This window comes from Terrilactibacillus laevilacticus (assembly GCF_006517395.1).
GTDB classification, from domain to species: Bacteria; Bacillota; Bacilli; order Bacillales; family Sporolactobacillaceae; genus Terrilactibacillus; species Terrilactibacillus laevilacticus.
In genome coordinates, this window is record NZ_VDCY01000007.1 from 1 (window position 1) to 57,671 (window position 57,671).

54 protein-coding genes, 12 tRNA genes, 1 rRNA gene, 1 pseudogene and 1 riboswitch are annotated in these 57,671 nt (G+C 36.3%); of the genes and pseudogenes, 15 read left to right on the forward strand and 53 right to left on the reverse strand.

What is annotated here, in order from left to right; all coding sequences use genetic code 11:
• The 14 genes from FG390_RS15915 to FG390_RS09455 all read right to left on the reverse strand — a co-directional run.
• A 16S ribosomal RNA gene (locus FG390_RS15915) occupies positions 1 to 96 on the reverse strand; the annotation flags it as partial.
• Between the two features lie 261 nt (positions 97 to 357).
• Positions 358 to 434: transfer RNA gene (locus tag FG390_RS09395), tRNA-Ile, on the reverse strand.
• Between the two features lie 21 nt (positions 435 to 455).
• A tRNA-Gly gene (locus tag FG390_RS09400) sits at positions 456 to 529 on the reverse strand.
• An 18-nt stretch (positions 530 to 547) separates the two neighbouring features.
• Positions 548 to 624: transfer RNA gene (locus tag FG390_RS09405), tRNA-Pro, on the reverse strand.
• 3 nt (positions 625 to 627) lie between these two features.
• Positions 628 to 704: transfer RNA gene (locus FG390_RS09410), tRNA-Arg, on the reverse strand.
• A 12-nt stretch (positions 705 to 716) separates the two neighbouring features.
• A tRNA-Leu gene (locus FG390_RS09415) sits at positions 717 to 802 on the reverse strand.
• Between the two features lie 42 nt (positions 803 to 844).
• A tRNA-Leu gene (locus FG390_RS09420) sits at positions 845 to 929 on the reverse strand.
• Between the two features lie 28 nt (positions 930 to 957).
• Positions 958 to 1,033: transfer RNA gene (locus tag FG390_RS09425), tRNA-Lys, on the reverse strand.
• A gap of 5 nt (positions 1,034 to 1,038) precedes the next feature.
• Positions 1,039 to 1,113 (reverse strand) — tRNA-Gln (locus tag FG390_RS09430).
• 16 nt (positions 1,114 to 1,129) lie between these two features.
• Positions 1,130 to 1,205: transfer RNA gene (locus FG390_RS09435), tRNA-Asp, on the reverse strand.
• 23 nt (positions 1,206 to 1,228) lie between these two features.
• Positions 1,229 to 1,303: transfer RNA gene (locus FG390_RS09440), tRNA-Glu, on the reverse strand.
• A gap of 20 nt (positions 1,304 to 1,323) precedes the next feature.
• A tRNA-Ser gene (locus FG390_RS09445) sits at positions 1,324 to 1,414 on the reverse strand.
• Positions 1,415 to 1,419: 5 nt separating this feature from the next.
• Positions 1,420 to 1,494, reverse strand: a tRNA-Asn gene (locus FG390_RS09450).
• 536 nt (positions 1,495 to 2,030) lie between these two features.
• Positions 2,031 to 2,480: a SprT family protein gene (locus FG390_RS09455; protein ID WP_141190790.1), complete on the reverse strand. Its 450-nt coding sequence runs from the start codon at positions 2,478 to 2,480 to the stop codon at positions 2,031 to 2,033.
• Positions 2,481 to 3,298: 818 nt separating this feature from the next.
• Between FG390_RS09455 and cmpA the strand changes: the two genes are divergently transcribed.
• On the forward strand, positions 3,299 to 3,412 hold the full coding sequence (gene cmpA / locus FG390_RS09460; protein WP_141190791.1) for a cortex morphogenetic protein CmpA: 114 nt from the start codon (positions 3,299 to 3,301) through the stop codon (positions 3,410 to 3,412).
• Between the two features lie 125 nt (positions 3,413 to 3,537).
• Here cmpA and FG390_RS09465 read toward each other — a convergent pair whose 3' ends face one another.
• The 15 genes from FG390_RS09465 to acpS form a co-directional block, all read right to left on the reverse strand.
• The gene (locus FG390_RS09465; protein ID WP_246092859.1) at positions 3,538 to 5,718 is read right to left on the reverse strand and encodes a Tex family protein; all 2,181 of its coding nucleotides are present in this window, start codon (positions 5,716 to 5,718) and stop codon (positions 3,538 to 3,540) included.
• A gap of 179 nt (positions 5,719 to 5,897) precedes the next feature.
• Positions 5,898 to 6,527: a SpoIIE family protein phosphatase gene (locus tag FG390_RS09470; protein ID WP_141190792.1), complete on the reverse strand. Its 630-nt coding sequence runs from the start codon at positions 6,525 to 6,527 to the stop codon at positions 5,898 to 5,900.
• Positions 6,524 to 7,306 (reverse strand): RNA polymerase sigma factor SigB, encoded by a 783-nt coding sequence (sigB, locus tag FG390_RS09475; protein ID WP_141190793.1) that lies wholly within the window; start codon positions 7,304 to 7,306, stop codon positions 6,524 to 6,526. Before sigB ends, FG390_RS09470 begins: the two co-directional genes overlap by 4 nt.
• Entirely contained in the window at positions 7,275 to 7,757 is a 483-nt protein-coding gene (rsbW, locus tag FG390_RS09480) for an anti-sigma B factor RsbW (RefSeq protein WP_141190908.1), read from the reverse strand. The genes sigB and rsbW overlap by 32 nt, the downstream gene beginning before the upstream one ends.
• Positions 7,757 to 8,095 (reverse strand): STAS domain-containing protein, encoded by a 339-nt coding sequence (locus tag FG390_RS09485; RefSeq protein WP_141190794.1) that lies wholly within the window; start codon positions 8,093 to 8,095, stop codon positions 7,757 to 7,759. The genes rsbW and FG390_RS09485 overlap by 1 nt, the downstream gene beginning before the upstream one ends.
• Positions 8,096 to 8,158: 63 nt before the next feature.
• On the reverse strand, positions 8,159 to 9,157 hold the full coding sequence (locus FG390_RS09490) for a PP2C family protein-serine/threonine phosphatase (protein ID WP_141190795.1): 999 nt from the start codon (positions 9,155 to 9,157) through the stop codon (positions 8,159 to 8,161).
• 24 nt (positions 9,158 to 9,181) lie between these two features.
• Positions 9,182 to 9,583 (reverse strand): anti-sigma regulatory factor, encoded by a 402-nt coding sequence (locus FG390_RS09495; RefSeq protein WP_141190796.1) that lies wholly within the window; start codon positions 9,581 to 9,583, stop codon positions 9,182 to 9,184.
• Positions 9,584 to 9,585: 2 nt separating this feature from the next.
• Positions 9,586 to 9,942 carry an STAS domain-containing protein gene (locus FG390_RS09500; protein ID WP_141190797.1) on the reverse strand — a complete coding sequence of 119 codons (357 nt, stop codon included), beginning with the start codon at positions 9,940 to 9,942 and terminating at the stop codon, positions 9,586 to 9,588.
• Positions 9,939 to 10,772, reverse strand: a complete 834-nt coding sequence (rsbRA, locus tag FG390_RS09505; RefSeq protein ID WP_141190798.1) for an RsbT co-antagonist protein RsbRA — start codon at positions 10,770 to 10,772, stop codon at positions 9,939 to 9,941. The genes FG390_RS09500 and rsbRA overlap by 4 nt, the downstream gene beginning before the upstream one ends.
• A gap of 314 nt (positions 10,773 to 11,086) precedes the next feature.
• Entirely contained in the window at positions 11,087 to 11,437 is a 351-nt protein-coding gene (locus tag FG390_RS09510) for a type II toxin-antitoxin system PemK/MazF family toxin (RefSeq protein ID WP_141190799.1), read from the reverse strand.
• A 3-nt stretch (positions 11,438 to 11,440) separates the two neighbouring features.
• On the reverse strand, positions 11,441 to 11,719 hold the full coding sequence (locus tag FG390_RS09515; protein ID WP_141190800.1) for a CopG family ribbon-helix-helix protein: 279 nt from the start codon (positions 11,717 to 11,719) through the stop codon (positions 11,441 to 11,443).
• 104 nt (positions 11,720 to 11,823) lie between these two features.
• Positions 11,824 to 13,023, reverse strand: coding sequence for an alanine racemase (gene alr / locus FG390_RS09520; RefSeq protein WP_141190801.1), 1,200 nt, complete (start codon positions 13,021 to 13,023; stop codon positions 11,824 to 11,826).
• 331 nt (positions 13,024 to 13,354) lie between these two features.
• The gene (locus FG390_RS09525; RefSeq protein ID WP_141190802.1) at positions 13,355 to 14,371 is read right to left on the reverse strand and encodes a LolA family protein; all 1,017 of its coding nucleotides are present in this window, start codon (positions 14,369 to 14,371) and stop codon (positions 13,355 to 13,357) included.
• Between the two features lie 50 nt (positions 14,372 to 14,421).
• Positions 14,422 to 15,930: an NAD(P)H-hydrate dehydratase gene (locus FG390_RS09530; RefSeq protein ID WP_141190803.1), complete on the reverse strand. Its 1,509-nt coding sequence runs from the start codon at positions 15,928 to 15,930 to the stop codon at positions 14,422 to 14,424.
• Between the two features lie 119 nt (positions 15,931 to 16,049).
• On the reverse strand, positions 16,050 to 16,406 hold the full coding sequence (gene acpS / locus FG390_RS09535) for a holo-ACP synthase (RefSeq protein WP_141190804.1): 357 nt from the start codon (positions 16,404 to 16,406) through the stop codon (positions 16,050 to 16,052).
• Positions 16,407 to 16,686: 280 nt separating this feature from the next.
• Between acpS and FG390_RS09540 the strand changes: the two genes are divergently transcribed.
• The 4 genes from FG390_RS09540 (at position 16,687) to FG390_RS09555 (ending at position 22,256) form a co-directional block, all read left to right on the forward strand.
• Positions 16,687 to 17,310 carry a rhomboid family intramembrane serine protease gene (locus FG390_RS09540; protein ID WP_141190805.1) on the forward strand — a complete coding sequence of 208 codons (624 nt, stop codon included), beginning with the start codon at positions 16,687 to 16,689 and terminating at the stop codon, positions 17,308 to 17,310.
• Positions 17,311 to 17,705: 395 nt separating this feature from the next.
• The gene (locus tag FG390_RS09545; RefSeq protein WP_141190806.1) at positions 17,706 to 18,956 is read left to right on the forward strand and encodes a helix-turn-helix domain-containing protein; all 1,251 of its coding nucleotides are present in this window, start codon (positions 17,706 to 17,708) and stop codon (positions 18,954 to 18,956) included.
• A gap of 287 nt (positions 18,957 to 19,243) precedes the next feature.
• Positions 19,244 to 19,477: a ferredoxin family protein gene (locus FG390_RS09550; RefSeq protein WP_141190807.1), complete on the forward strand. Its 234-nt coding sequence runs from the start codon at positions 19,244 to 19,246 to the stop codon at positions 19,475 to 19,477.
• Between the two features lie 616 nt (positions 19,478 to 20,093).
• On the forward strand, positions 20,094 to 22,256 hold the full coding sequence (locus FG390_RS09555; RefSeq protein WP_141190808.1) for a glycosyltransferase-like membrane protein: 2,163 nt from the start codon (positions 20,094 to 20,096) through the stop codon (positions 22,254 to 22,256).
• 361 nt (positions 22,257 to 22,617) lie between these two features.
• Here FG390_RS09555 and FG390_RS09560 read toward each other — a convergent pair whose 3' ends face one another.
• On the reverse strand, positions 22,618 to 23,568 hold the full coding sequence (locus tag FG390_RS09560; RefSeq protein WP_141190809.1) for a peptidoglycan-binding protein: 951 nt from the start codon (positions 23,566 to 23,568) through the stop codon (positions 22,618 to 22,620).
• A 492-nt stretch (positions 23,569 to 24,060) separates the two neighbouring features.
• Between FG390_RS09560 and FG390_RS09565 the strand changes: the two genes are divergently transcribed.
• Together FG390_RS09565 and FG390_RS09570 are read left to right on the forward strand one after the other, a co-directional pair.
• On the forward strand, positions 24,061 to 24,378 hold the full coding sequence (locus FG390_RS09565) for a hypothetical protein (RefSeq protein ID WP_141190810.1): 318 nt from the start codon (positions 24,061 to 24,063) through the stop codon (positions 24,376 to 24,378).
• A 65-nt stretch (positions 24,379 to 24,443) separates the two neighbouring features.
• A complete protein-coding gene (locus FG390_RS09570; RefSeq protein WP_141190811.1) occupies positions 24,444 to 24,899 on the forward strand; it encodes a spore coat protein in 456 nt (151 codons plus the stop codon).
• A 96-nt stretch (positions 24,900 to 24,995) separates the two neighbouring features.
• On the opposite strand, the pseudogene FG390_RS09575 reads toward FG390_RS09570, so the two are convergent.
• The 4 genes and pseudogenes from FG390_RS09575 to FG390_RS09590 all read right to left on the reverse strand — a co-directional run bounded on the left by FG390_RS09575 (position 24,996) and on the right by FG390_RS09590 (position 27,589).
• A pseudogene (locus FG390_RS09575) lies at positions 24,996 to 25,541 on the reverse strand (GNAT family N-acetyltransferase).
• Between the two features lie 96 nt (positions 25,542 to 25,637).
• Positions 25,638 to 26,078 (reverse strand): disulfide oxidoreductase, encoded by a 441-nt coding sequence (locus tag FG390_RS09580; protein WP_141190812.1) that lies wholly within the window; start codon positions 26,076 to 26,078, stop codon positions 25,638 to 25,640.
• A 4-nt stretch (positions 26,079 to 26,082) separates the two neighbouring features.
• The gene (locus FG390_RS09585; protein WP_141190813.1) at positions 26,083 to 26,826 is read right to left on the reverse strand and encodes a DsbA family protein; all 744 of its coding nucleotides are present in this window, start codon (positions 26,824 to 26,826) and stop codon (positions 26,083 to 26,085) included.
• 40 nt (positions 26,827 to 26,866) lie between these two features.
• On the reverse strand, positions 26,867 to 27,589 hold the full coding sequence (locus tag FG390_RS09590) for a polysaccharide deacetylase family protein (RefSeq protein ID WP_258311638.1): 723 nt from the start codon (positions 27,587 to 27,589) through the stop codon (positions 26,867 to 26,869).
• 115 nt (positions 27,590 to 27,704) lie between these two features.
• Between FG390_RS09590 and FG390_RS09595 the strand changes: the two genes are divergently transcribed.
• Positions 27,705 to 28,307, forward strand: a complete 603-nt coding sequence (locus tag FG390_RS09595) for a DedA family protein (protein ID WP_141190814.1) — start codon at positions 27,705 to 27,707, stop codon at positions 28,305 to 28,307.
• Between the two features lie 90 nt (positions 28,308 to 28,397).
• Here the strand turns inward: FG390_RS09595 and FG390_RS09600 are convergent, their stop codons facing one another.
• The 6 genes from FG390_RS09600 to FG390_RS09625 all read right to left on the reverse strand — a co-directional run bounded on the left by FG390_RS09600 (position 28,398) and on the right by FG390_RS09625 (position 34,485).
• Complete coding sequence (locus FG390_RS09600) at positions 28,398 to 29,612, reverse strand: MGDG synthase family glycosyltransferase (RefSeq protein WP_141190815.1); 1,215 nt, start codon at positions 29,610 to 29,612, stop codon at positions 28,398 to 28,400.
• Between the two features lie 814 nt (positions 29,613 to 30,426).
• A complete protein-coding gene (locus FG390_RS09605; protein ID WP_141190816.1) occupies positions 30,427 to 30,582 on the reverse strand; it encodes a DUF1540 domain-containing protein in 156 nt (51 codons plus the stop codon).
• A gap of 396 nt (positions 30,583 to 30,978) precedes the next feature.
• Positions 30,979 to 31,170 carry an aspartyl-phosphate phosphatase Spo0E family protein gene (locus tag FG390_RS09610; RefSeq protein ID WP_141190817.1) on the reverse strand — a complete coding sequence of 64 codons (192 nt, stop codon included), beginning with the start codon at positions 31,168 to 31,170 and terminating at the stop codon, positions 30,979 to 30,981.
• Between the two features lie 210 nt (positions 31,171 to 31,380).
• Positions 31,381 to 32,691 carry a VTT domain-containing protein gene (locus tag FG390_RS09615; RefSeq protein WP_141190818.1) on the reverse strand — a complete coding sequence of 437 codons (1,311 nt, stop codon included), beginning with the start codon at positions 32,689 to 32,691 and terminating at the stop codon, positions 31,381 to 31,383.
• Positions 32,692 to 33,031: 340 nt separating this feature from the next.
• Complete coding sequence (locus tag FG390_RS09620; protein ID WP_141190910.1) at positions 33,032 to 33,931, reverse strand: DUF1002 domain-containing protein; 900 nt, start codon at positions 33,929 to 33,931, stop codon at positions 33,032 to 33,034.
• A gap of 248 nt (positions 33,932 to 34,179) precedes the next feature.
• Positions 34,180 to 34,485, reverse strand: a complete 306-nt coding sequence (locus FG390_RS09625; RefSeq protein WP_141190819.1) for a Dabb family protein — start codon at positions 34,483 to 34,485, stop codon at positions 34,180 to 34,182.
• 265 nt (positions 34,486 to 34,750) lie between these two features.
• On the opposite strand from FG390_RS09625, the gene FG390_RS09630 reads away from it, so the two are divergent.
• Positions 34,751 to 35,455, forward strand: a complete 705-nt coding sequence (locus FG390_RS09630) for an MgtC/SapB family protein (RefSeq protein WP_141190820.1) — start codon at positions 34,751 to 34,753, stop codon at positions 35,453 to 35,455.
• Between the two features lie 153 nt (positions 35,456 to 35,608).
• Here FG390_RS09630 and metH read toward each other — a convergent pair whose 3' ends face one another.
• The 3 genes from metH to FG390_RS09645 are packed head-to-tail and all read right to left on the reverse strand — an operon-like array spanning position 35,609 to position 42,067.
• Positions 35,609 to 38,998 carry a methionine synthase gene (gene metH, locus FG390_RS09635; RefSeq protein WP_373681549.1) on the reverse strand — a complete coding sequence of 1,130 codons (3,390 nt, stop codon included), beginning with the start codon at positions 38,996 to 38,998 and terminating at the stop codon, positions 35,609 to 35,611.
• 40 nt (positions 38,999 to 39,038) lie between these two features.
• Complete coding sequence (locus FG390_RS09640; protein ID WP_141190822.1) at positions 39,039 to 40,892, reverse strand: bifunctional homocysteine S-methyltransferase/methylenetetrahydrofolate reductase; 1,854 nt, start codon at positions 40,890 to 40,892, stop codon at positions 39,039 to 39,041.
• Positions 40,893 to 40,939: 47 nt separating this feature from the next.
• A complete protein-coding gene (locus FG390_RS09645; protein ID WP_141190823.1) occupies positions 40,940 to 42,067 on the reverse strand; it encodes a methionine biosynthesis PLP-dependent protein in 1,128 nt (375 codons plus the stop codon).
• Between the two features lie 117 nt (positions 42,068 to 42,184).
• Positions 42,185 to 42,294, reverse strand: a riboswitch (SAM riboswitch).
• 300 nt (positions 42,295 to 42,594) lie between these two features.
• Here FG390_RS09645 and queD point away from each other — a divergent pair.
• Genes queD through queC form a run of 3 tightly spaced genes read left to right on the forward strand, consistent with a single transcriptional unit; the run spans position 42,595 to position 44,455 of the window.
• The gene (gene queD / locus FG390_RS09650) at positions 42,595 to 43,026 is read left to right on the forward strand and encodes a 6-carboxytetrahydropterin synthase QueD (protein WP_141190911.1); all 432 of its coding nucleotides are present in this window, start codon (positions 42,595 to 42,597) and stop codon (positions 43,024 to 43,026) included.
• On the forward strand, positions 43,023 to 43,760 hold the full coding sequence (locus FG390_RS09655; protein ID WP_141190824.1) for a 7-carboxy-7-deazaguanine synthase QueE: 738 nt from the start codon (positions 43,023 to 43,025) through the stop codon (positions 43,758 to 43,760). The genes queD and FG390_RS09655 overlap by 4 nt, the downstream gene beginning before the upstream one ends.
• Positions 43,761 to 43,762: 2 nt before the next feature.
• Positions 43,763 to 44,455 carry a 7-cyano-7-deazaguanine synthase QueC gene (gene queC / locus FG390_RS09660; protein WP_141190825.1) on the forward strand — a complete coding sequence of 231 codons (693 nt, stop codon included), beginning with the start codon at positions 43,763 to 43,765 and terminating at the stop codon, positions 44,453 to 44,455.
• Positions 44,456 to 44,512: 57 nt separating this feature from the next.
• Here queC and FG390_RS09665 read toward each other — a convergent pair whose 3' ends face one another.
• The gene (locus tag FG390_RS09665; RefSeq protein ID WP_141190912.1) at positions 44,513 to 45,526 is read right to left on the reverse strand and encodes a zinc-binding alcohol dehydrogenase family protein; all 1,014 of its coding nucleotides are present in this window, start codon (positions 45,524 to 45,526) and stop codon (positions 44,513 to 44,515) included.
• A 146-nt stretch (positions 45,527 to 45,672) separates the two neighbouring features.
• Here FG390_RS09665 and FG390_RS09670 point away from each other — a divergent pair, with 146 nt between their 5' ends.
• Entirely contained in the window at positions 45,673 to 46,056 is a 384-nt protein-coding gene (locus tag FG390_RS09670; RefSeq protein WP_141190826.1) for a winged helix-turn-helix transcriptional regulator, read from the forward strand.
• An 82-nt stretch (positions 46,057 to 46,138) separates the two neighbouring features.
• Here the strand turns inward: FG390_RS09670 and msrA are convergent, their stop codons facing one another.
• A complete protein-coding gene (msrA, locus tag FG390_RS09675; protein WP_141190827.1) occupies positions 46,139 to 46,678 on the reverse strand; it encodes a peptide-methionine (S)-S-oxide reductase MsrA in 540 nt (179 codons plus the stop codon).
• Positions 46,679 to 46,778: 100 nt separating this feature from the next.
• Positions 46,779 to 47,372 (reverse strand): LOG family protein, encoded by a 594-nt coding sequence (locus tag FG390_RS09680; protein WP_141190828.1) that lies wholly within the window; start codon positions 47,370 to 47,372, stop codon positions 46,779 to 46,781.
• 196 nt (positions 47,373 to 47,568) lie between these two features.
• On the opposite strand from FG390_RS09680, the gene FG390_RS09685 reads away from it, so the two are divergent.
• Positions 47,569 to 47,889 (forward strand): MazG nucleotide pyrophosphohydrolase domain-containing protein, encoded by a 321-nt coding sequence (locus tag FG390_RS09685; RefSeq protein ID WP_141190829.1) that lies wholly within the window; start codon positions 47,569 to 47,571, stop codon positions 47,887 to 47,889.
• A 77-nt stretch (positions 47,890 to 47,966) separates the two neighbouring features.
• Here FG390_RS09685 and FG390_RS09690 read toward each other — a convergent pair whose 3' ends face one another.
• The 6 genes from FG390_RS09690 to FG390_RS09715 all read right to left on the reverse strand — a co-directional run bounded on the left by FG390_RS09690 (position 47,967) and on the right by FG390_RS09715 (position 54,253).
• On the reverse strand, positions 47,967 to 49,211 hold the full coding sequence (locus FG390_RS09690) for a sensor histidine kinase (RefSeq protein WP_141190830.1): 1,245 nt from the start codon (positions 49,209 to 49,211) through the stop codon (positions 47,967 to 47,969).
• An 11-nt stretch (positions 49,212 to 49,222) separates the two neighbouring features.
• The gene (locus FG390_RS09695; RefSeq protein WP_141190831.1) at positions 49,223 to 49,894 is read right to left on the reverse strand and encodes a response regulator transcription factor; all 672 of its coding nucleotides are present in this window, start codon (positions 49,892 to 49,894) and stop codon (positions 49,223 to 49,225) included.
• Positions 49,895 to 50,020: 126 nt separating this feature from the next.
• Positions 50,021 to 51,184, reverse strand: coding sequence for an ABC transporter permease (locus FG390_RS09700; RefSeq protein WP_141190832.1), 1,164 nt, complete (start codon positions 51,182 to 51,184; stop codon positions 50,021 to 50,023).
• Positions 51,162 to 51,872 carry an ABC transporter ATP-binding protein gene (locus tag FG390_RS09705; RefSeq protein WP_141190833.1) on the reverse strand — a complete coding sequence of 237 codons (711 nt, stop codon included), beginning with the start codon at positions 51,870 to 51,872 and terminating at the stop codon, positions 51,162 to 51,164. The genes FG390_RS09700 and FG390_RS09705 overlap by 23 nt, the downstream gene beginning before the upstream one ends.
• Positions 51,869 to 52,864 (reverse strand): efflux RND transporter periplasmic adaptor subunit, encoded by a 996-nt coding sequence (locus FG390_RS09710; RefSeq protein ID WP_141190834.1) that lies wholly within the window; start codon positions 52,862 to 52,864, stop codon positions 51,869 to 51,871. The genes FG390_RS09705 and FG390_RS09710 overlap by 4 nt, the downstream gene beginning before the upstream one ends.
• Positions 52,865 to 53,119: 255 nt before the next feature.
• The gene (locus FG390_RS09715; RefSeq protein ID WP_141190835.1) at positions 53,120 to 54,253 is read right to left on the reverse strand and encodes an AbrB family transcriptional regulator; all 1,134 of its coding nucleotides are present in this window, start codon (positions 54,251 to 54,253) and stop codon (positions 53,120 to 53,122) included.
• 327 nt (positions 54,254 to 54,580) lie between these two features.
• On the opposite strand from FG390_RS09715, the gene FG390_RS09720 reads away from it, so the two are divergent.
• Positions 54,581 to 55,450: a LysR family transcriptional regulator gene (locus tag FG390_RS09720; protein ID WP_141190836.1), complete on the forward strand. Its 870-nt coding sequence runs from the start codon at positions 54,581 to 54,583 to the stop codon at positions 55,448 to 55,450.
• A 148-nt stretch (positions 55,451 to 55,598) separates the two neighbouring features.
• Here FG390_RS09720 and kimA read toward each other — a convergent pair whose 3' ends face one another.
• Complete coding sequence (kimA, locus tag FG390_RS09725; RefSeq protein WP_141190837.1) at positions 55,599 to 57,428, reverse strand: potassium transporter KimA; 1,830 nt, start codon at positions 57,426 to 57,428, stop codon at positions 55,599 to 55,601.
• Between the last annotated feature and the right edge of the window lie 243 nt (positions 57,429 to 57,671).

Sequence of the window (57,671 nt, forward strand, 5' to 3'; positions counted from 1 at the left end):
CGCACCCGAAGGATTGTTTTGCTTCCTGCGCTCGACTTGCATGTATTAGGCACGCCGCCAGCGTTCGTCCTGAGCCAGGATCAAACTCTCCGAAGTACAGGATGTACGAGCTTCGACGTTGCAACAGGACGTTGCGTCTTTAGTCGAAGTTCCTTACAATGTCGGCGTTGTCACAGGACGTGACGTTCTTAACCGACAATCCATAACCTGTTATAGTTCATTTATAATGAACAAATCATTAAATCGTTTCATTTGATCCATCGCTCTTTTTTCAAAGAAATCAATCGGTGTTACCCGTTTGATATTACGCTTGGCTTTTGTTTAGTTTTCAAAGAACAATCTCTTGATAATTTTAGATGGTGGGCCTGAGTGGACTCGAACCACCGACCTCACGCTTATCAGGCGTGCGCTCTAACCGGCTGAGCTACAGGCCCATCTAATAATCTATCATTTAATGGAGCGGGTGATGGGAATCGAACCCACGACCAGAGCTTGGAAGGCTCTTGTTTTACCACTAAACTACACCCGCATATTTATTAAGGAAAGCTGGTCGGGAAGACAGGATTCGAACCTGCGACCCCTTGGTCCCAAACCAAGTGCTCTACCAAGCTGAGCTACTTCCCGTTATGGCGCGCCCTGGAGAACTCGAATCCCCAACCTTCTGATCCGTAGTCAGACGCTCTATCCAATTGAGCTAAGGGCGCAATATCATTATTTGGTGCGGTCGAGAGGACTCGAACCTCCACGAAGTCTCCTCCACTAGCCCCTCAAGCTAGCGCGTCTGCCATTCCGCCACGACCGCAAACAATCTAATATATATAAAGTATCATTGTTTTTGAATAGATGGTGCGGGTGAAGGGACTCGAACCCCCACGTCGCGAGACACTAGATCCTAAATCTAGCGCGTCTGCCAATTCCGCCACACCCGCATCTTATTCAGTTGTTGCATAGTGTAAATGGTGAGTCATGGAGGATTCGAACCTCCGACCCTCTGATTAAAAGTCAGATGCTCTACCGACTGAGCTAATGACTCAACTTTGGCTGCCCCAGCTGGATTCGAACCAACGCATGACGGAACCAAAAACCGTTGCCTTACCGCTTGGCTATGGGGCAATATCATTAAAATCAATGGCGGACCCGACCGGATTTGAACCGGCGATCTCCTGCGTGACAGGCAGGCATGTTAACCACTACACCACGGGTCCCCTACTAATAATTAAATTATCAATGGTGACCCGTACGGGATTCGAACCCGTGTTACCGCCGTGAAAGGGCGGTGTCTTAACCGCTTGACCAACGGGCCACAAACAAAAGATGATAAGCTGGCGGAGAAGGAGGGATTTGAACCCTCGCGCCGCTTTCACGACCTACACCCTTAGCAGGGGCGCCTCTTCAGCCACTTGAGTACTTCTCCAAATTTGGCTCCACAGGTAGGATTCGAACCTACGACCGATCGGTTAACAGCCGATTGCTCTACCACTGAGCTACTGTGGAATATTTATTTCATTAACAGCGACAATAAATATTATATAACATTTCGTTTTTCTTGTCAATAACTTTTTTAAAAGTTTTTTTAAAGACGTTTTATGTCATAAAAGGTAGAAACAACAGACCTTCAATACTACTTGTCTAGCGACAACATTCTTAAATCTTATCGAATGTTTCGTTTTCCTTTTGACGACTTTATTAATTTAACATAAGGATTAGACATTAGTCAACACTTTTTTTAAAAAAAGTTAATTAAGCTTAGAATATGACATTTCGACAGTCAATATCGAGATACCATGGTTGGGTGAAATACTTTAAGAGGTTGTTCAAAAAGCCGCCAAATGATAGTGCTAATCTCGGCGCCCACTTGTTTTTTCGGTCCTGATGTAGTGGATACAAGAGGATCTCTAGCTAAGATCGCTCACGTCCTGTAGCTGGGGCTTGACGCCACCACATCATGTGGAATGCTGGTCCAAAGAAAACAGCACCGCTCTTAGCCTGCTTGCTTCTAATTTTCCACCTTTTTGAACACGCACTTTAAGTTATTTTAATACTAACTTACCTCTGCATTTGCCACAAACATATTTCGTCGTATCAATACGTCTCTTCCTCTTATAGCTTGTCCCACACGTTTTGCATTTATAGGTGTATTGTTTTGTAGATATTCTTTTTAACGAAGTTATTTCTTTACAATACCTAGCTCCACCCACTTGATTTAACAAAAGTATAAAATCCTTATCTCGATGTTTATAGCCTTTCCCTTCTAAGTGTAAATGGTAGTGGCACAGTTCATGTTTAATAATCTTAACTAATGCTTCTTTTCCATGAACAGCAAGTTGATGTGGATTACACTCGATATGGTGGCTTTGAAGAAGATAACGTCCCCCTGTTGTTCTTAGCCGAGGATTAAATCTCGCTTGATGAACGAATGGCTTATTAAAACTAGTTAGAGAGATATGTTCAACTAATCTTTGAAGTTCTTCATTAGTCATGACTAAAGAATGCACCTTCTTTTCCTGATTCTCTAAACTATTGTACATCAAAGAAACATGGGATGTCTTCCTTTAAACCAAATGGGTTTGTCATCTCCACTTACCACCACACTTTGAACTTCTCATAACTGAGAGTCGCGAGTGTTCTCAGCTGGTTCACAAAATTTCAATTTGATTAGCTTTAAATAAAGACCATTTTAGATCTTATTTGACTGGACAAGCTCTATTTTCTGATGACCATATTTTCAATCAAATTTACCATAATTTATTTTCTTTTAGGTACATAGTCAAGCTGGAATACATAAGATAGTTATAAATCGATCGTATATGAACTGCGTATTTTTCTGTTAATCATCAAAGAAATATACCGAATAAGCTTAAGATACTATTATACCCAAGCCACGATCATATCTACAGCATCATTTTTGCATGAGAAAGGGTAACTTTATTTGCTAACTTCTTGTTCGTCCGTTTAAGGAACAACTTTATACTCATTTAACCATTAGAGTGCTCAAAAAGGTGACAAATGAAATGGCTACTGGCTAAGTACGCTGGCATCCTGCAAGAAACGCCAGTACTAGCCCGTCCTGGGTGTCGGAGGAGAAGTCGCGTTACAGTTCCTTAGGACCGGCATTCCACATGATGTGCTAACTTTAGGCGCCAGCCACAGGACGTGAGCGATTTTAATTGAAGATCCTCCTGTATCTAATACATGAGGACCGAAAAAACAAGCGGGCGCCGAGATTCGCAGTTTATCATTTGGTGACTTTTTGGCCTACCTCTTAGACGGAAAAAATCACGAAAAAGGAGGGCTCTTAATGCCTATTTGGTTTAAAAATCAACTTCAAGATGCTTATTACAACAAAGATCGTTATCAAATTAAACTCCTTAACCAATGTTGGTTTTTCTATCAAAAAAGAAACTGTTCTTAACAAACTGAACAGTTTCCTTTTTGTCAGATTAACAAATCCTATTAACTTATCTAAACCAAACAAGGATCCATTAAAAAGATATCCAGTAGGGGTGATATAATAGACGCTCCTACAGATAAGTTTACTTATTTATTTAGTGGCAACATCGATAAGGCAATACGTCCGGTTTCGGGATTCACGTCTTCTACCCACACGGTGACAATCTGCCCCACATGAACCACATCTAATGGGTGTTTAACAAATTGATTGGATAACTTAGAAATATGAACTAAACCATCTTGCTTAACCCCAATGTCGACAAAAGCGCCGAAATCGACAACATTACGTATCGTTCCTTCTAATTGCATTCCCTTCGATAAATCTTTCAATTCTAAGACATCTGTTTTTAATAGCGGTTTTTGAATGTCATCACGCGGATCAAGCCCTGGTCGAAGTAATGCCTCAATAATATCCTTAAGAGTAGGTTCCCCTATTTCTAATTTATGAGCTAAATCGGCACTAGATACTTCAGCAAATCTTTGTTTGAGTTGATCCGTTCCGATGTCATCGAGAGAACAACCCATATGCTCAAGTAATTTTAATGTATCACCATAGCTTTCTGGATGAATAGCGGTATTATCTAAAGGTTGATCTCCTTCTGGTACTCGCAAGAATCCCGCACATTGTTCATATGTTTTCTGTCCTAAACGAGGAATCGACTGCAACTGTTCTCGATTTGTAAATTTCCCTTGACTATTTCGAACTTTTACAATGTTATTTGCGACCGTTTTTGATAATCCTGAAACATACTGTAATAGCGACGGAGAGGCAGTATTAACATTGACCCCAACTCGGTTAACGGCCGTTTCAACGGTAAAGGTTAGTGACTCATTCAGATCTTTTTGGGATACATCATGTTGATATTGTCCTACACCAACACTCTTAGGATCTATTTTGACTAACTCGGCTAAAGGATCTTGCAAACGTCTCGCAATCGACACAGCACTACGCTCTTCCACTTTGAGATTTGGAAACTCCTCTCTAGCTAGAGGTGAAGCCGAGTAAACACTTGCTCCAGCTTCATTGACGATGAGATAAAATATGTCTTTTCCTTTCGTATCTCTCAGAACGTCTGCAATAAATTGTTCTGTTTCCCGAGAGGCTGTTCCATTTCCAATCGCTATCATCTTAATATTATATTTTTTAATAAGATGTAAGACATGTTCCTTTGATTTCTCAATTTCTGATCTAGGCGGGGTTGGATAGATCACGGAAATATCCAACACTTTACCAGTGGCATCGATAACAGCTAATTTACAACCCGTTCGATACGCAGGATCGACACCTAAAACAACACACCCTTTGATTGGTGGTTGCAACAATAAAGACTGTAGATTTTCAGAAAAAATATGAATGGCTTGTTGGTCAGCCTTTTCCGTCAAAGCTTGTCTTAAATCGCGTTCAATAGCCGGTGATATGAGTCTTTTGTATGCCTCTTGGGCTGCTGCATTTAATAATCCAGCAGCCGTCGTCTGCTTTTGTTTTATAACTATTTTTTCTAGATAAGCTAAAATTTTATCAACAGGAGCAAGGACATTTACTTTTAAGATTCCTTCTTTTTCCCCACGATTAATCGCTAATACTCGATGGGGAACAATGCGATCTGCTTTTTCTTGATAGTCATAGTACATCTCAAAAACTTTCTTTTCATCTTTCTCTTTTTCCTTACCAACACTAACTTGGATAAACCCTTCTTTAAAAGTGACACTTCTTATCCATGTTCTTATTTGGGCGTCATCTGCGATCATTTCTGAAACAATGTCTTGTCCACCTGAAATGACATCATCTAATGTATCTACACCTTTATCTTTATTAAGGTATTTTTCTGCCTCCTCTTCAATTGGAGAAGTTGGGAAAGTTAAAAGAAAATGGGCGAATGGCTCAAGACCTTTCTCTTTTGCTATCGTTGCTCTTGTTCTTCTTTTTTGTTTGTACGGCCTATAAATATCTTCAATCTCCTGCAGTTTCGATGCCATACTTATTTTATGCATTAATTCATCCGTCAGTTTACCTTGTTCTCCAATAAGTCTCGTGACTTCTTCTTTTCGTTTACTAAGTTGCATAGCATAGCGATATTGATCGTATATCGCATTTATTTGCACCTCATCAAGACCGCCAGTCATTTCTTTACGGTATCTTGCAATAAATGGAATTGTATTATCATCATTTAGTAGCTTGATCACTTGTTTAATTTGTTTTTGCGTGATATGTAATGTTTCTGAAATCGCTTTATAGATATGATCATCTATACTTAATGTTTGAACCAATTCAAATCCTCCCTATTTCATTCATAGTTACTCTATTTTGCTCTTTTCTTATAGTCTAATTATATAGTATGTATTCTCATTTATCATGTCTGGCATTGAATCGTGGTATTAGTTAGGCTTTCTGATATTCAAAAAGTCCGATTAGATACCCGCTGCTTTGGACCAAAAAAAAGCAACCTTTATATGGTTGCTTTGGCTTCTTTTGGCCTTCCAATTAAGAGAGTCATATCATCGTCATAACGTTCTGAAAATGTTTCAAACGACCTTTCTACTTCTTCTTCGATTAGCATCCGATACAAACTTTTGATGTCCGAGACGCGATTAGATCGAAAAACGACACCATCAGAATGCATCACGAATAAGGCTAAGCTTGGATATACGAAGGTTTGAACTTGACAATGAATCGGTCTACCTGTTAAGAATCCTTGTTGTGGGATTGGGATAATAGGTTTTCCTTCAATCGGATGAATCGATAACTTAATATTACCAATACCACAATAGGAGACTTTCTTTTCTTTAAATAAAATTTTAAAAATACTAACGACAGCACCTCGATAATTGACTAAGGCGTCATTTATCCGTTCCATAATTAAATCAATAGGTTGATCATATAGTTTCTTGGCTGTATTTGTTACTCGTTCAGCAGCTTCATTTGCTCCCTGTCCACTGCCTAATCCATCAGCCAAGACGCAAAGAAGAAAGTGATCCGTCTCTTTTATATAATAACTATCCCCGCAGAAAGGATTGTTATGTTTCGATTTCTGCAAGGCTAAAACACCAAAGTTTTCTAATGGAAATCTTTCAATCATTTTAATCGTTCCAGTCCTTCATCAGGTAGAGTTTTTCTTAACTTCTTCAGGGCTCGTCTCTGCAGTCGCGATACATGCATTTGAGATATCCCTAACTTTTCACCCGTTTCTTTCTGACTCAAATTCTCAAAATAAGTATAATTTAATATATCTTTTTCACGATCATCCAATACATGAAAAGCCTCTTTTAAAAGTAATTGACTTTCAATTTGTGTATAACCTTTTTCCTGTTTTCCTACAAGATCGAGAAGAGTGACTGTACTACCTTCCGAATCAGCTTCGATTTTACGATCAACAGATAAAGCATAATAACTGTTACTCATTTCCATTGTTTCTAGAACATCTTCTTCTGAAACGTCCAAGTATTCTGCAATGTCAGCGACTTTTGGAGAACGTTGTAATTCCCTTGTCAAATGTTCTACGGCCTTATTTATCTTTGGACCAAGCTCTTTCACACGCCGTGGTACATGAACTCCCCATGTCTTATCGCGAATATACCTTTTAATCTCACCCAAAATGGTCGGCATAGCAAATGATTCAAAACTTCTATTAAAAGATGGATCGAAACGTTTAAACGCAGCAAGCAAACCAATCATACCCACTTGATACAAATCTTCTTGAATATCTTTACTTTTCGCGAATTTATTTGAAAGGATAATAACAAGTTTTTCATATTTTGCTAGAAGTTTAGATTGGATGGTCTCATCATCTGGATTTTTTTGATAATCCAATATTAGTGACTGTATTTCATTCTGTTGTTGTTGAGACTCTGTTGGCATTCATATCCACCTCGTCTCTGTTCAGTAACTTAGACATTTTTACAATAATGCCCGAGCCACTACTAATGTTTACTTCATCCATTAATGTGTTGATTAAGAAAAGCCCTAGCCCTCCTTCATTAATTTGATTTAAAGACATGGTAACATCAATTGGTTTCAACTCATTTAAAACTTTGTCTACTTCAAAACAATTTCCTTGATCGATGACAGTGATCGTCAACGATGTTTCGGAACAATTGAGATTAATTTCAATTTGTCCTTCATCGACATTTTTATAGGCATGGTTTACAACGTTCGTACACGCTTCTGACACAGCAATTTTGATGTCTTCAATGTCATCATAATTAAACCCCATCCGATTGGCAATTCCTGACACGGTTAACCTTGCAACACCAACAAACTCTGATTTAGCTGGAATCTTTAAGCTGACTGTTTCGTTAGACGTTTCCATCATATATCCCCCTCTGCCGATGCCACACGTTTAGCTTTCAGAAGATCCATAAGACCTGTGATCATAAATAATCTTTCTACACGTGGTGTCATTTCTACAACATCAATATGCGATTGATGTTTTTCTGCTGATTTAAGGGCGGCGATAATTACACCTAGTCCCGTACTATCCATGTAAATGGTTTCTTTAAGATTAAGAATCGTGACGGCCCCTTCTATTTCAGTTAACGGTATTAATGTTTCCTTTAATTTGGGTGCCGTATAAGCATCAATTTCTCCACTAACGCTGACGATATGTTTATTTTGTTCTTTTTCTTGCTTAAGAATATTTAAATTCATGTTGATCCCCCTAATGATATAAATCATTTAGTCTACCATTCCCAATCTTAGATACTAGTAAACTTAAAACTTTAAAACAATTAAGGTAAAATCATCTCGTAAAACAAAGTCTTGTAACATTTCGAGATTATAATATACTTGATCAACAATTCTTTGAGCAGGAGAATGCATTTCAGAACGAATAATATCGGCGATTTCACCTCGTTCAAGAAATCCTTTTTCTGTACGGCATTCTGTTACTCCATCGGATAGTAAAATAATCATGTCCCCTGGTTCTATATCTAACCGATACTCAGTATAATTGGAATGCCTTCTTAAACCAAGAACAGACCCTTTTGCCACTAATTCTTCAAATCGGTCATATTTGTGATTATAGAAGAAACCCGGTTCATGACCCGCTGATGCAAAAGAAAAAATGTTTTCATCGGCATGATAGACGCCATAGAACATGGTTATAAACATGCTAGGATCAATATTTTGTTCAACGACATGATTTAAACTAGATAAAACATCTCCAGGTTGCTTGCGATAGTCAGGCAAACTGTCCATAGCATATTTAATCATAGACATACACATCGCTGCTGGTATACCTTTACCTACTACATCAGCAATGGCTACACTTATTGAATGATCATCTTGTACAAAGTGATAATAATCGCCGCTCATTTTTTTAGCTGGTTTAGAAATAACGCCTATATCTACGCCATGTCCGGATGGAATTTCACCTTCTACCAGTGATTTTTGAATATTTGCGGCAATATCAATTTCTGCATCTAATTGTTCTTGCCTTGTTCTTAAACTTTGATGTTCACGATAAGCAAAACCATAGCCAATCATCACTTCAAGTAAAAATTCTAAAGAATCCATCACTTTTTGATCAACATGAGGGATTATACGTTTAACGACCTCGATGTGCATGCTCACAACATCTTCTGGAGAGACATGTTGTTCAAGCATTTTCCTGCTAAATTTTTGACCTTTATAAAGTGCTCTTTCATCTCTTTGTTCAATATATTGTGCAAGCATTCTTTCATATTGACTCAGTTTAATAGTATAATCCATATTGCATTCGTGTCCCCTCTCTCATTACCGAAGCCACTTAATTGCTACAATATTTGTCCCCTTTTCCAAAGTTGAATCAATTTTAAATATATCCATTAATCTCTTTACGCCAGGAAGGCCTGCTCCAAGTCCACCAGATGTTGTATAACCATCCTGCATAACTAATCGTATATCTTTTATTCCAGGTCCCTTATCTCTAGATGTTATTTTTAACCCTTTTTTCCCTAGATTAACAATGGGTTCTATGGTAATTTCACCATTATTTGCATATAAATAAATATTTCTTGCTAATTCGGATATCGCTGTTGTTATTCTAGCTTGATCAACATGACCAAACCCCATTTCTCTTGAAATTTGGCGCCCAAGTTGTCTTGCTTGTACAATATCCCACTCGTTATTAATGGGTACAGAGGAACGAGTCTCCATGATCATCCCCCCAAATCCTGTTTCAATTTGGCTAATCCTTTTTCCAAATCTAACGCAGTAGAGATATTATTTAATCTGATTCCGAGGTCTGTTAAAATGATAGCGACGGCAGGACGAATTCCTGTAAGAACGACTTTTGCTCCTAAAAGATCTGACATTTTAACAACATCGCCTAAAATTTTAGCAATATAGGAATCAATAATATCAACGGTTGATAAATCAATGACAACCCCCTTTGCCCCTGTCTCATGAATTTTTTCAAGTAAATCTTCTTGAAATTGGATAGCTGTATGATCATCTAGTTCGATTTGAATTGAAATCAAGAGATAATCTCCGAGCTTCAGAATAGGTATTCTCACTGTTTGCCATTCCCTTCCGTGATTGTGATTACCTTTCTTTCAGTTATTTTCAGAGCTTCCTCTATTCCTCTTTGCAAAGAACTCTTTGTAGGAAACTGATCAAGCTCAATACCAAGATTTACGATGGTTTGAGCAATCTCTGGCCGTATTCCCACCAAAATACACTTCGATCCTACGAGCCGGACGGCTTCAGATGCTTGGATGATATGATGAGCGACCATGGTATCCACAACCGGGACACCTGTTATATCGATAAGAACAACTTCAGCATGGTGATCTATAACGCCTTGCAATAAGTTTTCCATAATTAATTTAGCTCGTTCTGTATCTATTGTGCCAACTAGCGGCATCACTGATATACGATCCAAAATGGGTATAAGTGGAGCTGATAACTCGAGTAATTCAGATTTCTGGATTGAAATCGTTCTTTCCCAAGTTTCTGTCGTATCTTTGATTAATTGATTGAAAATCGGTTCAACAACTCTATCTGTGTGTTCATATAACTCTAATAAATTTTCAGGATCTTTTTCACTACGCTTAATAACTTCCATAACAACACGTCTAAATACTTGGAGTCCAATCGATAAATAATTAATTGGTACCTCCAATTTCATAATTTTTTTGATAAAATCACGAACATCATCTGTATTTTCTATATTCAATAAATAGGTATAGATGACGTCTACAAAATTATCATTCGCATTACTCAAGTTTTGATTAGGTGCTCGATAATTTGGAAACTCTGGAAGCTCCTCAGCCATTTTTCTCATCCATGCTTCATTTATCTCTTTCCTCTTATCCTTTATATACTTAATCACAACTTTTGGCATTCAATCTCCCAACCTTCTCGTCAGTTTCGAATTCTTATCATTTATTATTTCATGCCTTTTCTATTTAATCAATGAATATGGTAGTTGTATCGACAAAACGTAATGGACTGTAACATTTTAATTACATTACGAATAAAAAAATATTAATTTTAATAGACTAGAGCGGCAATCTTTAACAAAAGAGCCAAAACAAAAAAACATCTTCTGTAGATGGCTAGCGTTTGCTCGCACGATCAAATAGAAGATGTTTTATATTTTGGAGGTGGTTAATAAAAGTATTCCATACACAAAAAAACTAACTATATCGTTTTTATTTAAAAATCGACCAAACTCAAACTTATCTGTATAGCCTCATTTACACGCATCATCATATCCTCATCAAGGTGAGTAATTTTATCGGTCAGCCTCTGCTTATCGATGGTTCTTATTTGCTCCAATAGAATAACTGAATCACGATCGAAACCGTATTTTTTTGCGTCGATTTCAACATGTGTGGGTAACTTGGCCTTTTGGATTTGTGCGGTTATGGCAGCAATAACTACTGTTGGGCTAAAACGATTGCCAATGTCATTTTGGATGATTAATACCGGCCGAACACCACCTTGTTCCGAACCAACGACCGGAGAAAGATCGGCAAAGTAAACATCGCCGCGTTTTACAATCACCAACTACACCCCACTAACTAGGCGCTCTAAAGTAGTTTCTGCCTCCTCTTCAGCTAAAAAAGATTCAGAAGCAATGTTCAGATTAATTTTTGCCATTTCCATGTAGCCTTGACGCATCGCTTCACGTATTTGCCTTTTATTTCGTTCCCGCAAATACATTCTAATTGCACGATGCAAAAATTCACTCCGATTCACATTATCTTGCTCTGCAACCCCGTCTATTTCAGTTACTAAATGTTTGGGTAAGTTTACTTTAATCTCTTTTGAATTCGACTCTGACATTGGGTACACCTCCAACACTTCATTACGAACTATCTTATTCTAAAAATTATCATATCATGCCAAAACGTCGTTTGCAAAGACAATTTATTTTTAAAAATGTCCTGTTATTCTTTTGACTCCGAATAAAGAACTTTCTTTTGAATGAGTGGATTATATACCTTCGTTTGTTTTCCATGTCTCAAGTATATCCTTGGAACGCGATAACTAATCATACAAACCACTTCATAATTAATCGTCTGAAGAAGATTCGCAATATCATCTACTGAAATAGTTTTATCACCCATCTCACCGATAAGTGTCACGCACTCGCCAATTGGCCATTTTTTCGGTAGCTTACACATCAGCTGATCCATACAAACCCGACCTACAATTTCACAAATCTCACCATCAATAAGTACAGAGCCACGATTAGATAAAGACCTTGACCATCCATCTGCATAACCTATAGGTATTGTCCCTATCCATTCTTTTCCTTTTGTATGATAGGTTTGTCCGTAGCTTATGCCAGTTCCTTGTTCAACTTGTTTCACATTTGTAAGACGACTATACAATCTGAAGGCTGGTTTTAAGGGAAAAGGTAAGTGATCTCTCATATAAGGTGATGGAGCCATTCCATACATCGCAACACCAAACCGAACTAAGTTAAACAATTTGTGTGTTGGATACTTTAATGTTGCGGCACTATTTCCACAGTGAATAATATTAGGGTCCACACCTTGTTTGCGCATTCGACTGACCATGTCGTTAAAACGGTGAAATTGTTGATCAAAATATGATTCATCTTTTTCATCTGCCGTCGCAAAATGAGTAAAGGCGCCTTCAACAACGAGACGCGAATCTCCCTTTACACTGTCCAATAGATCTACAAGTTCCTCATCACTTCGTACACCGATTCTTCCCATTCCTGTGTCACATTTAACATGTAAAAATACAGGGGAGGGATCATGATAATAGGTTAATGCTTCTTCTACCCATTCCTTTTGATAGACCGTGAGCGAGATATGATACTTACTAGCGATGCTAATATCTTTAGGACGGATGGAGCTCAAAATGAGGATAGGTGCTTTAATACCAGCTTCACGTAATTGAATCGCTTCATCCAATAGAGCAACACTCAGCCACTCCGCACCAGAAGCGAGTGCAATTTTGGCAACTTCAACAGCACCATGGCCATAGGCATTAGCTTTAACCACACCCATTAAAGACATATCTTCTGGTAGGTGTTCTTTCATTTTGCTTACATTATGTTCAATGGCATCAAGATCAATGGTCGCCCACGTGTCTCTATAAAAAGATTCTTCCATGATAGTTTTACCTTCTTTATAACATAAATTCATATTTAAAGCTCTATAAGAGGTTTCCTTAGACATTTTAACAGTAAGTCCTACCTAGGACATGCTTTTACTTTCGAACATGATAAATAGCTATAATTAATTAAACCACTTTTAGTTGAAAAGAAAAAGAGGAAATCTTGATAATTCATTCATTTTCTCATTATTTCACATTACTGTGCATGTGTGCACGAAAATGAAACTTTCTTCAGTGAGGGTTTTCTAGCCGTTAAGGCGGGGTAAAAATATAGGATCATATAAAAAGCCCGCACACTGGCGAGCTTAAATTAGATTTCACTTTATCTTATTTTTCGACCTTCCCTGCAACTGACCTTGCGACATCTTGCATTTCTTGATCGGTTAGTTTATCCGAAACAAGATAATAATCTGTTCCCCCGTGTGACCATGTGAGTGAGTTTTCACCGAGTGTCGCTACACCCGAACCCATATTTACAGGTTCCCCTGAAACTTGTACTGGACTACTGGTTGACATAACCTGGCTTTGCGATTCTATCAACGTATACGGCTTTTTACCCGAATAGCGAAGAATAAATTTCTTTGATCCGCCAGTTGTTACGGATTTCATTTCTTTCATTTTTGTCCCTTCTAATTTTATCGTTGGATAGGCCACTTCAAAACTTGTTGAAGAGGTAACCTTACCGGAAGTTGATTGACTTTTTTCCAAACTGGATGTTGTCATGTTTTCCTTTACATTAAAATCAGAAGTTGATAATTTTGGATCTACCTGGAAGTTCTTAAATGTTACATCAACAACAACATTCATATCTTTATCCATGACCTTTACAGATGTTGGTGTTAAATCCTTTTTCAACGTGATTTGTTGATTAGCGAGTTCTTTTGTTTGGTAGCTTGTTTTGGTTTTGAAAATATACTGGTTATTCTTTGATGTAAAGGTTGAATCGGCATCGTTCATAATGTCATTCGCTAATGATTGAAAGAGATAGGCTTGGCTACGATTATTAGGCCAATTGCTATCAAATTTATAAGTTTTATTTAATTGAGGTGTTAATACATAGACGCCTTCTTTGTTACGAAGGATCATTTGGGTATTTTGTTTCTTCATATCTGATAACACAACACGATAATATGACGGTTTTTTAAACCAAATCTCTGCTTGGTAGGTTTGATTTTTCTTACCTTGTTTAAACGTTAGCAAGGCATTTGTTTTATAGCCTTCCATCTTATCTAATTTATTTCCCAGATCAGCTACGACATCCTTTTGTGATTTTGTACCACAACCAGCCAAGACAAACAAGAGCATGATACTAACTAAAAAGATACCTACGATTCTTTTTCTCACTCTTATCCAACCCCTTTGTCTCATATCGGTGACAAAGGAGGGATTCTATGCTAACACATCGTATCAAGATATAAATCATGCAAGACAGTTGGTATTGTCAGACTCAAATCACTTGCCAGCACATCTAATAATGAATGGTTCGTTTTCACAAGTTGATCAGCTGCAGCGCCATGTACATAAACAGCGTTGCTTATCGCATTTAATGGATTTTCATGTTGTAATAAGAAGGCAAAGATGATACCTGTCAAAACATCTCCGGATCCTCCCTTAGCTAAGGCTGGATTACCCGAAACATTAACTACTTGTTCTCCTGAGGGTGAAGTAATAATAGTGTTTCTTCCCTTTAGAACAAGATATACCCCATGTTCTTTTGCAAAGGTCTCTGAAATGCCAAAGCGGTCATTCTCGACTTCTTTTATTGATTTACCGGTTAATGTTGCCATTTCACCTGGATGAGGCGTTAAAACAACTGGTGCTTGATGTGTTTTTAATGTTGATAAATGATTGGTTAAATGATAAAGACCGTCTGCATCTATCACAAGGGGGATATCTTTCTCACCCAAAACTTGAGCTAACAAGGCATCTCCATCTTCACTTCTTCCTAAACCTGGCCCAATTGCCATCCCTTTATACTTTGAGAAATCAGTTGACTCTCTTGATTCAAAAAGGACCTCAGGCAATCTGGAGCATACAGTTTGCTTTGCTTTATCGGCTATGCTTAACCATAATAGACCGATCCCAGAACGAAGAGCTGATGTTGCAGATAGGATAGCCGCGCCTGGCATATCTTGAGAGCCTGCGATCAGGAGTCCCTTACCATGAGTTCCTTTATGTGAAAAAGGATCTCTTACAGGTAATGTATGTTTGACATCTTGCTTTGTCCATACTTGCCTTCTTAAACCTTGATGGGAAATGGCCTTCTTAGGAATTCCAATTTGAATCACATCTGTTTCTCCAAAGAACGTAGCAGCAGGCTGGGTATACATACATAGCTTCGGATATTGGAGTGTATAGGTTTGTTTAGCATATACCGCTTCATGTGAGAACGATTCCCCATTCGCAATAACACCACTAGGCAAATCGATGGACACCACGTGCGCATCTGCTTTATTAATTAAATGGATAGCGTCTAGATAAGCTGGTCGTGGCTGACCTTTGATTCCAGTTCCTAGCATCGCATCAATGATAACCGTGTAGTTTGATAGCTGGTCCTCAAAATGATGAGACTTACGACATATCCCCTTAATTTTCCCGCCTGAATTTAAGAATACATTCATGTGATAGGCTGCATCACCTTTTATTAAGTGTTGATCTTCAACTAACCAAACATCCGTAGCAAAATTATGATTCTGCAGATATCTCGCTACAACAAAACCATCACCACCATTGTTTCCTTTTCCAATAATCACAGCAATTTGATCTTCTGCTTTTAATTTGGATATAAGGTGATGGAATATCCCTTGTCCGGCATTTTCCATCAAGACCTTACCCTCAAGCCCAATGACATCCATAGTATAACGGTCAATTGCTTGCATTTCTTCTTGCGATACGATGTGCACTATAGTCCCTCCTAGCGCAATTTAAATATATGAGACAACTTATCCTATTATGACAAGCTTTCTTTTTGAAGTGCATTAGTTCAACTAGAAAAAGCTGAATAGGCTGTTCATTTTATCTATTAAATTTGCTCAATAACAACGTAAGCAGCAGCATGTTCCTTAGTGTGAGTGATCGATACATGTGCTTTCTCATGATCTGTTTGAGGTTTTGAAAAAAAAGGTTGTCCCTGCTCATTATTAGAAACTTCCATTTGGTGAAAGGATAATTTCTTTCCAATTCCTGTCCCTCTTGCCTTAGAATAAGCCTCTTTTGCAGCAAAACGTCCTGCCAGATACTCTGCCTTGCGGTGAGTACTTAGCGTATAGTATCTTTCTCTTTCTTTACATGTTAAGATTTTTTCTATAAATTGATCATTACGTACTAAACGCTCAATACGAGAGAGTTCGATCATATCAATGCCAATTCCTATAATCATGTTATACCCCTATTTCAAAAATTTAATGGTTGAAGAAGTTGTTCAAAAAGTCACCAAATGATAAGCTACGAATCTCGGCGCCCACTCATATCCTTCTTGCTTCTAAGTTTGTCACCTTTTTGAACACGCACTAAAATTTATCTTATCCTCTTTTTAGATTATACTAGATAGAAGAGCATGTCATGTTTAGTTTATGTTTATCTTTACCCTTACATAATCTCAACCATAATAGGTCCTTGCAAATGCATAAACCATTTTATTTTTTAAGGAGGATAAATCTTTGTTTTTACGTACCGAAAATTTTAAAACCTTTATTCGAAGGTACCCCATTGTCTCACTATTCTTATTCATCATGATACTCGTGTACTTGCTCGTCTTTTTTGATTTTTTTCTTAATCGATATATCGGCTTGAATACGGGATTGGGCGACCTTATTATTCGATTTGGGCTTGGTGTGAACGCATCTATTTCACAAGGAGATTGGTGGCTTCTTATCACACCGATTTTCCTACATACGACATTTGGCCACATCTTGTTTAATGCTTTCTCATTGTATATTTTTGGTCCAGGACTGGAATATATTTTAGGAAAATGGAAGTTTGCTATTGCTTTTATCGGTTCAGGAGTCATCAGCAATATTGTTTCATACTTTATTGAAAGTCAAAATTTCGCTCATCTTGGTGCCAGCAGTGCCCTTTTCGGTTTATTTGGCTTGTATTTGTACTTGATCCTCTTTCGAAAAGAACTATTGTCTAGTCAAGATCGAACAATCATCATGATCATTATGATAATTAGTCTGATTTCGACTTTTATTTATCCAAATATTGATATATTAGGTCACTTATTTGGGTTCCTCGGCGGCTTAATTCTTGCTCCAATTGTATTTATCAAAAAGGCCCGTTAAATTTGATGATCGGAAAATAGAGGTAATAATCGTGTCGGAAGAGAAACAACTTGTACCTATACAACGTTTATGTTTCTCTTCGGCATCTTTTCGAAAAAATAAATCATGATTTTTCTGAAGATTCTAATTAAATATTCGTGTATCGATAACAAAATGGTGATGATCATTCTCATTTTATCAATACTAAAAAGGTTAATTAGTAACAATAAGCTATCATTTTAATCGATCGTATTTTTATACTTATGGGATTTCGGTTTCATCCAACTTCTCTTCATGGTATGATCAATACAAGTAAAACGATAAAATGATATTGGATGTTGATTCCTTATTATATATGTGAGTGAGATTCATGTTTTAACCGATTAGCAAGTATCGGCATTAGAGGTGGTTTGACTATGATCGGAAAGCGTATCCGTTATTATCGTAAACGGGCAGGTTTGACACTTGAAAAACTAGCTGAAGGAATTTGCTCTATCTCATATTTAAGCAAAATTGAAAATGGTGAGAAATCAAGTGAGGAAATCATCAGACTCTTATTTAAACGTCTTGGTATGACATATGAGGAACATATCAATCCTCAAACCCTCTCTGTTGAAATTGAGAAAAAACTTATGGAACTCTATCATTATTTAAATGAACAAAATGCAGATAAAGTCATACCTTTATTAAAATATATACATAAACAGTTAGAAAAAGACTCTTTTCCCGAATACCAAACGAGGTATGAGCTATTGCACGTGAAATGGTTAATTGTTCAAGATTGTTTGGTAGATGCCGAAAGTGAGCTAAAGCGTTTATCTTTATTCTATGACACGATGGATAATTATTCAAAATACTTTTATCACTTGTTTAAAGGCTGTCTTTATTTTCATATGTCTGATTCTAAAAACGCATTAGTCAATTATCAAAGAGCCGAAAAATGGTTTAGTAAACTTGAAATGAAAGAACGAGAGAAAGCTGAATTAAATTATGAAATCGCCTGCACGTATGAGCAATATTACCACATGAATAGTTGTATTAATTATGCGAACAGAGCTTTGGAAATCTATAATAAGGAATATCATCTAAAAAAAATCTCGAATTGTCATCTTCTCTTAGGCATTGCTAATCGAAAAAGCTTAAATTTTAATGCAGCGGAGTATCATTTTAGACAAGCTTTAAAATTTACTGAAGTCTACGATGATCAAGAAACATCCAGCATTATCTATTATAATTTGGGTTTAATGCATAATGTACAAGGACATACTAACGATGGTATTTCGCTGATTAAAAAATCCTTGCATATACCATCTACCCATGAAAATCATGGATATGCCTTATTTGAATTAGCGAGGGTCTATCTTTTTACCAATCATATTCATGAGGCAAAAAAAACCACGTATAAAGGACTTTTGCTTTCGAGAAAATATCACCTAGAGAACCACATTCTATTATTTCAAGCTTTAGAATTAAAAATGCAAGAAGAGGAAGCCTATTACGCATTCGTTCACCACCAAGTCATTCCTTATTTTAAGAAAAAACGAAGGTGGGATATTGTTGCAAGCTTTGCTGAAGATCTAGCGGACATAGCTTATAAGGATCGTAAATATAAAAATGCTAGCCTATATTATCGAACAGCGAATGAAGCAAGAAAAAACATCAAATAGAAAAATAAGATTTAAGAGATCGTATCCAGGAGAATCAAGACGTAACTCGGTATGACAAGAATCCACCATAGGGATGGTCTATAAAAATCAAGTGGAATTAATATCGTGTTTATACTTGTATAAATAAGCTAGACGTCTACTCTTAGAATGATTATATTCTTTTTTTATCAAACGATAGAGTAATCTATGGTAAAAAGCATTGAAATTTAGGTATAAATTCGTCATACTAGACATGATAAATATTATTTCATTCTTCATGTATGTTAACGAAAGGAGATGAACCTAAAATGGCTTTTGTCATTACTTCTGCTTGTGAAGAAGAAAAAGCTGGGGAATGTGTTGAAACTTGCCCAGTTGATTGTATAGCTGAAGGTGAAAAGATGTTTTATATTGATCCTGATATATGTATTGATTGTGGTGCATGCGAAGCAGTGTGTCCAGTAGAAGCTATCTATCCTGAGGATGAAGTTCCTGAAGAAGAACAAAAATACATCCAATTAAATCAAGATTTCTTTAAATAAAATATCCCATATGTTGTATTCATTCACATATGATGATTTTCCCGCATTAACGGATAGTAAGGGTCCCCCACCTCAAGGGAATGACCTAAGATTACACATAAAAAATCGTCCTTTCTTTAAAATGGTTGTTTAGTCACTTTCATTTTACTAGATCGGACGATTTTTTTGTTTTTTTTTAAAGAAAATGATGAAAAAGTGGCCTCCATAAAGTCATCTTACACTGACTTTATGGACATTTTTTCATTTAAGAAATGATTTAAATAGATTGTATATGGCTTTACGATAGAGTTTATCCCGATTTTTTTCTCCACTCTCCCATAATGTAAGTTCTCTGCGAAAACTATAATTAACCTTTACGAATGAAAGGTTACATGTTTTTTGATAACCAAAATTCAATTCATTTTTGTGGTTGCAAACTTTAATCGAATAGCTTAATGCGCCATTTCAATAAGTTCTAATTAAATTTGAAATGTATGTAAGCAGTTCCACCCGTAAATATTATGCCTATATATCTAATAATATGCCCATTCAGAAAGAAGTGGATGTTGATAAAAACGTTTAAATCTCATAGTAAAGATAATAATATATATGATTTTTGATTGGAAGTGGATAGAGATTGTTATTAAAACGAGGTATTATTTCCCTTTTTAGCATTGTTTTCGGAATTTGTTTTTTTGGAGTTTTTTTACTTTGTTTTACTTTCCCTATGTTAATTAAAATATATAACCATATAGATAGAGTTTCAATTGCTCTATTTCTCTTTTCTTTTATTGTTGTCATTTTTTACATTGCTGTGTACCATTTTTTATCCAATAAAAAGGCTTTTTGGTTAAATCACATCACTTTTGGGTTATTTGTGATTGCTGTACTTATTGAAATATGGATAATTACAATGTTTAAAACGATACTACCTCCTAAAGTAGATGGGGGACATACATATGCTGAAGCTTTGTACTTATTAGCCCATGGTCATAGTTCAGGAAATATCTATCTCAAAGTTTATCCAAATAATATTCCAATTACAGTTTTAAGGTATTTACTTTATCGTATTTGTTCAATTGTTCATATTAAAAACTATTTAACCATTGAACGAATAATATGTGCCATCTTATTGAATGTTAGTATCTATTTTTCTTGGAAGATTGTTAAAAACTATTTCGATAAGAAAATGGGTATTATTTTCCTATTAATGAATTTAACTTGTTTTCCACTATTTGTTTACATTCTTTACTTTTATACTGATACAATGGCCATTATTTTTCCTGTGCTTCTTTTATATCTTTGGTTAATATATCAACGTTCTATGAAAATTAGATACATTTTATTATTAGGTTTATTTTTAGGAATTGGTTGTCAAATTCGGCAAAATCTCATTTTATTTCTTCCGGCACTAGCTATATATATGAGTTTTGTATTACGGTGGAAAAAAACAGTTGCAAATCTTTTAATTATAATCGTCGCTTTTTTTTCAATTCATTTTATCGCCCAGACTTATTATATACATCTTGGTTATAATCAAAGTAATAAGTTCAAAATGCCAACCACTCATTGGATAATGATGGGGTTATCAAAAGATGGTGGATATAGCACGAAGGACTATATGATAACTAGATCTCAACCAAGCCAACAAGCTAAAATTCAAGAAAATATAAATCAAATAAAACAAAGAATATATGAAAAAAAGAATGACGGTTTAGCTTATCTTTGGGGAGTAAAAATGGCTAGAACATGGGCTGATGGAACTCGAGGATATTATTGGTATACATATATATCAACTCAGAGACCATTAATCTATGAGTACTTGTTCGACCATCAAAAACAACTCATTCTGTTTGTTATACAAATTTTTCACATTGTGAATATCTTTTTCTTGCTTATCTCTACTCTTCATTTTTTTCGAACAAAAAAAGTGAACCTTAACCTGTTTATTCAAATTTGTTTATTTGGAAACTTTGCTTTTTACGTTTTTTTATGGGAAGCTGAGCCAAGGTATACCTTATTGTTCACACCGTATATGTTATTAGGTGCTGTGTTTGGACTTAATGAAATGATAAAAATATTAGCTCGTATTCGAAATGAACAGCCAAAATTAAAAAAAGGTGGAAAATGGCCACCGCAAATATTTTTTCCAATAAGTTTAATTATTATTGTCATTGTCTGCGCACTATTAAATTACCAAGAATATGCTAAAAATAGAATGGATTATAAGCAATACTCTGTTAATCAATTTTACAATACTGGTGGAGCAAGTGTCCCAGTAAATAAAAATAGTATGATTGAACAGACATTTAATCCTCAATATGCATTTAATCATATATTGCTAGGCGTAAAGAGTATAAATGGGAAAGGAATCTATGAGATTTCAATTTCTAAACTTGGGTCAAACAAAGTATTGTATAAGAAATCCATCAATTCAAGTCAGGTTGAACCTAGACATTATTTAGCTATTGTAACCCGAAAAAATATACCAAGTAGTTATCGACATTATAAAATATCTGTCAAGCAAATATCTGGTACTCACCATTCTTCAATCAACTTATCATTGAATGGAAGAGGCTATGAATGGCGAGATCTCTATAAAGGCGGTGTTATTATACAAAATAATAAAGCGTTATCAAAAGCTGATCTACAATTTAAAGTATATAGATTAGTCAAAAAACCCTATTTAAGTGCAAAATTATATGTTTGTCTATTCTCAGTACCAATCTTCATATTAATTTTCTATATCTATAATGTGTTGAGGTATAGAAGTACAAAAGTAAAGAGAGTTTTGACCTAATGGGTTAAAGAAAAGTATAAAAAGTTTATTGTAGATTGAGGACGAAATTTAAACCTGTAGATTAGCATCTCTTTCATCTAAAAATAAACTCTACGCCCGGTTCCGGCGTAAAAGCGAGTAGAAAACGTGTTTGATCACACCAAAGGCAATCGGTCGTTTCGTAGTTTTTCTTTAATGGGTCTCGGTAAGGTCGTGTCGAGTTGGGATTGTACCATTGGTCCTCAATCTCCAGAACGCGCAGGATCCGCCTAGCCACCTTCCAGATAATAGGGAAATAAAAAACAGATGAAGATAATACGGTTCGTTTTTCTTCAGCTGTTTTTTATGGACTTATCAGACAGCCCCATCTTTATTTATTACCCTACTCGATAACCTTGACTTTTACTGTACGACGTCCCCAGTCTAATGCTTCTGAATTGTCATTAAAAAACAGATCAATTTTCATCCCTTTAATGGCCCCACCCGTATCCGCCGCAATAGCATATCCATACCCTTCAACATACAGTTTAGTTCCTAGCGGAATGACGTTAGGATCAACAGCAACCACTTTCGCTTCAGGGTTGGCTCTAAGATCAATCCCAGAAGCGGTCACACCCGAGCATCCTGAACAATAGGCTGTATAACCCGTACTATTGGCAAAGAATTCTTTTACTGTATGTGTTGCTACTTTTTCTTTTTCTTGCTTATCTTTTTTAATTACCTTACTTTGTTTATGAACGATTGTTTGATTCCTCCCAATGGATTCCGACGATTTAGATGGAGGAGAAGTTTTATGTTTATTTTCACCTTTTGCTAAAAATTGATATGTTTCAGGACCTACAATTCCATCCACTGTAATATTATTTTGCTTTTGTAAATCCACTACAGCTTTTTTCGTTAGTGAACCGAACACTCCATCCATTTTTGCACGATAATAACCCTTATCACTTAAAACATTTTGAAGTTGTTTAACATCTTCTCCTGTACTTCCCATTTTTAATGTCAACTTCTCTGCAATAAATCGGAACAAAGCGTTTTTCGTTTGATCACCAACAATACCATCCACTTTCAGATTTTCTTCGCTTTGAAACGATTTTACGGCTTTTTCAGTTGAATGACCGAAATATCCCGTCGAATTTTTTATTTTATAATGTCCAGTTTCTCGTAATATGTCTTGCAGTGTCTTAACATCGTCATCAGTAGTCCCTTTATACAAGACTTTTGATCCTTGTTGAAAGAAATGTGCATCGGCTAGCGAGGGCCCAGCCAAAATAGATGAGGTAACGGTTGCTGCAATAGCCGTGTGTTTGATTAACCACTTATTCATACTCATTAAATATCCTCCTTATGCCTTTTGATTTATGTTCCTTCTAAACAAACATAAACACCAATACTAAAGACAAATATGCAGTGTCTTTCATAGATGGATTTTCCACTGCACTAAACATCCTTGGTTTTATCCCACTTCCAAGCTAGTAACTTCTCCCTCTACTACTGATATGACCTTAAAACATATAAATGATTTACATTTACATTACAACATGACATACAATCGAAATAATTTACATTTTTTATTAAGTTAAAAGGGTTCGTCTTGGAACTAAGCTACACGATTTAAGGCATCGCCTGTTTTTAGATTTCCACGCGTAAAAAAAGCCAAAAACATCATTTGCTCTGAATTGGCATATATTTCTAAATTAAATTAGTCAACTCTCGTTTATTTAAATGGTTAAATAACCAATTATAGTCAAATTAGTCAGTGGTCTATTCGGTATGAATGCCTCCGCATATGATGAACTATCACGTGAATAGGGGGGGAAGGAAAATGACTGATCATCCAAATGAAAAACCAGAGGTAAAAAGTTCTATGGATAGTAAGCCGTTATCTGACACCAACGAACAAATACAGGCCATTAATCAACGGCTTACCAATACACTTGTCTCAGGTATCTTAAAAAAACACGGAGTAGATCGTTCGAAGCTTAAACCGTTATCAGAAGAAAAAAAGCAAGAACTTCGTGACTTAGTAAATGACTTAAAAAGCAAACTTGAAGCCTTATCGTCAAATACAGTTAAAGAGTCAGCCGAAGAGGCAGCTCCTACTAAAAAAAGGCGGATAAAAAGAAAAAGTCTAATGGAATAGTTTAATCATAATTAGTCAATTGTTCATTAAATACAATATCTTGATAATCATAAGGAGGAAAATAAATGGGATTATTTGATGAAGAAACTAAAAGTCGTAATAAAGGGTGGTGCGCACTTGAAGATTGTGACCACCCACTTAGTACAAATTCAGATCTTAGTCAGAACCTTGACCAAGTAAACACGACATTCCAAGGTACTGATGAAGTTATTGTTATTAAAGATTCTTGTGATGTTGAAGTAAGGACAACATCAACTGAGGCAGCGGTAACCATTCAACTCGCTATTCAAGTCGCTGTTTTTGTTATTGTTCAGATTGCTGTTCTCAATGATATTGAAGAAGCAGAAATTACTCAAGACTTACTCCAACTTACGAAAACTAAACAAATTAACAAACAAAAAACAATTATTGAAAACTCTCGTGGTGTTAAAGTTAGAACTGAAGATACAAATATTGCTGTATCTGTTCAAATTGCTGTTCAAATTCTTGTCGCTATTCTCGTTACACTTGAAATTCTTTAATAAGATTAGCTCTTCCCCTGTATTTTCTATACAGTTGAAGAGCTTTTTCTCTATGATGTTAATTTTATTCAATACGCCTATAGGCTCTTACGCTTGTTATTTATGAGTCTCCCATTCTCTTCGTAGGATACTCATCATGATACGATCGTACCGCTGACCATCTCGATAGACAGCTTCTCGCATGCGGCCTTCTTCTTGGAATCCTACAGCTGTATAAGATCGAATGGCTGGTGTATTATTACCTATTACATCAAGACCCACTCGATGAAGATTAAGCTCATAAAAAGCATACAAAAGAATCAATTTTAAAGCTTCTTTTCCATAACCTTTGCCCCTGTCACTTCGATCTCCTATTCCAATAGCTAAACTAGCTATACCATTGTTCCACTCAATTCCGTGTAGGGCTACAAATCCAACTAATCGATCATCTTGGCAGGTTCTAATACGAAATTGAATATGATTAGAACTTTCTTCATCTTGGGATTGAAGTTCTTTAAGCTACAAAGGGATCGCCATATCACTATCCATCCGTCTTAAATAATCTGCATCTTCTTGCCATTTTGCCATGACTTCAGCATCATCTGGGCGAATTGATGTCAGTTTAACCAGTTTACCGCTAAAGATGTTGTGATTATTTTCCATCTTTTCTCCTTCCTCATCATATGTCTATATTAAGTGAATGTTCTTTGAGTATTATCTAATTTTGATTAACCTTTTCGTTTGTCACCTTTTGAACACTCACTTAAAATTCTTATTTTTGCGATAGTCCGTCCAAACAAACAAGGAAATACCTGTAAAAGCGATGAGTGCTAAAAAAGGAATCGTGATAAACCCAAATAATTCAAAGTACTTTTGACTGCATGACACACCCGCCCCGCAAAACGTTTGTCCTTGCAAGGCTTGGATATGCTGCTCCGCATAATGATAAGCTGAAATTAAGCCTCCAACCATAGATAAAGGTAAAATGTATAGGGCAATTTGACGATCATTCCTAAAACAAGCAATGCCGAGTAGGATGGTTAAAGGGTACATGAAGATCCGCTGAAACCAACATAACTTGCATGGTGTCCAGCCAAGTATTTCACTTAAATACAAACTGCCAAACGTGGCTAATATGGCCATTAACCAAGCTAAGTATAACCTATAATTAAAACCGTCTTGATTTTCATTATTTTTCATCTCATTAGTCGCCTTGTTTTAAAGAATGATTTATCGCTTCCTTAACGACATCATAATCAAGAGGATTATTCACAAGTTTTCCGTCAATAAACAAACTTGGCACGACCTCAACCTTCATCGACTTAGCAAGGTTATAATCTTGAATCACATTGTTTTGATAACTTAAGTCATCGAGTGTTTGTTTGTAATTCTTTTCGTCTAATGATGGAACAGTTTTCTTTGCTATAGACGTTAAAAGATCCTTTGTGACCCATTCTTTCTTTTCATCACCTTGAGCGGCATATAAGGCTTTATGAAAATTCCAAAATGAATCAGGATATTGATGGTATATCATTTCAGCTGCATTTGCAGCTAACTGAGATCCTTTACCTAAAATCGTATAATTGATAAATGTAAAACTTACTTTTCCATTATCTATAAAATCTTTTTTTATTTTGGGAACAATTCTTTGTTCGAATTCTTTACAATATGGACATCTATAATCACCGAATTCGACTAATTTAACAGGGGCATTCGCAGTCCCCATGATCGGTTGTTCTTTATAATTGATGGAAGGTGTCTCTTGTGACGACGGGTTGTTCTGATTTTCATTTGGTTGACTCGATTGTTGTGTCTTTAATACAATACCAATAATAGCAACTAATAAAATTATAACGAGAGCCGTACTTATTACGACAATTTGTCGTTGTTTTCTTCGAGTGACTTTTTCTTGCTCATAGTGATTTTTTGGCTTTTTTTTATTGGACATTTTTACACCTCTTCTTTCAATTCATGATCCTAACATGTCCTTACATCCTGTTTCGATGCTCGTCCTCATAAAGAGTATGTATTGATACAAATTCATATTTTCCATGGTTTTCTTCAAGATACTCTGTAACGGCCGAAATCGTATTTTCAGGTGCTCGTTCATCTGCTCCTGGATTTTCTCCATTGTCATGAAGAACAATAACGGCTCCATCCTTAATATGTTCTTGAAGTCTTTTTTTTAATCTATCCTTACCTAGGGATAATTTCCAATCTCCGAGTATAGCTGACCAGAGAACAAGACGGAAAGGCTTTGCTCCCCAATGGATGAATAGATTTAGATGTCCCCACGGTGGACGGTAATAAATCGGACGCTCACCAATAATGGACTCAATTAGATCTGCTGTCATTTTACACTGCTTTCTAATTTGCCAAGGCATGAGAAACCAATTGCTTACATGCTTATAATGATGTATGCCTATCGTATGACCTTCCTTATGCATGCGTTTAATTATGTCAGGATTCTTTTTCGCATGCTCCCCTACAACAAAAAAGGTAGCTTTTACATTGTGTTTTTTGAAAAGATCCAATAACATAGGAGTATATGATTGATCGGGTCCATCATCAAAAGTTAAAGATGCTTGACCTTTGGTATGAGATCTTTGAAAGATACCGATAGATAAAGAACGAATCGCAATCGTTGGGATGATACTGTATACTATAAATAAAGAAATTATCGTCAATACTATAAATAGAATATGTAACAAAAATCTCTCCCTCTTTCATGACTTTATTAAATTAGTTATAAAAAAGCAAATGACAACTATCACAAGACATAAAATAATCATGTATAGTGGGTTAAAAAGTACGAGGATCTTTTAAATGGAACTTATTCAAAATTATTTCTATACATATGGGTATCTTGCCATCTTTATTTTTATATTCTTTGGAATCGTGGGTATCCCATCACCAGAAGAATCGTTTTTGATCTTTGTTGGTATTGCACTTTCTCAAGGATCATTAAACATAGCGTTATGTATCTTAATAGCTTTCTTGGGGTCTCTAACAGGTATGATTACATCATACCTTATAGGTTATTATATCGGAAAACCGTTTATTATTAAATATGGAAAGTATATTGGTTTAACTCCAGAAAGATGGCGTAAAGCAGAAGAAAAATTTCAAAAGCGTGCCTTTATTATGATTACGATTGGTTATTTCATACCTGGTATACGACAAATTAATCCCTATATGGCAGGGTTAAGTCGTTACAAATTTATCTTTTATCTTATAGCTTCAACTATTGGTGCACTTGTTTGGTGTAATCTTTTCATTTTGTTAGGATTTTTTGTTGGAAATAAAGTACATGAGTATTTAACTTTTACTCCAGTTCACATTGCCATTGTCGGTAGCATCCTAGCTTTTGTCTTTATTATTGTTACCATTGTTCATTTTATTCGAATTAAACGATCCTCAGGCAAATAAATAAACTAAGATAGATAACATAAAAAACGGATCCTCATTGAATCCGTTTTTTATGTTATGATGGCTAATTTTGTGCCTTTATCCAACCTCTTATACATTATTACTTATGGGTAATTTCTTCACGTATTTCTTTAATTTTGCCATGACTCCAGAATAAACTGGAATATCACTTCGATACTCATTGATGGATTCACCATCCATGACATTAGCCCTTAAAATGGCATAAACCATGTCGAGAGTTGGTATTTCCTGATCTTTGAAGAAACGTTGAATGGCTTTTTTCCATTTAATTTGCTCAACTTCGTTATTTAATAAACAGGATAACTGCTTGTCTAAGCTTTCTTTCATGTTAATTTTATATACTAAATTTTGCTTAGTTAAAAACTCTAAGTTAATTAGTTCTTGACCAGGTAAAGCTGAGTGTATAAAGATAGGGATGTGTTTACATAACGCCTCACTTATTGTAACACCACCTGGTTTAGTCACGATTGCATCCGCCTTATTATATAACTGATTCATCTCTTCTCGTGATTGAACGTATGGAAGGGCGGTCACATGCGGTAAATTCAACTTGTTCAACGACTCAAATAATCGTTGATTTTTACCACATAAAATAATATAACGAAAAGCCGCATTTGGATTTGTCTTCTTAATTAATCCAACAATATCTCCTAATCCGCTACTTCCACCAGCAATCAAGATAGTCTTTATAGGATCTTTTTTATACGACTTTTTTCCATTTTTAAGAAACGTTTCATGAACAGGAATACCTGTGACAAGAATATATTTTTCATCCATATGATATTTCTCTACCATATGTTTTTTCACTTGTTGGTTGGGCACTAAATGAAAATCAATACCTTGTCTACCCCAAATGTCATTCATAAAAAAATCTGTATATGCATTTATAACAGGAATATTAACTATGCCTTGTTCTTTTAGTCGACTCATTAATAGTGAAGGGAAACCATGTGTACATACAACTAAATCTGGCTTCTCTTCATTTAATAGTTTTTTTAAGTGATGTAAGAAATATTTCTCAAACCCTATAAATGTACAATGTTTATGCGTTCGTGTATAGGCAAAATGTTTATATGACCAATCATATGTTTTAGGGATAAAGTGAATCCACTTCAAATATAGTTTTGAAATCATTTTTTCAAAGCTTTTATTACTATAACTGAGAAGATCTACTTTTTCACATTGTATGTCATTGCAACGATTTGACATCATATCTATCAAAGCATCTGCTACTCTGTGATGACCAGAAGGCATTTTAAACAATGGCAAGAACAAAATTTTCATTAGGATAACTCCTTCTTATACATGCTTGGCTATATCTTTTCTTTTACTTTTATCAATTTTAAGAAATAGGATCAATACCTTTACTTATACATTTAAGTAAGATTGCTATAAGAGGTTGTTCAAAAAGTCACCAAATGATAAGCTACTCTCGGCGCCCGCTTGTTTTTCCGTTCCTCATGTAGCAAAAACCTACATTCCGGTCCTCAGGAACTGACGCCGCTCTTAGCCTTCTTGCTTCTAATTTGTCACCTTTTTGAACACGCACTATAAGTATACCTTAAACTAGAACCTGAAATTTTTTCAAAAAATTAATGTCTTATTATACCGTTTTAAATCCTTATTAAAGTATAGCATAACAAAGCTTTTTATTCGCCCGTTTTTCTTTATGATTGTTGACATTATAACAAATATTCAAAGTATCATTATACATCTTAAATCATACCCCTATATCTGAAAGAATAGCCTTTGTGAAGTGAAGTACTTAAATACCATTCTAAACTTTTTCTGACTGTATACTAACATTGTGTAAAAGTATCCATTTTTCTTTTTTATTGGACATCGAATCATCTCCATTTTTTATTTGCCATATATGCGCGTGTTCAAAAATTTGGTGATTTTTTGAACAACCTCTATTCATCCGAAACTTATCTGCTTATCTATGTCCATCCTATGCCAAGAGATCCTAATACATGTCCAAATTTCACCTATTTTTTTATAACTCTTAAGACTCCCTACCCGTTATAGAACATATACACAAGCATCAGGAAAAAATAAAATGAGGAGATTAGCGCGTAGCGCTAATCTCCTCTAAAATTTAGTGAGTAGGTTCAAAGGTTTTACAATCTGTTTCCTCAGTTTCTTTGGCTTGTTCTCCATTATGACTAACAATATAAATCGCCTCTGCAGCACACTTATTCCCTTCTGCCCAATAGGTACAATTATTAACTTCACACAAAACATCTTTTGCCATGTGTTTTTCCTCCTTTTTGAAAAGTAAACACAGAAGTAGTTTTTGTTGTTCTTTAAATTTTATACTTTCATCTTAAGAGGTTGTTCAAAAAGTCACCAAATGATAAGCTGCGCATCTCGGCGCCCTCTTGTTTTTCCGGTCCTCAAAACAGCGCCGCCTTGATCTTCTTGCTTCTAATTTGCCGCCTTTTTGAACTCGCACTTTAGGGCTAACTCTAGGAAAAATAGGGACATTCTTTTAGGGGAAGGAAATGGTGAAGAGAAGAAAAAATATTAAGCGCTTTCAGTGGTTTTATAAAAAAAGAGAAAGGATTCTCTTTTTAATCTGTCATCATTCTATGCCATATGCATATATATTTAATAATCTTTCTAAAGCTAAAGTATACTTAATGACTCATTATTCGTTTATTACCTGACATTGAAAGACATACCTTTGATATAGATTAATTAAAACATCTAATTCTTTACTTTGCTTGACGGTCTTTTGATTTTTAATCCCACAAGTTTCAGCGACTTCAATTAATTCTTGTCTTTTTTTGGAGATTGAAGTCAATAATTCATCTTCATATCCAATTCCAAAGTCGATCATTTTTCCCCATTACCCCTATTCACTTTTATTTTAGATAAACTTGTACATGCTTATTACGTCCATTATGCAAAGAAAATCATACATTTTCAACCTTTTTGACAAAACTTCTTATAATGTGACAAAAAGATATCCTTATATAAAACTTACTCTAATTTTTCCCTAGATGTGTAAGAATTAAATTTCTTATTCAACCAACTTTAACACTTAAATTTAATACTTGTTTTGTCTTAAGGATTCGTTCGTAATGATGATTAAACGCCAAGTTTCTAAACATATAATGACAAAACTTAGCCAAATCCCAGCAAGGATATAATCGGTAATCAAATCACTCGGTAATTGAAATTCATAATAAACATGTGAGACGCCAACGATGAACAATAGAATTAAACCAATCACATTGATGAAAATTTTTAAAAGATACATTTTTACATGTCTTGAGACTAAAAACATAAAATATCCATATAAAATAAAAACCATAATCACTTGCTTATTCGGAGCAGTGGCATAATCTAAGTTAAGAAGTCCACCTTTGGTTAACCATTTTTCAATAACGAGGGGTAAGTAAGTGACAAAGACCATGCCGCCAATCAACATGATAAAAAATAATTTAATTTCAATTTCTTTTTGTTTGCCTTTAAAACCAATCCAAAGCAGTGTTAATAGACACACCACGATAAACGCAGGAAATTTTGATAAAACAAGGGCTTGCTCCATAATAGGATGCCAAACATCTGTTGGCATGGCCCCAAAAAGAGTCAATATATTATGATTAAAACGTATATAGTCTTGATCAACATAAGCATCAATGATCAAAAACATTAATGAAGTTAAAAGACTAAATACGATGACTGAGCATGCGATTAATAACTTAAGTTGAAATCGTGATTGAAAACGCATGTAAAGGGATTTCAAAGATCGTAAAATAATGAACTTGATCATTGGTAAATTAAATTTAACCACGTAATAAACAACAACAAGGATTCCAATGATAATAATAAAAATAACTAAATACTCTTTTACTGTGGATTCGATGAGTTTATATTTTGGGCCGAGAATCCTACCAAAGCCAATGAATGTTGAAACCCAAATAACAGCTCCTATATAAGAAAAAAAAGCATAGGACCGATAGGGTATGCGCGTAATCCCTGCAAAATATCCAGTAATGTGGCGTACCCCAGGAATAAAGCAGGAAAAAAGGAGCAAACGTTTTCCATAAAGATTAAAAGCTCGTGATAATTTATCTAATCGCTCCGGTCCTAAATGAAAGCGATGCCCATATTTAAGGAAGAACGGGGCTCCGAGTTTTTTCCCAATCCAATAGGAACATGTCATTCCACTGCAGCTCCCTAATATTCCTGAAATAAGCGCCAAAATAAGATTGATATCACCTTGATAAACAAGATATCCAACGTAACTCATTAATATTTCCGTAGGGATTGGTAGAGCTATTAGTTCTAACATTAACATTGAAAACAAAATAATATAGGTATAGTGATTTAACAAATGTATAAGCGTTTCCATCTTGGTCTCCCCACCTCCTCGTCTAAGTTCACTTGGAGATAAGCATTAATTGATATAAGTATGATTTTCCGTAAACTAAATACCCTTCAAAACTCAATCTATTTTTATGAATTTCTTTATTTTACTATTTTAAATGTTATTATCAACCATATTCATCTGATCTAAATGGTATAACCCGGCATTTTTAGGCAATGTTCTGATGGTAACATGGTAACATCGATCTCGCCATATATAAGAAAACTTGCCGATTGCGAGGCCTATAAGGCGCAGACAGCAGCCTAGTTAAAGTGTAAAAAAGCCACATTCATACTTAAAAGATGAAGTGGCTTATAACTTGAACTTATTGAAAGAAAGAGGCAATGGCATGGAAGAGCTGACTTAAGAATTCAGCTATTTTGGCAAAAAAAGCACTAATAGCTGCAAAAAAGCCTTTTCCTTCGTCCGAATTGGCAAAATGATGGAATTTATCTTTCAAGGATTTTAATTGATGACCAACTTGATCCCAGTTAAGGTTCAAATCTTTCATTTTATTAAATAGTTCCTTCAATTGATTCATTTCATCATTTGTTAGTTTTACATTCGTTTGGTCCGCAGCGTCTTGAATAATGTTTTGCATGTCTTGATCAGATTTAGGCGGATTTTTGGCTATTTTATCTTTAATAGCCGTAATGAGTTCTGCTGCTTTTTCCTTCCCAACCCCATCTTTCTTCGCCAGATTAGCTGTTGTTACCATCTCTTCATTTGCAACTTGCTTATTTTTTTCAGGGATTTTGTCACCTGTTTGTACTTCATAGGCCTTAATCAAACCTGTTAAACCAGCGGTACCAGATACGGTAAACGGGGCTGTTACATAGACCTCAGCATCTTTCACGCCAGCCGTCGCTAATGCATTCATATACATATCGTTCGAAACGTAATTAATGTTATGTGTGCTAACAGATAATCCAGAGTCTTTTTGGCCTAACGTAATTTTAGCTGAGCTAATAGCACGTGTACCAATTTGTGCTTTGGGTAAATAATTATCAAGGTATTGATGCTCTTCTTGGTTGGTAACTTCAACGATCTGAACATTATTTTTATCCACATTCATTTCTTTTAACAGCGAATCTTTTTGTGATGGCGTCAAGTTTGCTCCGAGTGTCACGATGACATCTCCCGGCGAGGCATCTGCATAAGCAAAAGGAGCGATGCAACTTAAACTTAACAAGGCCGCTATGAATAACAAGAAACTTTTTCGAATCATAATGGTTTCTCCTCTTGTCACATACTTTTTACTAACTTTCTTATTATTTTTCGTTTTCTGCTATAGGTTTATGTCTTATTAAAAGCAAATCATTTTTCAACAGCTTTAGTTGAAATAAGCCATCATAATCCAAAGGAATATGATAGCTATCCATTTACTCAATATCTGAACCTCATGACTAAAGTCACGAGTGCTCTCGGCTATTTCATAAACACGACACTGATTTGTTCTGACCGTGTTCTTTTTTATTTTTCTTCGCTAATTTCAAAATCAACTGCAAGTGTATCAACCATGCCGATGCTTTTTAAATAGGAAACAACCGCTTGGTGTTCATCTGATGGTCCATAGTTTTCTAGAGAAGCTTTGTCAGTAAATCTTACAGTTAACCCCATCTCATATCCTTTACTGCGATCTGAAAAATTATGATTAGATTGAATATCCACAATGCCTGGCAACTCAAGTTTTAGATGACGAAGTCTTTTCATACCTTCTTCTTTTTGTTCATTTGTTGTTTCGTCTTTAAATTTAAATAAAACAATATGTTCGATCATTTTTATCCCTGCTTTCTATAAATTAGCGGACTATGAGTGTTAAGCTTCAAAATAATCATAACATCCTTAAAGTAAAAAACAAGTGATTAAGGACGGCTTCATAAAGACATTCTCTGCTTAGATTAGCTCCACCCGATTTGATCTATTTCCTTGGATCATATAGTATTTATATTACCTATGAAAGGGTACATTTAATAATATGGTTGTTGTCCTCAAATTCTTATAATCTATCAATATCCATTTATAATTTGTTAATTCCATATTTATGATAAACATCTTAGAAAAGGAGGGACTAACCCTGGAAACTGTTGTTTTATTTAAACTTTGTTGTTCAGCTATTGTTGGCATCATACTCGGTTTTGAACGAGAAATGAAACAAAAGCCTTTAGGCATAAAAACTTGTCTTGTCATTTCTATAACGAGCTGTCTATTAACGATCGTTTCAATTGAAGCTGCGATCCAAACGAATAAAGGGACCCTAAGACCGTTTGCAGACCCTATGCGTTTACCTGCACAAATCGTCAGTGGAATCGGCTTTCTCGGAGCTGGTGTTATTTTAAGACGCGGCAATGAAATTGTATCCGGTTTGACGACTGCTTCTATTGTATGGGCTGCAGCCGGTTTGGGATTATGTATAGGTGCAGGATATTACATTCCTTCTCTTTTTGGAATCGTCTTAATTATCATGAGTATTGATATCATTCCCTATGTAAGAAAGAAATTCGGTATAAAAAGAAAACGCCTGAAATCACTGACCATCACAACCACGGTCTTGGGTGTCTCTGATATTGGTAAAATTATTGACAATATATCCAAACAAGACATTGATATTTCAAACATTGGTATTAAGCAAGTATCAGAGGGACACGAAGTCAAAATGTTATGTAAGGCCCACCAAGGGATCGAAATTGAATCCATTTATGCTGAAATTCAATCAGATAATCATGTTGAGAAAGTAAAAATAGAATAATGCCTGTCACCACCCAAGTTTTGTCGAAATTTGACGCACAATAAAAGAGAGCCAATCATTAAGGGAAAAAGATTGGCTCTCTGTTTATATGCTCTAGCCTATTTTTAGACTGGAGTTTTTTTGTGTTTCTCGATTTTTCATTTTTTTGAGGGTTCACTGTACATTAAAATAACGAGCTTCGGGATGCGTCACGACTACTGCTGTGACCGATGCCTCAGGGTCCATCATCCATCCATCGGTTAATTGAATCCCGATATCTTCTGGGCGAATTAATTTGAAAAGTTTTTCTTGATCTTCAAGGTTAGGACAAGCAGGATATCCAAATGAATAGCGTTGTCCTTGATATTTTGCAGTAAATCTTTCTTGCATCGTGAAGTCCGTTGGATCAGGAAATCCCCATCTATCTCGCATTAATTGGTGAACTCGTTCTGCTAAACCTTCTGCCGTTTCGAGGGCCAAAGCTTGCAAGGCATGACTTTCTAGGTATTGACCTTCTTCTTTTAATTTTATAGATCTTTCTCTTATACCTTTTCCACTCGTCACAGCAAAAAAACCAATTGAGTCGATCTGACCACTATCTACTGAACATATATAATCTGCCAAGCATAGATAAGGTGCTTTTTCTTGTCGTGGAAAATGGAAGCGTTCAATCACTTGATTTTTATTCTTAGGATCATAGATGATAATGTCATTTCCATCTGATTGCGCCGGAAAAAATTGATACATGGCTGAAGGTTTCAGTATGCCTTCATGCTTTGCTTGATGTAATAAAGAATCTACCATGTCTTTTAACTGAAGCGTTCTTTCATCTCGTTCTTCTAATAAACGAGAAACTTTACCTTTAAGCCCTAAGTGATGCCCAATGAGCATCTGCATATTAATATAAGGCTCAATTTGAGCGATATTGATATCTCTTAGAATATGCCTTTCGAAATCTGGCGGGGTATAACGCTTAACATCGGTTGATACGGTCGATTTTGGCTTTTCAATAACGGCAACACTCTGCGAAGCCGGCGCTTTTATTACAGATTGACTTAGCTTTTCAAGTTGTTCAAGTTGCCCTTTCATTAATAATTCTTTTTTATCCTGATCCATGAGCTGATTAGAAAGAGATAATCCCTCCATCGCATCTTTTGCGTATAGAACAAGACCCTCGTATTCAGGCTTAATTTTATTCAACGTAAATTTACGAGTGAGTGCTGCTCCTCCAACTAAAATAGGTATCGAAATATTAGCTTGGTGTAGATCTTGAGCCGTTAGCACCATTTGCTGAGCTGATTTAACAAGCAAACCAGAAAGACCAATAATTTGAGGCTTCTCTTTTTTAATGGATTCAATCAGTGTAGTTGGTGTAACTTTGATGCCTAAGTCAACCACTTTAAATCCATTATTGGATAAAATAATTTCCACCAAATTTTTCCCTATATCATGAACGTCACCTTTAACCGTAGCCAGAACCACTTTGCCTTTAGAATGATCTGTTTCATTCTTATCCATATGTGGTTCTAAAAATGAAACCGAAGCTTTCATCACTTCTGCACTTTGGAGAACCTCAGCTACAATTAATTGATTATCATTGAATAGGCGACCTACTTCGGCCATCCCATCCATCAATGGTCCATTTATAATATCTAAGGGAGTTGGATATTTCTCTAACGCCTCTGATAAATCTTTAAGTAACCCTTCTTTTGTTCCTTCAACCACATATTGCGCTAATCGTTCTTCTAAACTTAACGATTCAAGCGGTTGTTTATTTTCTTTCTTTTTTCCTCGATAAAAAGCTGTAAAATCAGCTAAAGTTTTATCCGAGGTACGAAACAGAAGGTCATCAGCAAGCTTTACTTCTTCCTCACTTATCGAAGCAAACCGTTCTAATTTCTCTGTATTTACAATGGCATAATCAAGTCCAGCTTTCGTACAATGATAAAGAAAAACGGCATTCAAAATTTCTCTTCCAAGTGGTGGTAGTCCAAATGATACATTACTTATACCAAGAATCAGTTGACTCATTGGAAAGGCTTCTTTGATTTTATTTATTCCCGTAATGGTTGCCTCTGCCGCACCAATATATTGCTCGTCTCCTGTTCCGACTGGGAATACGAGTGGATCGAATATAATATCTTGAGGATTAATTTCGTATTTATTCACGAGTAAATTCCAAGATCGTTTCGCAATCTCTAGCTTTCTCTCAGCTGTAACGCCCATTCCGTCTTCGTCAATGGTTCCTACCACGATCGCAGCGCCATATTGTTTGACTAAAGGAATGATTTCCTCAAAACGCTTTTCTCCATCTTCTAAGTTGATGGAATTGATAATCGCTTTTCCTTGGCAATATTTTAATGCCGCCTCTGTGACTTCACGATCTGTTGAATCGATGACAAATGGTGCTTTCACTTTCTTTGTCACAAAAGAAAGAAACTTTTCCATATCTTCTTTTTCATCACGATCGGGATTGGCAAGACAGACATCGATAACCTGCGCTCCACCTTTGACTTGGGCTCTTGCTATTTCAGATGCCTCTTCATATTTACCTTCTACAATGAGCCGTTTAAATTTTCGAGATCCGATAACATTTGTACGTTCACCGACAAGAATCGGACGCATGGAAGGATCATCATAAATAATCGCATCAATGCCGGATACAGCATGGGCATGTGTTCGTGAAGGTTGTCTAGGAGGATACTTTTCAATGACTTCCCTTAGGGCACGAATATGGTTTGGGGTCGTCCCGCAACAACCACCAACAATATTAACCCAGCCTTTTTCAGCAAAACCTTCAACTTTCTTTGCTAGAGATTCCGGTGATTCATGGTAATGCCCTTCTTCATCAGGAAGCCCTGCATTTGGATAGCAGCTGACAAATGTTGTTGAAAGTGAAGCTAGGGTCCTTATATGATCAGTCATAAATTCTGGACCTGTTGCACAGTTAAGTCCCACTGCTATTGGATTTAAATGTTCGACAGAAATATAGAAAGATTCAATGGCTTGACCAGCAAGTGTTGTTCCCATCGGCTCTATGGTTCCCGAAACAATAATGGGGAGTTTTGTTTTTAATATCTCAAACGCATTTGAAATACCTTGATAGGCCGCTTTAATGTTTAACATGTCTTGGCAAGTTTCCAGCAGGAGTACATCTACTCCGCCTTTGATTAAAGCCTGAGCTTGTTCTTTGTATGCCGCTTGCATGGCGTCAAAAGAGATTCCGCCTGTGACTGACAATGTTTTTGTGGTAGGTCCCATCGCTCCTGCGACAAACCTAGGATGATCAGGAGTCGAAAAATCTTCAGCCGCCTTTTTTGCAATAGCCACTGCGGCCATATTAATTTCTTCAACTTTTGAACCAAGATCATAGTCGTCTAATACAACGCTCGCTCCACCGAAAGTATTGGTTTCAATGATATCTGCTCCCGCTTCAAGATACCTGCGGTGAATCTGGTCAATAACCTCCGGTGCCGTAATATTTAAATACTCATTGCATCCCTCATATTGCTCACCGCCAAAATCGGACGCTGATAGATTAGCGGATTGAATCATGGTTCCCATCGCACCATCTAAGATGAGGATTCTTTTTTCTAGTTGTTCTTTAAGCGAATGTGTTGGCACGTGAAACTCCTCCTTGAAGCTTTTCCTTGGCGCGTACATATTTAGTTAAGTCAACGGTCATGTCATAACGCATCATAGGCGTAATTAAGTAGATTCCATTAAAATGTTCCATTGCAACATCAACGAGTTCTTTTGCAATATTAATACCTTCTATGGCAGATTGTTCTTTATTTCCAGATACCTTTGCCATTGTTTGTCTCGCTTGATCTGTTAATTGAATCCCTGGCACCTCATTATGCAGGAACTCTGCATTTCTAGAAGAAGTGAGCGGCATAATTCCTACAAATATAGGAGCTTTTATGTGTTTGGTCGCCTCACTTAGCTCAACAATCCGTTTGGGATCAAATATGGGTTGAGTAATGAAGTAATCCGCTCCACTCGCTATCTTTCTTTCCATTCGTGCCACAGCACGGTCAAGGTTTCGAACATTTGGATTAAAAGCAGCGGCCACTCGGAAAGACGTCCGTTCTTTCAGACTTTTTCCAGAAAAGGATACTCCTTCATTAAATTGTTTAATTAATTCAATAAGCTGAATCGATGAGACATCGTATACAGATGTTGCACCAGGAAAGTCACCAATTTTTGTTGGATCCCCTGTCACAGCCAGAATATCATGCAGACCAAGAAGATGAAGTCCCATTAGATGTGATTGCAGTCCAATGAGATTGCGATCACGACATGTTAAATGAACAAGAGTAGGAACATTGTAATCATTTTGAAGTTTCGTCGCAACGGCTGCATTACTGATTCTTGGCGAAGCAAGTGAGTTATCGGCTAAAGTGACAGCATCTGCTCCCGCTTCTTTTAATGCCCTAGAACCTTCAAAGAAAGTTTTCGTGTCTAAGTGTCTTGGTGCATCAAACTCAACAATAAGAGACCGACCATTTTTTATTTTCGTGAAAAGAGCCGTATCCGAAGTAGACTTCCCAAGCTCAATCGTTTCTACTTTGACTTTAACTTTCTTCTCTTTTATGGGTTCTAATGTCTGAACCCCTTCTTTAAAAGCTCTAATTTGTTCCGGTGTCGTTCCGCAACAACCGCCGAGCAATCTGATCCCTTCGTTACGAAAATCAACAGCATACTTCTTAAAATAGTCCGGTTCAGTTTGATAGATGAGTTTCCCATCCTCATAATCTGGTAGACTAGCATTAGGATAGGCCGAAAGATAAGCATTTTTTGGCAAAGCTACATTTTCTAATGCTTGGATCATATGATAAGGCCCGAGTCTACAATTCGTTCCGACAACATTTGCCCCATGGTCAGCAAGGTTATGAAGGGCCTCGTTTAGAGACATTCCATTTTGCAATGTACCCGGCTCATGCATGGTGACATGTGCAATAACAGGGAGATCCGTCTCTTTTCGAGCGATGTCGAGAACGGTCTTCAGTTCATCAAAATCATAATACGTTTCAAGAAGCAGACCATCTACCCCTTCTAATAAAAGACAATATAATTGTTCTCTAAAACTTCTTTTAATATCTTCCATGGTTAAGGTTTGTTTTTTGAATCCTCTTACCCCGCCAATCGTTCCGACGACAAAAGCTTTATCCTTCGCTGCATCTTTTGCAATTTTCACGGCTTGCGTATTGATTTTTCTTACATCGTCCTCTAAACCATATCTTGAGAGCTTGATATAATTAGCCCCATATGTGTTGGTTTGAATCATATCCGCTCCAGATTGTATATAGGCTTCGTGAACATGTCTGACATCCTCGCTATGCGAAAGATTCAATTCTTCAAAACAACGATCTATTCCAAAAGAATAGAGGAACGTCCCCATTGCACCGTCACCAATTAGAATTCGTTCTTTTAGTGCTCCTAATAAATTTGACATTTTTTCTTCTCCTATCCTCAGGCTTCACAAGATATCTTTTCTCTATGTTAATCATGAACAAAAACGTCTTTTTTTATGGTTTTAAAAGCTTGCTCAAGATCATTGACCAAATCATCCTCATGTTCGATGCCAACAGATAACCGTAATAAACAATTGGATAAACCATATTTCACGCGGAGTTCTTGTGGAATGTCCGCATGTGTCTGGGTTGCAGGATACGTAATAAGACTTTCAACGCCTCCTAGACTCTCAGCAAAGGTAATTAATTTCAAAGCTTGCAGAAATGGGATTACGTAAGACTCATTCTCAAGTTCAAAACTAAGCATGCCGCCTCTTCCTGGATAAAAAACTTTTTTTACTTGTGGATGCTCTGAAAGGTATCGAAAAACACATTTAGCATTTGATTCATGTTGTCTCATCCTAAGAGGAAGTGTCTTCATTCCTCGGATAAGAAGCCAAGAGTCAAATGGTGATAAAACGACGCCACTTGCATTATGATATAAATCTAATTTCTCTGATATAGCTTCACCTTTGGATACCACAAGTCCAGCCAAAAGGTCATTATGCCCACCTAAATATTTAGTAGCACTATGAATGACAATGTCTGCTCCTTGATCAATTGGTTTTTGAAGAAATGGCGTATAGAACGTATTATCAACAATAACAAGTAAATCATGTTTTTTGGCTAAAGCCGAAACTTTTTCAATATCCGTTTCCTTCATGAGAGGATTTGTTGGTGTTTCTATAAAAATGGCTTTTGTTGACGAACAAATGAGCGATTCAAGTTCTGTGAAATCCTCGCCGTCCCAATAATCAAACGAAACAGAATATTTGTCGGATAGAAATTCAAAAATGCGGTATGTACCACCGTAGAGATCTCTTGAGGATATAATATGTTCACCTGAAGAAAAAAGGGATAAAACTAATTGAATGGCACTCATTCCGGATGAACAGGCAAACCCCTTATCCCCATGTTCTATATCTGCAATGGCTTTCTCAAGAATGGAGCGAGTAGGATTTCCTGTACGTATATAGTCGTAACCTGAGCCTTTTCCGTGACCAAGCTCAGTGTGACGATAAGCGGTAGAGAAATATATCGGAGTATTGACAGCTCCTAATACATCAAAACGGTTTCCAATTTGCGCAAATTTAGTTTCTGACTTAAATGACGACATGTTATCATTCCTTTTGTGATAGTTTATCAACGTAGGTTGATCCTAATATGACTGTTTTCAAAGCCATATAAAAAAGCCTTCTCCATAAGAAGAAGGCCTTTAAAGTTTAAGGATTTCTTCTTATCCCCCAAGTCGTTTTTCAACTTGCTGGAGTTAGCACCTTACCAATCATCATGGCGGTTGCTGAGGTGTCATAGGGCCAGTCCCTCAACCTCTCTCGATAAGAAATTCGATTGTGTTGTTTATTAACAGTACAATAATTCTAACTATTTTTCAAGAGGTAAAGATAAAATATTTACAATATATTGATAGATTAATCCGTATTTCGTTCATTTTATATATTTGTTATAATACACTTATTGAATAAGAGGGTTCGAAATTCCCACCCCTCTAAAAACAAAACTAGGGAGCGTCTAACATTTAAATGATTGTGTCGCCATGTGCGAGCTTTCTTTTTCTTGGACTCTCCTATTCTTTTGGAGAGTTTTTTGCGCTCTAATTTAGGAGGCTTATCCTTGTCATCAAGTATGAACAACGAAACATCACTCAGATACCATCAAAAGCGTGTCGCTGTGACAAAAACTTTTACCTTCGATGCCGCTCATAAACTTGAAAGATATGAAGGAAAATGTAAAAACCTTCATGGACACACGTATCAACTACATATCACCATCAGTGGTTTTCTAAACGATATTGGCATGGCTGTCGATTTTGGTGAAATCAAAGATATTTTTCAATCCGTTATCAAATCTCGTCTTGACCACCAATATTTAAATGATGTTCTACCATCCATGAATACCACGGCTGAAAATATGATCGTTTGGATTTGGAAGCAAATAGAAGAAGAAATGATAAAAAGAGATCTTACAGAAGAAGGACATCGATTGGAAACTTTAACGTTATATGAAACCCCAACAAGTTCAGCTACATTACATCGAGAATGGATGATAGAAGAATGAGGACCATTCAAACCTATAACTTACCTGACCGAGAAGTCTATGGAAAGTGGAAAATCCCAATGGTGGAAATCTTTGAAACTATCGAGGGAGAAGGGATGGGACAAGGGTTCCCCACTGTTTTTGTTCGTAGTTTTCATTGTAACTTACGCTGCAAGTGGTGTGATACAACCTATAGTTTTGCTCCAGCCAAACCCGTCTTTGAAGCCACAATTGATGAAATCATCGAAAAAATTTCCACCTTCTCTAGCAAGCGAATCTGTTTTACAGGTGGTGAACCGCTAATTCATCGAGAAAAGTCAGCAGCTTTAATCAAATCCATGGCAGAGCTCGATCACATTGTGGATATCCATATTGAAACAAACGGGGCGATTGACCTTGCTCCATTTTCTCGCTTAAGAGAAAATGAACCTCATTTAATGAAAAAAGTGCGTTTTATCATGGATTACAAATTAGCCGCCTCAGGCGAAACACACAAAATGATTGCAAAAAATTTTGATCTATTAAAGCCACAAGATGAAATAAAATTTGTCATCGGGACAGATGAAGATTTTGATCAAACAAAACAAGTTCTTAAACATCATCATAAAGAAGGCCAGGTACTCCTCAGTCCAGTCTGGGAAACGATGAAACCAAGACATCTTGTTGAATTGGTTTTAAAAGAGCCATTACCAAACGCCAAAATAAGTATGCAACTACACAAAGTGATTTGGGATCCAAATCAGAGAGGAGTCTAATAATGACAAAAAAAGCCGTGATTGTCTTAAGTGGAGGATTAGATAGTACGACATGTATGGGCATTGCTCAAAATGAAGAATATGAACTTTATCCTATCACTTTTAGCTACGGTCAACGACATGACCGAGAAGTCGAACAGGCAAAAAAAATCGCCAATTATTTTCATGTTAAGCATCACAAAATTGTTGATATTAACTTTTTTAAACAAATTGGCGGCAGTGCCTTAACAGATACCAACATTGACGTGCCGAATGATGGCGTTGAAGAGGGCATCCCAGCCACTTATGTCCCCGCGCGTAACATGATTTTTCTTTCTCTTGCTTCAGCTTATGCGGAAGTGATCGGTGCAGACGCTATTTTTATAGGCGTTTCATCGGTTGACTATAGTGGCTACCCTGACTGTCGGCCTGAATTTATTGATAGCATGAACAAGACCATTAATTTAGCCACTAAAACAGGGGTTACTGAACAAGCTCTAACGATAAAAGCTCCCCTCATGCACCTTACAAAAAGTGAAACAGTTGAACTTGGAACAAAACTTGGGGTTCCATACCACCTAACGACCTCTTGTTACAACGGAGAGGAAGAAGCTTGTGGGACCTGTGATAGTTGTCGACTTCGTATAAAAGGGTTCAAAGAAGCAGGACTCGTTGATCCTATTCCTTATCAAACCGAAATTGACTGGAAAGCTTAAAACTAAAACGGGCAGAAGTCTAATTGTTTAGACTCCTGCCCTCTATTTATTTTGTCGTTATTCTACAATAACCAGTTTGCCTATCATTTGATTTGATTCAACTTTTTCATGGGCCGTGCGCAGCGTCGATGCATTTATACCACGTAGCTGTTCATTGATCGTTGTCTTAATGATCCCTTGATCAACTAATTTGGCTACCTCATCAAGCAATCGGTGTTGCTCAATTCGATCTTCTGTCTGAAATAGGGCCCGGGTAAACATAAACTCCCATGCAAATGAAGCACTTTTACTTTTTAGTAAATCAAGATCAAGTGGTTCCTCTGTTTCTACAATAGAGGCAATGTGTCCTTGCGGGGCAATGATCTTTGCCATTTGATCCCAATGCATGTCAGTAGAATGTAAACATAAAATGTAGTTAACTGCAGAAAATCCTTCTTTTTCAAGTTGCGATAAAAAATCTTCGTGGTGATTAATGACGAGGTGTGCCCCATGTTTTTTACTCCATTCAACTGTTTCTGGTCTAGACGCCGTTCCAATGACAGTTAAACCAAAGTAACTAGCTAACTGGGTCGCAATCGAACCTACACCACCTGCTGCATTGATAATGAGTATGGACTTTCCTTTATTTATGTCTTTGGATTTAGAGACCCCTAAACGGTCAAATAGGGCTTCCCATGCCGTAATGGTTGTTAATGGTAATGCAGCCGCTTCAGCAAAGCTGAGAGTAGTTGGTTTTTTCGCTGCAATATTTTCTTCTACAAGATGATGTTCGCTATAGCATCCAGGTTTGTCTATTGATCCAGCATAATATACTTCGTCACCTGGCTGGAATAAAGTCACCTCTTCACCAACTTCTTCTACAACACCTGCAACATCCCATCCCAATATTTTTGGATCTTGCTCTTCTTTATCTTTCGGAGCTCTAACTTTCACATCCACAGGGTTAATGGAAATAGCTTTTACTTTAACTAAGATATCATGGCCCGTTGCATGTGGTTTTGCAATCGTTATATCAACAAGACTTTCAGGGTCACTAATCGGAAGATATTTCGTTAATCCTACGGCTTTCATGTCTACCAATTGAATCTCTCCTTTTTATTCCGATGTTTATTAATGAACGAACTACAGTTATAATATAAAATATAATTACAATTTACGTAAGTACGCACATTAATGTATTATAGTATCATTTTTTATACTAAGAAGGGGAAGATGTCATGCGGGATCGAAAAAGTGGTTATGGACAATGTACCTCAGGACTTGAACACGCATGTCCAGTTGAGGTCACATTGGATGTGATAGGTGGTAAGTGGAAAGGTGTTATTCTTTATCATTTACTTGATGGAACAAAAAGGTTTAATGAATTTCGACGACTAATTCCAGGTATCACGCAACGAATGCTAACTTTACAATTACGTGAACTAGAAAACGATGGTATTGTCCACAGAGAAGTGTATCAGGTCGTTCCACCTAAGGTTGAATATTCGTTAACTGAATTTGGTCAAACATTGGAAAATATTATTATTCAAATGAGGGCATGGGGTCAAACTTATGCTGAACAAGTAAAAATTCAGAAGCAAGCAAGAACGTCGGATAGATAAACGATATACAAGAACTCCGGAATTTTCCTCGGAGTTCTTTTCTTTGATATATCTTAAAAAGAGGGCTAAATAACGTCCTCTATTATTTTACTTTCACACTATGTTCTCTAATAAATTGTGCTCTTCCTGACTCTTCAAAGTCTTTAGCATGATGTTCAGGGTTCTTTTTATAAAAATCTTGGTGATATTCTTCTGCAGGATAAAAGGGTTTAGCCGCTAAAATTTTCGTTGCTATCGGTTTTTTCCAAACACCGCTGTCTTCAATTGCTTTCTTTGAAACTTCAGCTAGTCGCTTTTGTTCTTCATTGTGATAGAATATGGCCGTTAGATAATTCGAACCACGATCATCAAATTGTCCTCCATCATCCGTTGGATCGATCATTGGCCAATAGTAATCAAGTAACGTTTTGTATGACATGACGGATGGATCATACGTGATTTGAACGACTTCCATATGACCGGTCGTCCCGCTTTTCACTTGCTCATACGTAGGGTTAACTGTTGACCCACCTGAATAACCGGAGATGACACTTTTAACGCCAGGTAATGTATCAAATGGCTTCACCATACACCAGAAACAACCTCCAGCGAATGTGGCTAATTGATATTTCGTTTCAGACATATTATTCCCTCCCAAATGCTCTTCTTTTGAACCAACCGAGAACATTCATAACTTCAGTCATGAGATGAATAGGTTTCGGTTCATAAAGGATTTTGTTTCTTCATTTTACATTTAAATCATCAAGTTGTCTCCATTTATTCCCCATGACAGGCGGCTCATAATTTTCCATTTTTGCAATCAGCTCTTTTGGATTATTCGATGAGATGACTAATTGACGATTCGATTGATTAGAAAATTCATGCTTGATACTATGATCTACCAATTGAATAAGCGGATCATAGAATCCTTCTAAATTACAAAGTCCAATTGGTTTATTATGAATACCGATCTGTGCCCAACAAAGTTGTTCAAATACTTCTTCGAACGTGCCTATCCCTCCAGGTAAAGCGATAAAGCCATCTGCAAGTTCGCTCATCTTTGCTTTTCTTTCGTGCATACTATGAACTTCGATTAAGTTTGTTAAATTTTGATGAACGACTTCACCTCTAAATAATCCTTTTGGCATAACTCCAATGGCTTCTCCTCCAAGAGACAACACCGTATTGGCTACTTCTCCCATTAGTCCTAAGCGGGATCCTCCATAAACTAAGCGGCATCCATGCTTAACGATCGCTTCACCTAATCTGTTGGCCCCTTGTTTATATTCCTTATTAATACCTAAGTTTGATCCAGCAAAAACGCAAATCGTTTTCATGAGTATCTCTCCTCTTTATCCGTAGTATCTTAAATAAACCGTTATTTGTATGTAAATAGTTAAATTAACTATCATTTTTTATTGTTCTTTCATGTTACTATAGATAAGAACCCTTTTGTGTGTCTCGCCATTATTTGTTACATATTTTCTCTTTTTTATACTTAACTTTGACATGACGTTAATAGGAGTGATTATTTTGGAGATAACGGATGTCCAAAAATGGATTGAAGATTTTTATCAAAAACGAGGATGGTTAGAATATAGTCCCTTTATTCGTTTAGGATTCCTTATGGAAGAAGTTGGTGAAGTCGCAAGAGCTGTCCGAGCATATGAGATAGGTCGCGATCATCCTAATGATGAGTTGCAAAACAAAGAAGAATGGCGACAAGAACTTATTGAAGAACTAGGTGACGTCATAGGGAATCTCACACTTTTAGCTAGTTTGTATGGCATTACGCTAGAAGATATTGTAGAAAGCCATAAGAAAAAGTTAACAGATCGATTTGCTGTAAAATAACAGTGTGAGTACAGAACCTACCCAAGTCTAAAAGACAAAGCATCCAAAATTAATTGAGTGTGGATGTTTTGTCTTCATTATCCCTTTAATAATGGAAACATTATGGTGAAAGTGGTACCTTCATCTAATTTACTCTTAACGGACAACTTACCTTTATGCTTATCTACAATCCACTTCGCTATAGACAAACCAAGTCCAGTCCCTTCTTTATCTGAACGAGAAGCATCCGATTGGAAGAAACGATCAAAGATTTTGGTCACATTCTCTTGACTAATTCCAATACCATTGTCTTTAACTTCGATAATGGCTGATGTTCCTTCTGACTTACATAATACATTAATCTGCCCATTTTCCTTCGTAAATTTCATCGCATTATCTAATAAGATTACCAATAATTGATGGATTTTTTCTCGATCACCCTTTATTTTTATTGGGTCTTGGCCAATACTTAACATTAAGGATTTATCCTCAAATTCAGCCAGTTCTTGAAAGGGTTCAACAACCTGTTTGATGACCTCATTTAAAACAAGTTGTTCCTCTTTTATTTCAAGCCTATTGGCATCTGAACGTGCTAAAGTAAGAAGTTGACCTACCATTTTCGATAGTCGCCGAGTTTCCTTTAACGTTGCTGCTATGGTGTCACTCATTTCATAAATTTTATTATGTGGTTTTTGTAACAAGCGCTCCGTTTTAACTTGAATAATTGTTAGTGGTGTTCTCAATTCATGGGAAGCATCAGCCACAAACTCATTTTGTTTATCCCAAGCGACTTGGATTGGACGAAGTGATCTACGAGCTAGAAAATAACCTGCAATAACAGATATTAAGGCTCCAGTAACGAGCCCGTAAACCATGATCATGAGTAGAACTTTAAGTATAGCTTGCTCACTAGTGACATCGACAACCTTTTCTATAATGAATGACGTCTGATTTTCACCACTTAATTTTATGGAATAGGTCTGAAAATAACGGTCATTAAGTTCCTTTTCAACAATTGTATTTAGTGTATCTGGTTTCAACTTTTTCATATCTTCTTCTGGAAAAAGTCGCTCGTCTCCCGTTGTTTCAATAAACGTTTTATTCGATTCCCATATGACATTGGTGCTAAAGCTTCCTGGCTGCGGTAGTAAGTCTCTTGGCTTAAGTCCTCTTCTATATGCCTTATGCTTTAACATTATCATAGAATCATGTAATTCATGATCAACAGCACGATAAACAACATTTTTTGTATAGATATAGACCGACACACTAAAAAGACTAATAATAATAATAAAAATGATGGCATGAAGCAAAGTTAACTTTAATAAGGTTTTACGAAACATAAACTAAGCACCTACTTATCCGTAAGCATATACCCAATGCCTCGAACGGTTTGAATATCTTTTCCATAACCTGATTTTTGTAGTTTTTTTCTCAATTGGTGAATATACACTTCTACAATTCCAATCGTTGTTTCAGAATCAAAGCCCCAAATACGGTCGTAGATTTGCTCTCGTGTCAAAATTTGGTCTTTATTCTGAATGATATATTCAAGAAGCTCATATTGTTTTATCGTGAAAGGAATCACTTCATTATCTACTGTGACTTGTTTTTTACTATTATCAATGACAATCCCTTTATAACAAAGTGTTTGATCCAGTGTTAGCGATGAACTTCTTCTCAGAATTGCCACAATTCTAGCTTTTAGTTCCTGACTTTGAAAGGGCTTGACAATATAGTCATCTCCCCCTAAAGACAGTCCTCTTACTCTGTCTTCAACAGAATCTCGTGCGGTTAAAAATAGAACCGGTGTATTGACCTTATGTTCTCTTAGGTACTTTATTATTTCAAATCCGTTTATTTCTGGAAGCATCACATCAAGAATAATCGCGTCATAAATATCTTGTTCTGCTAAATATAACGCTTCATCTCCCTTTGTAGTAGAATCCACATCATAATCATCCTGTAAAAGCTGTATAATAGATTCCAATAACATATCGTTATCTTCAACTACTAATATTCTCAACTTATTCACCTTCTTTTCTCTATCATATCGTATTTTAGTATAGATCAATAACTGTTTTTTCTACATTTTTTCTGTAACATAATAATGAAAAAATGCCACAACAACGTGTGACATTTCCATATTTGACTACTCAAATCGGAGAGCTTCAATTGGACGCAGTTTCGATGCTTTATTAGCTGGAAATACACCGAATATGATTCCTACTATGGCTGAGAACAAGAAAGAATACAAAATAATAGATAATGAATAAACGACTGTTCCACCTGAGAAAATAGCATACAATTTTGTAATGCCAAGACCAAGTCCTATCCCTATTAAGCCGCCAATAATACTCAATACGATCGCCTCAATGAGAAATTGGGTGAGTATATCCTTCCTTTTTGCCCCAATAGCTTTTCGTATACCAATTTCCCTTGTCCGCTCAGTCACAGAAACAAACATTATATTCATGATGCCAATACCACCAACTATTAACGATATACTAGCAATTCCACCGAGAAGCATCGTCAACGTATCACTTACGGATGACATCGTATTCATCACATCTTGTTGATTGACAACGCTAAAGCTATCAGAATCTCCATATACCTGTATCATGTATCGACTGAGCTGATTCATTGCAAAATTAACCATATTACTATTTGTCGCTTGCACGTAGAATTGGGTTATGTGGGTCGTTTGCATTAATCGTTGGGCTGTTGTAAATGGAATAATGGCGGTATCATCATTACTTTGACCATTAGATCCACCTTTATAAGTCAGTGTCCCGATCACTTTGTATCGATCCCCATTGACCAAAACATATTGATTAATCGGATTTTTATTTCCGAATAAAGTTTGAGCTGTTGTACTTCCTAATACAATGACCTTTTGCCTATAATCCAAATCGATATCAGAAATAAATCGACCATTTGAAATTGATAATTTTCTTACACTCTTATAGGATGCATTAGAACCCGTAACATTAATGGTACTTGTCGTACTTCCATTCTTTAAACTAAGACGACTTGATAAAACAGGTGAAACATTTTTAACAGTATTCATTTTCTTAATCTCATCAATATTGTCCTGAGTAAATGGAGTGTCTGTATCCGAAATAGACACAGTGAGTAAATTCGTACCTAAACTATTTATACTGCTCGTGACCGATTGACTTGATCCCTGTCCAATGGCGACGAGCACAATAACAGAAGAAACGCCGATAATAATACCGAGCATGGTGAGGAAAGCTCGTATTTTATTTCCACGAATCGTCCGAAACGCCATTTTAATGGATGTTAACAAATTCATGATTAACATCCCCACCTTCATATAATTTTCCATCACTAATTCGAATGGTTCGTTTACCTTGTTTAGCTACATTTAAATCATGTGTTATGAGAATGATTGTGTGACCTTTTTTATTTAAATTATGCAATACTTCCATTATTTCTTGACTTGTACGACTGTCTAAAGCTCCCGTTGGTTCATCTGCGAGAAGTATGGGGGGATTTCCAGCAAGTGCCCTGGCAATAGCAACCCGTTGCTGCTGGCCACCCGATAATTGATTAGGCAGATGCGAAGCGCGATCTCCTATTCCTACCTGGTTAAGACATGATAGAGCCATTTCTTTACGTTCATTAGCTTTTACTCCTCTATAAATTAAGGGTAATTCTACATTTTCAATGGCGGATAATTTACCTAATAGATTAAAATTTTGAAAGATGAATCCAATTTTTTTATTACGTATGGTCGCTAAATAACGATCTTTCAGTTTATTAATCTCGTCTCCCTCAAGAATATACTCACCTGTATCAGATTGATCTAAACAACCAATGATATTCATGAGAGTAGATTTCCCAGAACCAGAGGGACCAACAATAGTTAGAAAATCCCCGCGCGAAACGGTCAAAGAAATGTGGTCTAAAGCTTGGACGGTCGATTCACCCATTTTATATGACTTACTGATGTTATTCATGGACATGACTGTTTCTATCATTGTTTATTGCCTCCTCCTTGCTGCATACCACCTTGTCTTTGACCGCCGCCGAAGTTTCCTCCAAAATTACCACCATTAATCATTCCTCTACCAAACTGGCTTTGGCTTGCACTTGAGGAACTAGAACTAGAACTCGAACTTCTTGTAATGCTTGGTAGTTGTACTGTTTCACCTTCTTGTAAGCCGGACTTAATCTCTATAAAGCTATCATTATTAATTCCTGTTGTTACAGCCACTTGGTTCTTAGATTCATTATTTGTGTTATCTTGACTGTTTGCTTGAGTCGTAATGACATACGATTGATTTCCAGATTTATGAATAGCATCAACCGGAACGTAAAGGATATTATTTTTTTTGCTAGTAATAATATCAGCTGTGGCACTCATCCCAATTTTTAAGCTGTCTGTTGCTTTCGAATGAGTAACATGTACAGTTACATCAAAGGTAGAAACACCATTACTTACATCGCCTTCTTTAGCAATACTTGTGACTTTCCCTGTGAATTTTTCGTCATCATAAGCATTTACTGTAATGTTAACATTTTGACCTACTTTTACTTTTGGAATATCCAATTCATCAACCTGAAGAACGGTATTAAACGATTTATAATTGATGATATGGAATGCAGCTTGTCCCTCTTTTGTCATCCCATCTTCCGTTACGTTAATTTTTGTTATGGTTCCATCATATGGTGCAGTCAAAATTGTTCCATCTGTGTAAGTTAAGAGGGTATCTCCTTTTTCAACTGTATCATCTTCGCTCACGTTTATTTCACTAATGGTCTTTGATTCTGTTGCCTCTATATCTTTATCAATAGCAGACTCTAACGTACCTGAATCACTTATTTTTGATTCAATGGTTCCTTTCTGAACGGTTGCTGTTTGAGTTATACTTCTTGCCACCGCTGGTTGAGATTGTTGCTTGACATACCATGTTGTTCCTCCACCAATAATAATAACGACAATAATAGCACTTATAATCCACTTCTTCATATCCATGCTCCTTTAGTATCTTAATTTGAATTTGATTTTTCTTGATGTTCACCATATTAAAGGAGCATTCTTAAAATTTTCTTAATGTAAAAAACAGAAACGATTCTTCATGAAAATAATAAAATGGATTCTAAAAGTTATCATCGTGCTTATATACACGTCTATTTGATTATAGATATTCCAAATTTGTAACTACTGAATAACTTAAAAAACGTTCTGAGTTTTTTCTCAGAACGTTTTTAAACAATCCATTGTTTAATTCGCATGAATGCTCGTTTCCTTCTTTATGCTCGAACTACCAATGAGATTGATTAATGGGGGCATGATAATGAATATAACCATCATTCGAAGGATTTGAACACCAACGACAAAGGCAGAGTCAGAATGAAGAACAACCGCTGTCGTTGCCATTTCTGCAACGCCTCCGGGCGCAAATGCCAGAATTGATGTCAAGAAGGAAATATGAGATAGGATAGAAACTAACCAAGCACATATTAACATTGCAATAATAAGGCCAATTGATCCTATAAGTCCGAAAACAAACACACGTGCAAGCCCTTGAAACATACGCCGATTGATCTTGGAACCTATACTAGAGCCAATGAGAATTTGTGCTACTATAATAAGCCAATGTGGCCAAATAACCGTAAGATCCTGATGTACGATCGAACTACCGGTAATTTGCATGAACGCTGCACCAAGCATACTTCCAAGTATGCTTGGTGCAGGCATATGACAGACTCGCCCGATTTTAACACATAAACATGAAAACAAAACAAGAATTAGTGTCCATAATAAAGTTCCTCTGCCAATAAACGTCATCTGTGTTGTTTGTACTCCCATATTTTCACCTGATCCACCAGGTATAAAAGAAACGAGTAGTGGGACGGTACTAACAACTAAGATGACACGCATGATTTGAATCATACTCACTACAGCTGGATTGGCGCCAACTTCGCTTGCGATACTGGACATAGCAGATAAGCCGCCCGGTGTTGTACCAAATAGACTTGTTAGTAAATCTGTTTTTGTAAATTTCCATAAAATATATCCAGAAAGTAAAGAGAGGAGAATGGAAATAATAAGTACCAAGAGGACCATGAACCAATTTTGTTTAAATATTTGTAGGACAGTTAAATTAAGTTGATGTCCCAATTGTATACCTAAAATACATTGACCGATCTGCAGCCAAAAACTGCTGAGAGAGTTATCTTTTTTGTTGGAGAACTCCTTTAACCAAGGAGGAGCCCAAAAGGACAAGATGGCCGACAATAAAAGTGTTCCTACCATCCAACCAATGGATAGACCTGTTAATGATAAAATTAATCCACCTATACTACAAAGCAACATAAAAGTTACATTATGAAAAAGATGATTTATTCTGTTCATGTTACCCTTCTTCCATTGTTTTTCTTCTACTTATTAGTTTAAAACATTTTTAGACATAGGTAAAATATTATATTTTCATCATTATTTATAAAAAAAATGAATATCTACTGTTTAAATGATAAAAATAAACAATTGATGTAGAACCTTTATGTATAACCTATTCCCATGTATCTGTTATATTAAAATAACGATTCATTTTTAATAAATATCCTGTAGAATTAATTTGATTATAGTCTATGTGGTATAAATAAAGAACGAACTTATAGTATACTGTTATAGAACAACTATACATAATCACGTAGTTATTCAATTTTAGGAGGTACATGTATGGATGATCGAGATTGGTTGATTCTTCAACTCCTGTATAAAAAGAAAAATATTACAAAAACGGCACAAAGCTTATATATTTCTCAACCTTCATTGACCCATCGCTTGCAACAAATAGAAAAGGAACTTGGCGTTACTCTTGTCAATAGAGGGCGTAGGGGCGTTCAATTCACACCTCAAGGTGAGTATGTTGCCAAACACGCTAACCAAATTTTGTTAGACATTCAGAAGATAAAAGAAAATGTATCTAATATGGAGAAAGATGTCGTAGGTACCTTGAGGCTTGGGGTTTCTGATTCCTTTACACATTATAAATTGCCTCAGTTATTGAAAGCATTTAAAGAGGATTATCCCAAAGTTGAGTTTAAAGTAACGACGGATTGGAGTAAAGAAATCGTTCAACTTGCCTATAATCAAGATATTCATATTGGTATAGTTCGTGGAGACTATTCTTGGCAAGGAGAGAAGCATCTATTATTTTCAGAGACGTTATGCATTGTTTCAAAAGAAAAAATAAATATTAAGGATCTTCCAAACTTACCGCGTATAGATTATCGTACAGATTACCTGCTAAGAGCGATGATTGACAATTGGTGGACTGATAATTTTGCAGTAGCTCCTCGAGTTAATATTGAAGTCGACCGAGCAGATACATGTAAAGGCATGGTTCTCAATGGACTTGGTTACGCCATTGTGCCAAGTATGATCGTAGAAAATGTGGACAATATTCATAAGATTGACTTGATAGATAAAAAAGGAAATCCTATTCTTCGTCCTACATGGATGATTTATTACAAAGACACTTTGGATATGTCTATCGTTCATGCCTTTGCAGACTTTGTCCTTGATACTCATCATGTAGAAAAATAGAAAGATCTAGAATGGTGAAAAAGACTAAATTGTTCTTTTCACCTTTTATTTTGTGGGTTTCTTTTAAGTCCTTCATTTTTTCTATATTTTCCACATAAAAAAATAAGCAGTAAATCTTTAAATTAAGATCTACTGCTTATTAACACCTTTACCGTTTAAATTTATATGGTACGGTTGCTAAAACTATATTTGCATGACGTACAAGTGCTGCTCTGATCAACACACCAGATTGGTTATGAAGCAGTCTCTGCCACCATTTTTTTGTATAGAATTGCGGGATGACAACTGTCACGGTAGCGCCATTTTGATCCGCCTTCCATTTCACAGTATCAATAAATTTACTTAATGGTGTTACAATACTGCGGTATAAAGAATGCAGGGTCACGAGCCGAACTCCTGGATCCCATTCTTTCCACTCTCGCTCCATCTTTTCAATCTGTTCAGGGCTTTGTCCGACATACACCGCAATGACATTGTCTGAAAGTGATTTGGCGTAAACTAGAGATTGTTCAACCACTTTTGTAATACCCGCGATAGGAACAACAATGACATTATCTGTTGCCTTAATATCTCGAATTGGCTGAGCAAAATCAATCCGAAGTTGATCGGCCACTGCAAGATAATGTTGATGAATCTTATGAAAAATAAAGACAACGATTGGAATAAAAACTAAGGTAATCCAAACATTTTGGAACTTCGTAATGTAAAAAATAATTAATATAAGATAACAAATAAATGCTCCGATTAAGTTCGTAATTAATTTATTAACCCAACCTTTTGGTTTCTCCCTTAGCCATTTCACAATCATCCCTGTTTGAGAAAGTGAGAAAGGAATAAACACACCGACAGCATAAATCGGAATCAAGCTATCTGTTTGCCCTCTAAAAATGATGATTAATATAATTGAACAAATGCCTAATGTGATAATACCATTAGAGTAACCCAATCGGTCTCCTCGAACAGTAAACGGACGAGGCATATATTTATCTTTTGCCAAGTTAAATGCCAATTGTGGAAAAGCTGAATAACCCGTGTTTGCGGCTAAGATGAGAATAAGCGCTGTGACGGCTTGAATAATGTAATAAAAGACATTCCGACCAAAGACACTTTCTGCAAGTTGGGATAAGATTGTTTGATCTGCCATAGGTGCTAACCCATACCAATAAACGAGTAGAACACTTCCAATAAACAAGCAACCTAAAATACATCCCATCATAATTAATGTTCGTGCGGCATTTCTTGGTGCTGGATTTTTAAAATTAGGAATAGCATTTGAAATAGCTTCAACACCTGTTAAAGCCGAACAACCAGATGAAAAAGCTTTTAATAGTAAAAACAGACCTACGCCAGCAATTGGTTGCCCAAAGGTATGGTGAACTTCTGGAGTTACTTGACCTGTTGCCACTTTAAACATACCAATTAAAATTAAGCCGACGATCGCAATGATAAATAAATAGACGGGATAAGCTAAGAATGTGGCCGATTCAGTTAATCCTCTCAAGTTAAGTAAAGTAATAATTACGACAAAAATAACGGCAATCCACACAGACCAAGGATGAAGTGTTGGAAAGGCTGAAGTAACGGCATCTGTTCCTGCAGATACACTAACCGCGACGGTTAATATGTAATCGATCAGCAAAGAACCTCCAGCAATCAGTCCAAAATTCATTCCAAGGTTCTCTTTCGCTACCATATAAGCTCCGCCGCCATGTGGATAAGAATAGATAATTTGGCGATATGACAAGATTAAAGCAATTAATAAAATAAGAACGCCTAAAGCGATTGGTAGAGAATACCAAAGTGCGGCCGCCCCAATAGTCATTAAAACGACTAATATTTGTTCAGGACCATAGGCAATAGATGATAAAGCATCAGATGAAAGAATGGCTAACGCTTTCAATTTGTTCAATTTCTGGCCTTGAATTTCGTTGGATTTAAGTGGTCTTCCGATAAGAAGACGTTTTAATTTTTTAACCATTTAAATTCAAACACACCTTCATAAAATCAATTTAAGTATAAATTCCTGCGTATGTTATTTATACACCATTTTAGTATAACCGACAATAGTTTAATACATGTATTAATACGTGAAACTTCCATTAGCGGGGGGTTTTTCGATGCACAGGATGTGCTAGTGCAGGCGTTGCGACAGGACGCCTGGTTTTAAGCCTGCGTCATCCCCCACTAATGGAAAGCCTGAACCAATCGGACCTTTACGGGC

Coding starts and splice junctions, on each gene's coding strand:
- FG390_RS09490 (WP_141190795.1), bottom strand. CDS start 9,157: ATGGATTATACTATTAAACTGAGTCAATATGAAAGAATGCTTGCACAA.
- rsbW (WP_141190908.1), bottom strand. CDS start 7,757: ATGGAAACGTCTAACGAAACAGTCAGCTTAAAGATTCCAGCTAAATCA.
- FG390_RS09645 (WP_141190823.1), bottom strand. CDS start 42,067: ATGTCGTCATTTAAGTCAGAAACTAAATTTGCGCAAATTGGAAACCGT.
- FG390_RS09580 (WP_141190812.1), bottom strand. CDS start 26,078: ATGAAAAATAATGAAAATCAAGACGGTTTTAATTATAGGTTATACTTA.
- FG390_RS09610 (WP_141190817.1), bottom strand. CDS start 31,170: ATGATCGACTTTGGAATTGGATATGAAGATGAATTATTGACTTCAATC.
- FG390_RS09705 (WP_141190833.1), bottom strand. CDS start 51,872: ATGATAGAAACAGTCATGTCCATGAATAACATCAGTAAGTCATATAAA.
- FG390_RS09700 (WP_141190832.1), bottom strand. CDS start 51,184: ATGAATTTGTTAACATCCATTAAAATGGCGTTTCGGACGATTCGTGGA.
- FG390_RS09640 (WP_141190822.1), bottom strand. CDS start 40,892: ATGTCAAATTTATTAGGAGCACTAAAAGAACGAATTCTAATTGGTGAC.
- FG390_RS09485 (WP_141190794.1), bottom strand. CDS start 8,095: ATGAATTTAAATATTCTTAAGCAAGAAAAAGAACAAAATAAACATATC.
- FG390_RS09690 (WP_141190830.1), bottom strand. CDS start 49,211: ATGTTTCGTAAAACCTTATTAAAGTTAACTTTGCTTCATGCCATCATT.
- FG390_RS09670 (WP_141190826.1), top strand. CDS start 45,673: ATGCGGGATCGAAAAAGTGGTTATGGACAATGTACCTCAGGACTTGAA.
- FG390_RS09625 (WP_141190819.1), bottom strand. CDS start 34,485: ATGATCGAACATATTGTTTTATTTAAATTTAAAGACGAAACAACAAAT.
- FG390_RS09495 (WP_141190796.1), bottom strand. CDS start 9,583: ATGGAGACTCGTTCCTCTGTACCCATTAATAACGAGTGGGATATTGTA.
- FG390_RS09680 (WP_141190828.1), bottom strand. CDS start 47,372: ATGAAAACGATTTGCGTTTTTGCTGGATCAAACTTAGGTATTAATAAG.
- FG390_RS09720 (WP_141190836.1), top strand. CDS start 54,581: ATGGATGATCGAGATTGGTTGATTCTTCAACTCCTGTATAAAAAGAAA.
- FG390_RS09665 (WP_141190912.1), bottom strand. CDS start 45,526: ATGAAAGCCGTAGGATTAACGAAATATCTTCCGATTAGTGACCCTGAA.
- FG390_RS09455 (WP_141190790.1), bottom strand. CDS start 2,480: ATGACTAATGAAGAACTTCAAAGATTAGTTGAACATATCTCTCTAACT.
- msrA (WP_141190827.1), bottom strand. CDS start 46,678: ATGTCTGAAACGAAATATCAATTAGCCACATTCGCTGGAGGTTGTTTC.
- FG390_RS09570 (WP_141190811.1), top strand. CDS start 24,444: ATGGGATTATTTGATGAAGAAACTAAAAGTCGTAATAAAGGGTGGTGC.
- FG390_RS09605 (WP_141190816.1), bottom strand. CDS start 30,582: ATGGCAAAAGATGTTTTGTGTGAAGTTAATAATTGTACCTATTGGGCA.
- FG390_RS09715 (WP_141190835.1), bottom strand. CDS start 54,253: ATGAACAGAATAAATCATCTTTTTCATAATGTAACTTTTATGTTGCTT.
- FG390_RS09655 (WP_141190824.1), top strand. CDS start 43,023: ATGAGGACCATTCAAACCTATAACTTACCTGACCGAGAAGTCTATGGA.
- sigB (WP_141190793.1), bottom strand. CDS start 7,306: ATGCCAACAGAGTCTCAACAACAACAGAATGAAATACAGTCACTAATA.
- FG390_RS09550 (WP_141190807.1), top strand. CDS start 19,244: ATGGCTTTTGTCATTACTTCTGCTTGTGAAGAAGAAAAAGCTGGGGAA.
- acpS (WP_141190804.1), bottom strand. CDS start 16,406: ATGATTATAGGAATTGGCATTGATATGATCGAACTCTCTCGTATTGAG.
- rsbRA (WP_141190798.1), bottom strand. CDS start 10,772: ATGCCAAAAGTTGTGATTAAGTATATAAAGGATAAGAGGAAAGAGATA.
- FG390_RS09710 (WP_141190834.1), bottom strand. CDS start 52,864: ATGAAGAAGTGGATTATAAGTGCTATTATTGTCGTTATTATTATTGGT.
- metH (WP_373681549.1), bottom strand. CDS start 38,998: ATGGGAACCATGATTCAATCCGCTAATCTATCAGCGTCCGATTTTGGC.
- FG390_RS09470 (WP_141190792.1), bottom strand. CDS start 6,527: ATGATTGAAAGATTTCCATTAGAAAACTTTGGTGTTTTAGCCTTGCAG.
- queD (WP_141190911.1), top strand. CDS start 42,595: ATGAACAACGAAACATCACTCAGATACCATCAAAAGCGTGTCGCTGTG.
- FG390_RS09630 (WP_141190820.1), top strand. CDS start 34,751: ATGATAAACATCTTAGAAAAGGAGGGACTAACCCTGGAAACTGTTGTT.
- FG390_RS09560 (WP_141190809.1), bottom strand. CDS start 23,568: ATGAGTATGAATAAGTGGTTAATCAAACACACGGCTATTGCAGCAACC.
- FG390_RS09515 (WP_141190800.1), bottom strand. CDS start 11,719: ATGTCAGAGTCGAATTCAAAAGAGATTAAAGTAAACTTACCCAAACAT.
- cmpA (WP_141190791.1), top strand. CDS start 3,299: ATGCCTATTTGGTTTAAAAATCAACTTCAAGATGCTTATTACAACAAA.
- FG390_RS09595 (WP_141190814.1), top strand. CDS start 27,705: ATGGAACTTATTCAAAATTATTTCTATACATATGGGTATCTTGCCATC.
- FG390_RS09585 (WP_141190813.1), bottom strand. CDS start 26,826: ATGTCCAATAAAAAAAAGCCAAAAAATCACTATGAGCAAGAAAAAGTC.
- FG390_RS09600 (WP_141190815.1), bottom strand. CDS start 29,612: ATGAAAATTTTGTTCTTGCCATTGTTTAAAATGCCTTCTGGTCATCAC.
- FG390_RS09615 (WP_141190818.1), bottom strand. CDS start 32,691: ATGGAAACGCTTATACATTTGTTAAATCACTATACCTATATTATTTTG.
- FG390_RS09565 (WP_141190810.1), top strand. CDS start 24,061: ATGACTGATCATCCAAATGAAAAACCAGAGGTAAAAAGTTCTATGGAT.
- alr (WP_141190801.1), bottom strand. CDS start 13,023: ATGGAAGAATCTTTTTATAGAGACACGTGGGCGACCATTGATCTTGAT.
- kimA (WP_141190837.1), bottom strand. CDS start 57,428: ATGGTTAAAAAATTAAAACGTCTTCTTATCGGAAGACCACTTAAATCC.
- FG390_RS09545 (WP_141190806.1), top strand. CDS start 17,706: ATGATCGGAAAGCGTATCCGTTATTATCGTAAACGGGCAGGTTTGACA.
- queC (WP_141190825.1), top strand. CDS start 43,763: ATGACAAAAAAAGCCGTGATTGTCTTAAGTGGAGGATTAGATAGTACG.